This is a genomic window from Streptomyces sp. NPDC059994, assembly GCF_042737755.1.
Classification (GTDB): Bacteria; Actinomycetota; Actinomycetes; order Streptomycetales; family Streptomycetaceae; genus Streptomyces.
In genome coordinates, this window is sequence record NZ_JBHWUR010000050.1 from 1 (window position 1) to 50660 (window position 50660).

The following is a 50660-nucleotide window of genomic DNA, read 5'->3' on the forward strand; positions in this document are numbered from 1 at the left end:
GGGCTGCGCCCCCGGACCCCGGGCGTCCGGGGGTGGGTTGGGTGGAGGCGGGTTTCCCAGGGGCTGCGCCCCCGGACCCCGGGCGTCCGGGGGTGGGTTGGGTGGAGGCGGGTTTGCCAGGGGCTGCGCCCCCGGACCCCAGGCGGGGGCTCCGCCCCCCGCACTCCTTTTGCGGGGCCTGCGGCCCCTGCACCCCGCTACGGGGCTCCGCCCCGGACCCCGTTAGCGGGGTGGGGGTGGCTGTGGACCCCGGAGCGGCGGGGGTGGATTGCCGTGACCCCCCCGCAGCCGTGTGAGTGGATTGCCGCGGGCCCCGGAGCGGGGTGAGTGGATTGCCATGGGCCCCGCAGCGGAGTGAGTAGGTTGCCGTGGGCCCCGCAGCCGTATGAGTGGTTTGCCGCGGGCCCCCGCAGCGGAGTGAGTAGGTTGCCATGGGCCCGCAGCGGAGTGGGTAGGTTGCCGTGACCCCCGCAGCGGAGTGAGTAGGTTGCCATGGGCCCCGCAGCCGTGTGAATGGATTGCCGCAGGCCCCGCAGCGGGGCGAGTGGATTGCCATGGGCCCCGTAGCGGGGTGAGTAGGTTGCCATGGGCCCGCAGCGGAGTGAGTAGGTTGCCATGGGCCCGTAGCGGGGTGAGTGGATTGCCGTGGGCAAAAGCCCGCTGTCCTGCGCGGGGCCCCGCCCCCGATACCCCCGCCAGGCTCCGGCTCCCGCCCCGCCCCCGCCTTCGGGGCTCCACCCCGGACCCCGCTCCCCAAACGCCCGAGGGCCTGCATGTGCGGATCCCCGTCCTCAACGCCGGAAGGGCTGAATTCGCCGCGCCCGACCTACTCGCGCCGGGGCTGCCCGAGCCGGATGCCCCCGTCACTTGAGGGGCGCAGGGAACCGCGCGACCAGCCACCGACGGCCCGCAGACATACCGAGCGCCCGCACCTCGAAGGGCCCCGCGGGGAACTGCGACCAGCCGCAGGCAACCCCGCGGACGAACCGGCAACCCCCGAAGGGCCCCCCGACCGGCCCCCGCTCACCCGCGGCCGAACACGATCCCCGGGCCGGCCCCACACCCTCCAACCCCCTTACATCCCAACCCAGTTGTGTCACCGATCGTGACCCCCTACCGTTCCCGTCATGGCCAGCCCATCGGGAACCGGACACCGTGCCGCCACGCGGTACGCCCCGCTCCGGATCGTCGTCGGCGCGCTGATCGTCGCCTTGGCGGCCGTCGCGTGCGATGGCGGCAAGCACGCCGCATCCCACGCCACCCCCGTCCCGGCGCCCACGACCACCACTCCGGAGGAGGACTGCCGGCGGCTGGTCGCGTACTGGGCCGGCGCGATGATCCAGGGCAACCGCTGGTCGGGCCTCGACTGGGAGCAGAAGGGGTTCTCGATCGACCAGCACTCCATCCACGACCGGGTCGTCGCGGCGGCCCGCGCCGAGCAGCGTGCGCACGGCACCGAGGCCGCGCTCCAGCTGATAGACCGTCAGGCCCGGCAGGAGTGCACCGCCGGGCACGGCGCGATGGGAGGTGGTCGGCACTAGGTCCGTACCGGGTCCGCACCAACCTTCCGGCCACTCCCGATCGTAACGCTCCGTAACTCGGGCGAAATGGATAAACGGGATCCGCGCCTCCGGTCCGTATTCACAAGATCATCACCGAAATCTCCTCCACGGACATCGCCGCAGGTGGGGCCGCTACCCCGACCGAGCCCTCTGTCAGTAGCAAGATCAGCTCAAGCCCCTTAGCGGAACTGGGGATTCTCAGTATGTGGGCACTCTTCGGGCTCACCAATGCCCCCATCTGTCCATAGAGCTCCCCTCGGTGTGTCCGCTCGTCATAACAAGAAAGTCACATCCTGACCTTCCCTGGTCCCGGACTCAGTAACCGCGCCTAGAGTCACGGCCAGTCACCGCGCCGCCGGGCGCGTCTGCTGCACGGCACCTGCACCACCCCCAGTACGGCCCGGCGAGTCACACGGCGCCTCAGCGGAGGCGTCGCGCCAGGGAGAGGACATATCGTGCGACACCGTTCCTTGCTCATACTCACCACCGTGCTCACCACGGGGGCGCTCACCCTCACCGCGTGCGGTTCGCGCGACAAGAAGGACGACGGCGACAGCGGCGGCAAGAAGACGACCGTGGTCATCGGTGTGGACGCACCCCTGACCGGCCAGAACTCCGCCACCGGCCTCGGCATCCAGTACGGCGTGCAGATCGCCGTCGACGACGCCAACGCGAAGAACCTGGTCCCGGGCGTCAAATTCGTGGTCAAGGCGCTCGACGACAAGGCGCTGCCGCCCAGCGGCCAGCAGAACGCCACCGCGCTCGTCGCCAACAAGGACGTCCTCGGTGTGGTCGGCCCGCTGAACTCCGGCGTCGCCCAGACGATGCAGCAGGTCTTCGCGACGGCCAACCTCGTCGAGATCTCCCCCTCGAACACCAACCCCACCCTGACCCAGGGCAAGGACTGGGCGGCCGGGAACAAGACCCGCCCGTTCAAGACCTACTTCCGCACCGCCACCACGGATGCCATCCAGGGCGGTTTCGCCGCGGACTACGCGTTCAACACCCTGAAGAAGAAGAGCGTCTTCGTCGTCGACGACAAGCAGACCTACGGCGCCGGTCTCGCCGCGCTCTTCAAGCAGGGCTTCACCAAGGCGGGCGGCAAGGTCGCCGGCGAGGACCACGTCAACGTGGGCGACAAGGACTTCGCCACCCTCGTCACCAAGATCAAGAACTCGGGTGCGGACCTCGTCTACTACGGCGGCCAGTACGACGAGGCGCAGATCGTCACCAAGCAGCTCAAGGACTCGGGCGCCAAGATCCCGCTCTTCGGCGGTGACGGCATCTACAGCGACACCTTCATCACCACCGCCGGCAAGGCGGGCGAGGGCGACCTCGCCACCTCGGTCGGCGTGCCGGTCGACACCCTGGACGCCGCCAAGGACTTCATCCAGAAGTACAAGGACAAGAAGTACCCGGGCGACTACGGCACCTACGGCGGCTACTCGTACGACGCGGCCACCGCGATCATCAAGGCCGTCGGCAACGTGGTGAAGGACGGCAAGGTCCCGTCCGACGCCCGCCAGCAGATCGTCGCCGAGGTCCAGAAGACCCAGTTCGAGGGCATCGCCGGCAAGGTCGCCTTCGACGAGTTCGGTGACACCACCAACAAGCAGCTGACCGTCTACCAGGTCACCGACGGCAAGTGGAAGGCCGTCAAGAGCGGCACGTACAACGCCGGCTGATCCAGCCCCCGTACCACCCGTACCACCCGTTCCACCGCACCACCGCACCACCGCACGACAACAGGGCCGCGCGGCCACGACAACCGTCCGACCGCGCGGCCCGACGTCTACTCCCCTGCACTCACTCCCCATCCACATGGAGGCCATGCGGTGCACACTCTGCCGCAACAGCTGGCCAACGGGCTGCTCCTCGGCTCGATGTACGGGCTGATCGCCATCGGCTACACGATGGTGTACGGCATCGTCCAGCTCATCAACTTCGCCCACGGCGAGATCTTCATGACCGGCGCCTTCGGCGGACTCACGGTCTACCTCTACGTGCTGCCCGACGGCATATCCATGTGGATAGCCCTCCCCCTGATGCTCATCGGCGGCGCACTCGTCTCCGTACTCATCGCACTGGGAGCGGAACGCTTCGCCTACCGACCACTGCGCGGCGCGCCACGCCTGGCGCCACTGATCACCGCGATCGGCCTCTCGCTCGCGCTCCAGCAGGCGGTCTTCAACTGGTACCCGAACGCCAAGAACGACGAGGTCTTCCCGCAGATCCCCGGCGGACCCTTCAGCATCGGTTCGGTCTCCTTCGGCACCGGTGACATCTTCCTGATCACCGCCGCCCCGCTCTGCATGGCCGCGCTCGCGCTGTTCGTCCGCTCCTCGCGCACCGGCCGCGCCATGCAGGCCACCGCGCAGGACCCGGACACCGCGCAGCTCATGGGCATCGACACCAACCGCATCATCATGATCGCCTTCGCCATCGGCGGCCTCTTCGCCGCCGTCGCGGGCATCGCCTGGGGCCTGAAGTACGGCTCCATCAAGTACGAGATGGGCTTCCAGGCCGGTCTCAAGGCGTTCACCGCCGCCGTCCTCGGGGGCATCGGCAACATCTACGGCGCCATGATCGGCGGTGTGGTCCTCGGCCTCGCCGAGACCATGGCCAGCGCGTACATCGCAGACGTCCCCGGGATGCAGCAGCTCGGCGGCTCGGGCTGGGCCAACGTCTGGGCGTTCGTCCTCCTCATCCTCGTCCTGCTCTTCAGGCCACAAGGCCTGGTGGGCGAACGCGTCGCGGACAGGGCGTGATCGACATGACCACCAGCACCACCACGACCGCCGCCCCCGCGGCCGAGCCGCACGGCATCATCGCGCTGCCGGCGCCCGTCGCCCGGCTGCTCATCGCGGGCGGCGCCGTCGCCACCATCGCCTCCACCTTCCTCGCCTGGACCTGGACCTCCGAGTTCCCCGGCGACCTCACCGTCACCGGCTACCCGGCCGGGCTCCAGACCCTCACCCTGGTCGCCGGAGCGCTCACCCTGCTCTACGCCCTCGCGGGCCAGGGGATCCGCGGCCTCGGCTGGCTCAACCCGGGCGGCACCAACAACCCGGTGCTCCTCGCCGCGTTCTCCGCGTTCGCGGTCGTCTGGTACACCGTGATCGCCATCGCGTACGACCTGGGCGGCCTGGCCAACCTGGAGCCGGGCGCGTTCGTCGCGGCCGTCTCCTCCCTGCTGCCGGTCCTCGGCGCGCTCGCGCTGCCCCACCCGGGCCGCTCGCTGCGCGACCACATCGCCAAGCCCGACGGCATCCCGGCGGCCGTGCCGCTGCCCAGCTGGGCCCAGCGTCTGATCATCTCGCTGGCCACCGCGCTCGGCCTGGTCGTCTTCACGTACGGCATCGGCGTCAACGACGACGAGAGCGAGACCTTCATCGGTCTGCTGCTCCTGGTCCTGTTCGGTTCGATGGCGCTGTTCGCCGCCGGGCTCTTCGAGCGGTTCACCGAACTCAACGCCCGGCACAAGGGGTTCGCGACCACCGCCGTCTTCCTCGCGGCCGTGATCTTCCCCTTCACCCAGAGCGAGGACCACAACGCCAACCTCGGCGCCAACATCCTCATCTTCGGCACCGTCGCCCTCGGCCTCAACATCGTCGTCGGCCTCACCGGTCTGCTCGACCTCGGCTACGTGGCCTTCCTCGGCGTCGGCGCCTACGCGGCCGCGCTGGTCTCCGGCTCCGAGTTCTCCCGCTTCTCCGGTGTGCAGGTCCCGTTCTGGGCCGCCGCGATAATCGGCATGGGAGCGTCGCTCGTCTTCGGCGTCATCATCGGCGCACCAACGCTGCGACTGCGCGGCGACTACCTCGCCATCGTCACCCTCGGCTTCGGAGAGATCTTCCGGATCACCGTCAACAACCTCGACGGCGCCTCCGGCCCCAACCTCACCAACGGCCCCAACGGCATCTCCCAGATCCCCGACCTGGAGATCTTCGGGTTCAACCTCGGCGCCGCGCACGACATCGCCGGACGCACCATCGGCCGCTTCGGCAACTACCTGTTCCTGATGCTGCTGATCACGGCGCTCATCGTGCTCGTCTTCAACCGCGCCGCGAACTCCCGCATCGGCCGCTCCTGGATCGCCATCCGCGAGGACGAGACCGCCGCCACCGCCATGGGCATCAACGGCTTCCGGGTCAAGCTCATCGCCTTCGCCCTCGGTGCCTCGCTCGCCGGCCTCGCGGGCACGGTCTTCGCCCACGTCAACTACAGCGTGGTGCCGAGCCCCTTCCAGTTCGCCGGCGCCGCGCCGCCCAACTCGGCCTTCCTGCTCGCGGCCGTCGTCCTCGGCGGCATGGGCACGGTCAGCGGCCCGCTCCTGGGCGCCTCGCTGCTCTACCTCATCCCCGAGAAGCTGGGCTTCCTCAAGGAGTACGAGCTCTTCGGCTTCGGCGTCGCCCTCATCCTGCTGATGCGGTTCCGCCCCGAGGGCATCGTCGCCAACCGGCGCAGCCAGCTCGAATTCCACGAGACCGGCCAACTGGACGTGCCCGAACAAGGGCTTCCGGACACCACCGTCGGCGTCACCAAGGCGGAGGCGTAACCATCATGACCACCACCATCGCCCCCAGCCCGGTGCTCGAAGCGTCCGGCGTCACCATGCGGTTCGGCGGTCTGACCGCCGTACGCAATGTCGACCTCACCGTCAACAGCGGCGAGATCGTCGGTCTCATCGGCCCCAACGGCGCCGGCAAGACCACCTTCTTCAACTGCCTCACCGGCCTCTACGTCCCCACCGAGGGCAAGGTCTCGTACAAGGGGAAGGTGCTCCCGCCCAAGCCGCACCTGGTCACCCAGGCCGGCATCGCACGCACCTTCCAGAACATCCGGCTCTTCGCCAATATGACCGTTCTGGAGAACGTGCTGGTCGGGCGGCACACCCGCACCAAGGAGGGCCTCTGGTCCGCCCTGCTGCGCGGCCCCGGCTTCAAGAAGGCCGAGGCGAAGTCCCGCGAACGGGCCATGGAACTCCTGGAGTTCATCGGCCTGCAGCACAAGGCGGACCACCTCGCCCGCAACCTGCCCTACGGCGAGCAGCGCAAGCTGGAGATCGCCCGGGCGCTGGCGAGCGAGCCGGGGCTGCTGCTCCTGGACGAACCGACCGCCGGTATGAACCCGCAGGAGACCCGGACCACCGAGGAACTGGTCTTCGCCATCCGGGACATGGGCATCGCCGTCCTCGTCATCGAGCACGACATGCGCTTCATCTTCAACCTGTGCGACCGGGTGACGGTGCTGATGCAGGGCGAGAAGCTGGTCGAGGGCACGTCGGACGTCGTCCAGGGTGACGAGCGCGTCATCGCCGCGTACCTCGGTGAGCCTTTCGAGGGGTCGCCCGGGGACGAGGAAGTGGCGGAGGTCGAGGCGGCGGCCGCGGCGGCCGAGGACGCGGACGCGTCCCCGCAGGCCGGGCACGACCCAGCCGCACCGGCCGACGAGGCTCCGGCTCCGGCGGACGCCCCCGAGGCCGAGGCCGACGCCGAAGCCGAGACCGAGGCCGAAGAAGCCGACATCGCCTCCCCCGAGGCCGACGCTCAAGGCAAGACCCGCACCGAAGGAGACTCCCAGTGACCGCACTTCTGGAAGTCGAGGACCTCCGCGTCGCCTACGGCAAGATCGAGGCCGTCAAGGGGATCTCCTTCACCGTCGAGGCCGGGCAGGTCGTCACCCTCATCGGCACCAACGGCGCCGGCAAGACGACGACCCTGCGTACGCTCTCGGGGCTGCTCAAGCCCTCCGGCGGCCGGATCATATTCGACGGGAAGCCCCTGTCGGACATCCCCGCGCACAAGATCGTCTCGCTGGGGCTTGCCCACTCCCCCGAGGGCCGGCATATCTTCCCGCGGCTGACCATCGCCGAGAACCTCCAGCTCGGAGCGTTTCTGCGGAGCGACAAGGCGGGCATCGAGAAGGACGTCCAGCGCGCCTACGAGCTGTTCCCCATCCTGGGCGAACGGCGCAAGCAGGCGGCCGGCACGCTGTCGGGCGGTGAGCAGCAGATGCTCGCGATGGGCCGGGCGCTGATGTCCCAGCCCAAGCTGCTGATGCTGGACGAGCCGTCGATGGGGCTCTCCCCGATCATGATGCAGAAGATCATGGCGACCATCGTCGAGCTCAAGGCTCAGGGCACCACGATTCTGCTCGTCGAGCAGAACGCCCAGGCCGCGCTCTCCCTGGCGGACCACGCCCATGTGATGGAGGTCGGCGAGATCAAGCTCTCCGGCTCCGGGCAGGACCTCCTCCACGACGAGAACGTCCGCAAGACGTACCTCGGCGAGGACTAGCAGGGGTTACGCGTACGGGCCGCGCCACGATGAGTGGCGCGGCCCGTTGTGTTTAGGGGGCGCGGGGCTGTGACATCTGCGGCTCCGCCGCGTGGGCGCGAGCAGCCACAGATCACCCGCAGGCGGGGTCCGGGCCTAACCCTTCGCCGCCTTCTTCTCCTCCGCGTCCTCGATGACCGCCTCCGCGACCTGCTGCATCGACAGGCGCCGGTCCATCGACGTCTTCTGGATCCAGCGGAACGCGGCGGGCTCGGACAACCCGTACTGCGTCTGGAGGATCGACTTCGCCCGGTCGACCAGCTTGCGCGTCTCCAGGCGCTGGGAGAGGTCCGCGACCTCCTGCTCCAGCGCCTTCAGCTCGGTGAACCGGGACACCGCCATCTCGATCGCGGGCACGACGTCGCTCTTGGAGAACGGCTTCACCAGGTACGCCATCGCCCCGGCGTCCCGGGCCCGCTCCACCAGGTCGCGCTGCGAGAACGCGGTGAGCATCAGGACGGGCGCGATGGATTCCTTGGCGATCTGCTCGGCGGCCGAGATGCCGTCCAGGACCGGCATCTTCACATCGAGGATGACCAGGTCGGGGCGGTGCTCCCGGGCCAGCTCGACGGCCTTCTGCCCGTCCCCGGCCTCGCCGACGACCGCGTAGCCCTCTTCTTCGAGCATCTCTTTGAGGTCGAGGCGGATGAGGGCCTCGTCCTCGGCGATGACGACGCGGGTCGTCAGCGGCGGGACGTGCGACTGATCGTCGTCGGCGACGGGCTGGGGCGACTCGGGGGCGGTCACGGGGGCTCCTTGTTGCGGGGCAAGTACTGCTTCCCAAGAGCGTACCCAGCTGCGGTAAGGTGTGGTCACGGCGGGTAGCCGCCTACCTTTGGTTCCAAGGATGCCCCGGTAGCCCAGCGGTAGAGGCAATGGTCTCAAACACCATCCAGCGTCGGTTCGAATCCGACCCGGGGTACTTTTCGTGCGAATCCATGGTCACGCACCGTTGAGGTTGGCGTCACCCCCTGCCCCCTTCTCGAAGCAGGGCCCCCGCCCGTACGACAGGGGCCCGGGGCTTCAGTGCGGCGTGCCGAGGTAGGGGAACTCCAGGAGCAGGTCCATGTGCGGCCCGATGTGGTCCGTGGAGATCTTCCCGCCGGAGACCATGGCCAGCCGGGCCGAAGTGACGTCGTCCGTGAGCGTGCGGCCGTTGGGGTACGCGGCGGGCCTGCTTCTGTCGTAGCGCAGCACGTCGGGGAGCACCTCGCGCAGGGCCGCTTCGGCCGACTCCTCCGTGTAGCCGCCGGTGTGCTGGAGGACCGCTGTCCAGGGGGCGCGGTAGGTGTCCCAGTCGTCGGCCGGTTCGCCCGCGTTGTAGGCGTCCTTGACCTCCTCCGCGTTGAAGTACGCCGTGAGGGAGGGGTGGGCGCCCCGGTCCACCGAGGTCAGCGTCCCGTTCTGGTGGACGCTGACGCGGGCCCAGACGCCGATCACGGGGTCGGCTCCGAGTTCGGAGTCGGGTACTTCCAGGACGATGCCGAAGATGTTCTTGTCGGCGCCCCAGTCGGTGCCGGTCCACTGGAACTCGTTGACGAAGCCGTCGAGGTCGGCGAAGAAGGGGTCGCTGCGCAGCCCGGCCGAGACGAGGTACTGGCCCGCCTCGGTGACCTGCGGATGGGGGCCGAAGCAGACGGGCGCGTCGGTGAAGAGGGGGGTGCCGGCGGCCTCGTGGGCGCGGGCCTCGGCGCCGGTGGCTCGGTGGACGGTGAGGGTCTGCTCCCCGTCGTCGGCGGGGTCGGAGAAGGTGAAGCTGTAGGCGACGTCGGCCCGGTGGTCGCCGTCGGTGTCGATGTTGAGGCGGTAGACGGCGTCAGGGTGGAACGCCCGGCCGCCGGTGGGCGCGATCGGGTTGACGTTCATGATGAGGACGGTGCGGCCGCCCGGGACCGTGAAGGCGAACACGTCGGTGAGGTCGAGGCGTGCGTCGTCCATGGGCGAGCGGAGGTTCGGCCCGCTGAGGTGGTGTGACATGGCGTCAGCGTGGCGGCGGACCCCGGGCCGGGCCCCCGAGGCCGGGCCGTCGGGTCATCCCTTCGGCCCGGCCGGGTCCCCGGTGCGGGCGACGCCTCCCCCGTACGGCGACGCGTTCAGCTCCTGGGGCTGTCCTCGCCGATGTGGTGGACGCGTACGAGGTTGGTCGAGCCGGCCACTCCGGGCGGGGAGCCCGCCGTGATGACCACGGTGTCGCCCCGCTCGCAGCGGCCGATCTTCAGGAGTTGTTCGTCGACCTGGGCGACCATCGCGTCCGTCGACTCCACGTGCGGCCCGAGGAAGGCCTCCACGCCCCAGGTGAGGTTGAGCTGGGAGCGGGTGGCCGGGTCGGGTGTGAAGGCGAGCAGCGGGATCGGCGAGCGGTAGCGGGACAGGCGCTTGACGGTGTCGCCGGACTGGGTGAAGGCGACGAGGTACTTGGCGTTGAGGAAGTCGCCCATCTCGGCCGCCGCGCGGGCCACGGCGCCGCCCTGGGTACGGGGCTTGCTGAGCTCGGTGAGCGGCGGCAGGCCCTTGGCCAGGACGTCCTCCTCGGCCGCCTCGACGATGCGGCTCATCGTACGGACGGTCTCGACGGGGTACTTGCCCACGCTCGTCTCGCCGGAGAGCATCACCGCGTCGGTGCCGTCGATGACCGCGTTGGCCACGTCGCTCGCCTCGGCCCTGGTGGGGCGGGAGTTGTCGATCATCGAGTCGAGCATCTGGGTGGCCACGATGACGGGTTTGGCGTTCCGCTTGGCGAGCTTGATCGCTCGCTTCTGCACGATCGGGACCAGTTCGAGGGGCATTTCGACACCCAGGTCGCCGCGCGCCACCATGATTCCGTCGAAGGCCGCGACGATGTCGTCGATGCTGTCGACGGCCTGCGGCTTCTCGATCTTGGCGATCACCGGGACGCGGCGGCCCTCCTCGTCCATGACGCGGTGGACGTCGTCGATGTCGCGCCCGCTGCGGACGAAGGAGAGCGCGACGATGTCGGCGCCGGTGCGCAGGGCCCAGCGCAGGTCCTCGACGTCCTTCTCGGAGAGCGCGGGCACGGAGACGGCGACGCCGGGGAGGTTGAGCCCCTTGTGGTCGGAGACCATGCCGCCCTCGACGACGCGGGTGCGCACGCGCGGGCCGTCGACGCCGACGACCTCCAGGGCCACTTTGCCGTCGTCGACGAGGATGCGTTCGCCGATGGTGACGTCGTCGGCCAGGCCGGAGTAGGTGGTGCCGCAGGTGTGGCGGTCGCCCTCGACGTTCTCGACGGTGATGGTGAACTCGTCGCCGCGTTCAAGCAGTACGGGACCTTCGCGGAAACGTCCGAGGCGGATCTTCGGGCCTTGAAGGTCGGCGAGCACTCCGACACTGCGGCCCGTTTCGTCGGACGCCTTGCGCACGCGCTGATAGCGCTCCTCGTGGTCGGCGTACGTGCCGTGGCTGAGGTTGAAGCGGGCGACGTCCATTCCGGCCTCGACCAGTGCCTTGATCTGGTCGTACGTGTCGGTGGCGGGCCCCAGGGTACAGACGATCTTTGCTCGGCGCATGCTTCGAGCCTAGGCCTTACCGGCCGGTAGAGAATTGGCCCCGCGTGACTACTCAACAACCTTTGCATGAAAGGTTATTGACAACTGTTGAATTGGGCGCGGGGGTGCTCCGATGAGCAGGGAGCGCCGGACCGCGCCCCCGCGCAAACCCTTGACATGTTCAGACCCCAGCGCTGAGATATGTTCGTTTTCGTTCGACCTCGTTGAATTGCGTGCTACTACACCGACGGAGCCGCACATGTCATCGTTCAGAACGCCGTTCAGAAAACGGGCCGGGGCCGCACTCGCCTCGCTCCCCCTCCTCGCCGGCGGGCTCGTCGCGCTGGCCACCACGGCCGCCGCCCCCGCCGCGGCCGTCGACAACGGACTCGCCCGGACGCCGCAGATGGGGTTCAACAACTGGAACTCCACGCACTGCCGGGCCGAGTTCAACGAGGCGATGGTCAAGGGGATCGCCGACACCTTCGTCTCGCAGGGCCTCAAGGACGCCGGGTACACCTACGTCAACCTCGACGACTGCTGGGCGCTGCCCAACCGGGACGCGAGCGGCGACCTCGTCCCCGACCCGGTGCGCTTCCCCCACGGCATCAAGGCCGTCGCCGACTATGTGCACTCCAAGGGCCTGAAGTTCGGCCTCTACTCCAGCGCGGGCACCAAGACGTGCGACGTCCTGGGCTTCCCCGGCGGCCTCGGCCACGAGCAGCAGGACGCCAATCTGTGGGCCTCCTGGGGCGTCGACTACCTCAAGTACGACAACTGCAACAACAGCGGTGTCGACGCCAAGCAGCGCTACAAGGCGATGGGCGACGCGCTCAAGGCGGCCACTGGCCCGACCGGCCGCCCGATCCTCTACAGCATCTGCGAGTGGGGCTCCAACCAGCCCTGGACCTGGGCCCCGGCCGTCGGCAACTCCTGGCGGACCACCGGCGACATCAGCGACTCCTGGTCGAGCATGATCTCCATCGCGCACCAGAACCAGTCGCTCGCGCCGTACGCCGGGCCGGGCGCCTGGAACGACCCCGACATGCTGGAGGTCGGCAACGGCGGGATGACCGACACCGAGTACCGAACCCACTTCAGCCTCTGGTCGCAGATGGCCGCGCCGCTGCTGATCGGCAGCGATCTGCGCACCGCGAGCGCCTCGACGCTCGCCATCCTCAAGAACACCGATGTGATCGCGGTGGACCAGGACCCGCTCGGCAAGCAGGGCACGGTCGTCTCCAGCTCCGGCGGCCTGGTCGTGATGTCCAAGCCCCTCGCCGACGGCGGCCGTTCGGTGACGCTGACGAACGAGAACACCTCGGCGAAGACGGTCTCCACGACCGTGAAGGACATCGGGATCGGCGGGGCGTCGTCGTACGCGCTGAAGGACCTGTGGTCCAAGGCGACGAGCACGACCACCAACGCCATCAGCGCGTCGGTGCCCGCGCACGGCACCGTCATGTTCCGGGTGACGCCGGGCAGCCCGGTGCCGCCGCCGACCGGCCTGAACCAGCTGAGCGATCTGCCGTGGACGTCGGCGGTGGGCGGCTGGGGCCCGGTGGAGCGCGACCGCAGCAACGGCGAGCAGGCGGCGGGCGACGGCCGCACGCTCACCATCGGCGGCACGGCCTACGCCAAGGGCCTCGGCACGCACGCGCCCAGCGACATCTCCTACTACCTGGGCGGCGCCTGCTCCTCGCTCGGGGTCGACGTGGGCGTCGACGACGAGTCAACGAAGGGCGGGTCCGTACAGTTCCAGATCTGGCGCGACACCACTCTGGTCGCCGACAGCGGGGTGCGTACCGCCGCCGACCCGCCGAAGCATCTGAGCGCCGACCTCAAGGGCGGCTCCAAGCTGCGCCTCGTCGTCACCGACGGCGGGGACGGCATCACCTACGACCACGCCGACTGGGCCGACGCGAAGCTGGCCTGCGGCGCGGGGCCCTCGGCCGGTACGCACGATCTCACTGACCTGACCTGGTCGTCTGCCACGAACGGGTGGGGGCCGGTCGAGCGTGACCGCAGCAACGCCGAGCAGGCGGCGGGCGACGGTACGCCCCTCACCGTCAACGGGGCGGTGTACGCGAAGGGGCTCGGTACGCATGCGGCGAGCTCCGTCTCGTACTACCTGGGGGGTTCGTGCTCCTCGTTGACCACGGCGGTGGGGGTGGACGACGAGGTTCTCACGAAGGGGTCGGTTGTCTTCCAGATCTGGCGGGACGGGGCGCTCGTCGCTGACAGCGGGAAGTTGACGTCGGCGGATGCGGCGAAGCGGCTGTCCGTCGATCTGAAGGGCGCCCTTGAGGTGCGGCTTGTCGTCTCCGACGCGGGGGACGGGGTCGACTATGACCACGGTGACTGGGGTGGGCCGCAGCTTGTTTGCGCGTAGCTTCTCCGCGGGTTAGCTGCGGCTGGGCGCGCCCACGCGGCGGAGCAGCACATTGACACAGCCCCGCGCCCCTGGGAGCAAGGGGGGTTGCGGCGGTCCCCGGGCGGCACATTCGTCCGGGGACCGCCGTGTGACTTTCGGCGGTCATCCGATCGAAACCCCGCAGGGGTGTTGCGTGGGAGTGGTTCTGGGCCAAAATCCTCTCGACCTTCTACGCGCGTCGCGTACGTCTACGCGCGTAACACACCGTCAGGGAGTGCATCACATGCCGCTGAACCGTAGGACGTTCCTGGGCACCACGGCCGCCGCCGGAGCCGGTGCGGCCATAGTCGGGGGTGTCGCGGCTCCCGCCGAGGCCCATGAGCAGGGGCACGGCCACGGCCGTGCGCCGAAGCGGTACTCGTTCAGCGTCATGGGCACCACCGATCTGCACGGCAACGTCTTCAACTGGGACTACTTCACGGACAAGGAGTTCGACGACAAGGCGCACAACGACATCGGCCTCGCCAAGATCTCCACGCTCGTCGAGCAGGTCCGCAAGGAGAAGGGCCGCCACAACACCCTGATGATCGACGCGGGTGACACCATCCAGGGGACCCAGCTGTCGTACTACTACGCCAAGGTCGACCCGATCACGGCCAAGCACGGCCCGGTGCACCCGATGGCGCAGGCCATGAACGCCATCGGCTACCACGCCGCCGCCCTCGGCAACCACGAGTTCAACTACGGCATCCCGGTGCTGCGCAAGTTCGAGGAGCAGTGCCGCTTCCCGCTGCTCGGCGCCAACGCTCTGGACGCCAAGACGCTGAAGCCGGCCTTCCAGCCGTATGTCATCAAGCGGCTGTGCACCCCGCACGGGCGGGACGTCCGGGTCGCGATCCTCGGTCTCACCAACCCCGGCATCGCCATCTGGGACAAGGCCAACGTCAGCGGCAAGATGGTCTTCCCCGGCCTTGAGGAGCAGGCCGCGAAGTGGGTGCCCAAGCTGCGCTCGATGGGCGCCGATGTGGTGATCGTGGCGGCCCACTCGGGCTCCTCCGGCACCTCGTCGTACGGCGACCAGCTTCCGTACATCGAGAACGCGGCCGCGCTGGTGGCCGAGCAGGTGCCGGGGATCGACGCGATCCTGGTCGGACACGCGCACGTGGAGATCCCCGAGTACCGGGTGAAGAACAAGCAGACCGGCAAGGACGTCGTACTGTCCGAGCCGCTGAAGTGGGGGCAGCGGCTGACCGTCTTCGACTTCGACCTGGTGTGGGAGAAGGGCCACTGGGCGGTCGAGAAGGCCGGCTCCAAGGTCCTCAACTCCAGTGCCGCTGTCGAGGACCCGAAGATCGTCCGGCTGCTCTCCGACGAGCACAAGAAGGTCGTGGCGTACGTCAACCAGGTCATCGGCACGTCGAAGGCGGCGATGACCACCGCCGAGGCGGCCTGGAAGGACGAGCCGATCATCGACCTGATCAACGCGGTGCAGGTGGACACGGTGAAGGCGGCGCTCGCGGGCGGCGCCTACGCGGCCCTGCCGGTGCTGTCGCAGGCGTCCTGCTTCTCACGCACGGCCGTCATCCCGTCCGGCCAGGTCACCATCAAGGACGCGGCCGGGCTCTACCCCTTCGAGAACACGCTGGAGGCGCGGCTTCTGACCGGCGCCCAGCTCAAGGACTACCTGGAGTTCTCGGCGCGGTACTACGTCCAGACGGCTGCCGGGGCGCCCGTCGACACGTCGAAGCTGACGAACGCCGACAACACGCCCGACTACAACTACGACGCGGTGTCGGGGCTGACGTACGACATCGACATCGCGAAGCCGGCGGGGGCGCGGATCTCGAACCTCGCGTTCCAGGGCAAGCCGCTGGATCCGGCCGCGCAGTTCGTGCTGGCCGTCAACAACTACCGTGCGAACGGCGGGGGCAACTTCCCGCATGTCGCGGGCGCGAAGCAGTTGTGGGCGAACTCCGAGGAGATCCGTAACACGATCATCTCGTGGGTGAAGGGGAAGGGTGTTGTCGACCCCGCCGCGTTTGCTTCTGTGGACTGGAAGCTGGTCCGGGACGGGGCGCCTGTCTTCCCGTAGTTCGTCTGCGGGGCGGCGGGGGCTGGTCGCGCCCACGCGGCGGAGCCGCACATTGACACAGCCCCGCGCCCCTGGGCCGATGTCCCTCAAGGGGTGCGGGGTCAGCCCTCCAAGGGGATCAAGCCGCCCGGTGCCCTCGGTGCCGGGTGGGCTTCCTGTGGCTTGGTCAGGCCGAACGTGGTGAATGCCGTGCGCTGCGGCAGCGGGTACGGCTCCTTGCCCGTCAGGGAGTTCAGGATCGCCGCGCTGCGCCAGGCCGCCAGGCCCAGGTCGGGGGCGCCCACGCCGTGCGTGTGCTTCTCGGCGTTCTGGACGTACACCGCGCCCGTGACCGAGCTGTCCAGGACCAGGCGGAAGTCGGCGTCGATGCGCGGGCGTTCGGAGGAGTCCAGGCGCATATACGGGTCGAGGCCGGACAGCATGCGGGCCAGGGGGCGCTCCCGGTAGCCGGTGGCGAGGATCACCGCGTCGGTGGTGAGCCGGGAGCGCACGCCCTGCTGCGCGTGTTCCAGGTGCAGCTCGACCTTGGTGGTGGCGACGCGGCCCGCCGTGCGGACGCTGACCCCGGGCGTGAGGGTCGCGTCGGGCCAGCCGCCGTGCTGGGTGCGGCGGTAGAGCTCGTCGTGGATGGCGGCGATGGTGTCCGCGTCGATGCCCTTGTGGAGCTGCCACTGGCGGGGCACCAGCTCGTCGCGGACGGGCTCGGTCAGGGCGTGGAAGTAGCGCGTGTAGTCGGGGGTGAAGTGCTCCAGGCCCAGCTTGGAGTACTCCATCGGCGCGAAGGTCTCGGTGCGGGCGAGCCAGGTGATGCGCTCGCGGCCCGCCGGGCGGTTGCGCAGCAGGTCGAGGAAGACCTCGGCGCCGGACTGGCCTGAGCCGACGACGGTGATGTGGTCGGCGGCGAGGAACCGCTCGCGGTGGTCGAGGTAGTCGGCCGAGTGGATCACCGGCACCGCGGGTGCGTCCGCGAGCGGCTTGAGCGGCTCCGGTACGTACGGTTCGGTGCCGACGCCGAGGACCAGGTTGCGGGCGAAGGCACGGCCGAGGGCCTCGGCCTGGCCGTGGATGTCGAGCTGGGTGAAGTCGACCTCGAACACCTCCCGTTCGGGGTTCCAGCGCACCGCGTCCACCTGGTGTCCGAAGTGCATTCCGGGCAGGCTCTCGCTGACCCAGCGGCAGTACGCGTCGTACTCGGTGCGCTGGATGTGGAAGCGCTCGGCGAAGTAGAACGGGAAGAGCCGCTCCCGGTGGCGCAGGTAGTTGAGGAACGACCAGGGGCTGGCGGGGTCGGCGAGGGTCACCAGGTCGGCCAGGAACGGCACTTGGAGGGTGGCGCCGTCGATGAGCAGGCCGGGGTGCCAGTGGAAGGCGCGGCGCTGTTCGTAGAAGGCGGCCGAGAGTCCGCCGGGCACACCGTGGGCGAGGGCGGCGAGCGAGAGGTTGAACGGGCCCACTCCGATGCCCACCAGGTCGTGCGGACGGTCGATGTCTTGGACGGGTGCCGGTGCGGTCATCGCGGGATGCTGCCTTCCACGGTCTTGAGGAGCTGTGCCAGGTCGCCGGTGGTGGTGTGGGGGTTGAGCAGGGTGGCCTTGAGCCAGAGGCGCCCGCCGGCGCGGGCCCTGCCGAGGACGGCCCGGCCTTCGGTGAGCAGGGCGCGGCGGATCCCGGCGACCTCGTCGTCGGTGGCGCCCGTCGGGCGGAACAGGACGGTGGAGATCGTGGGGCGCTCGTACAGGTCGAGACGGGGGTGTTCCTCGACGAGGTCCGCGAAGGTCAACGCGAGGGCGAGCGTGCGGTCGACGAGCTCGGCGAGGCCGGTGCGGCCGAGGGCGCGGAGCGTGACGGCGATCTTCAGTACGTCCGGTCTGCGGGTGGTGCGCAGGGAGCGGCCGAGGAGGTCGGGCAGGCCCGCTTCGGTGTCGTCATCGGCGTTGAGGTAGTCGGCGGTGTGCGCGAGCGGGGCGAGGCGGGCCGGGTCGGGGACCGCGAGCAGCCCGGCGGCGACCGGCTGCCAGCCGAGTTTGTGCAGGTCGAGCGTGACGGAGTGGGCGTGTTCGAGGCCGCGCAGCTTGGTGCGGTGGGTGTCGCTGAAGATCAGCGGGCCGCCGTACGCGGCGTCGACGTGCAGCTCGGCGCCGTGCCGGGTGCACAGGGCGGCGATCTCGGGGAGCGGGTCGACGGCGCCCGTGTCGGTGGTGCCCGCGGTGGCGGTGACCAGGACCTGGTGGTGGTGCGGGTCGGTGAGGGCGTCGTCGAGCGCGGCGAGGTCGAGGGTGCCGGAGGGGGCGGGGACGGTGACCGGCTCGGGGAGGCCCAGGAGCCAGGCGGCGCGGGAGATGGAGTGGTGGGCGTTGGCGCCCTGGACGACCTGGACGGAGCCGTGCCGTTCGCGGGCGAGCAGGAGGGCGAGCTGGTTGGACTCGGTGCCGCCGCTGGTGACCAGCGCGTCGCCGCCGGGCCAGAACTCGGCGGCCAGCGCCCGGGTGACGAGGGCTTCGAGCCCGGCGGCGGCGGGGGCCTGGTCCCAGGAGTCCAGCGACGGGTTGAGGGCGGAGGCGGCGAGGTCGGCGGCTGCGGCGAGGGCCAGCGGCGGGGTGTGCAGATGGGCGGCGCAGCGGGGGTCGGCGGGGTCGGCCGCGCCTTCCGCGAGTGCCCGGACCAGCGTGGTCAGCGCTTCCTCGGCACTGGTGCCCCGTGATGGGAACGCCTCCCCGACCGCGGCCCCGACCCGCACGGCCACCGCCTCCGGCCCGCCGCCCGGCAGCGGCCCGCCCCGGGCCACCGCGCCCTCGCGCAGCGCGTCCAGGACGACGCCGAGGAGGGGGTGCAGGGCGGCGGGGCCGGTGGGGCCGCCGGCGAGGGGCGGGGTGTGCATGGGGGGAGTCCTTCGGGTGCGCGAACGACGGCCTCACCAGCGTGGAGCGTTCCGGCGCGGTGAGGCTGCCCTGCACAACGATCTCAACCCGAAAGTGGTACTGGCCCCCGGAGGCGGGGTGTTGGTGGGTGGCGCGCTGGTATGAGCACGCCACCTCCGGGGCCGTCGTGCGGCGGCCCGGGTCAGGCGTTCCGTACCGCCAGCGCCCTGCGCAGGTCGTCGACCTGGTCGGTCAGCTTGCGCCGCAGGGCCGGGAGGAGGTCGTCGCGGGACAGGCACTCCTCGCCCAGGGCCACCGTCTCCGCGTCGACCGCGAAGTCCGGGAAGGCGTAGCGGCCCGCCGCCTCCGCGATCGCGGGGCCGCGCCGGGCGGCCAGCGGGACCGCGTCGACGTAGAAGCGCGTCACGTACTCCCGTACGAGGTCGGCCTGTTCGGGCTGCCAGAAGCCCTGGGCGGTCGCCGTGAACAGGTAGTTGGAGAGCGCGTCGCCCTCGAACATCGCGGCCCACGCGGCCGCCTTCGCGGGCGCGTCCGGGAGCGCGGCGCGGCAGCGGGCCGCGCCCTCCTCGCCCGTCGCGCTGGGGTCGCGCGCCAGCTCGGCGGCGATCTCCGCCCCGGAGGTCGCCCCCAGCACCGCGAGCCGGTACAGGACGCGCCAGCGCAGCTCCGGGTCGAGCTCGGGGCCGCCGGGGACGCTTCCGTCGGCCAGCCACTCCTGGATGGTGTGGGGCTGGGCGGCGCAGTCGATGAAGTGGCGGACGGCGGTGAGGCGCAGACCCGGGTTGTCGCCGTCCTCGGTGCGCCGGATCAGGTCCCGGGTCAGCTCGCCGAGGAGCGCGAGCGCGGCGGGGCGCGCGCCGTCCGCGAGATAGCGGTCGGCCACCTGGCCGCGGGCGAAGGTGAGGACGCCCTGCACGATGGCCAGGTCCGACTCGTGCGGGAGGTGGGCGCGGGCCGCCTCCAGGTAGGCGGCGGGCGGGAGCTGGCCGTCGCGGACCATGTCGCGGGCGGCGTTCCAGACGACGGCTCGGGCAATGGGGCCTCCCCTGCTCGAACGCAGTTGAGAGCTTGGAGAAGGGTCGGGCAGTCCGGAGAGGGAGCGCAGGGCCGTCTGCCACGACTCGGCGTCCAGGCGCACCTTGGCGTAGCTGAAGTCGCCGTCGTTGAGGAGCACGAGCGCGGGGCGCGCGCCGGTGCGGGTCACCGGCTCGGCGCCGGGCACGTCGGTCTCGAAGCGCTCGCGCAGCACCAGCTGCCCGGGGCGCGCCGGGTCGGTGTCGTACGCGCCGACGGCGATCCGGTGCGGCCGGTCCCCGTCCTGCTCGACGGCGAGCGTCCAGGAGCCGCCGTCCTCCCCGACCACCGACGTCAGCGTGTCCACGCCGGTGGTGCGCAGCCACTTGTCGGCCCAGGCGTGCACATCGCGGTCGGTGGCGGAGGCGAGGTTGTCGATGAAGTCGGCGAGCGTGGCGTTGCCGAACTTGTGCCGCTTGAAGTGGGTGTTGATGCCCGCGAGGAAGTCCTTCTCGCCCAGCCAGGTCACCAGCTGGCGCAGTGCGGACGCGCCCTTGGCGTAGGAGATGCCGTCGAAGTTGAGCATCGCGGAGGCGGTGTCGGGCACGGCGGCCGGGTCGGGGGCGACGGGGTGGGTGGAGGGCCGCTGGTCGGCGTCGTACCCCCAGGCCTTGCGGACGATCCCGAAGTCCACCCAGGTGTCGGTGAAGCGGGTGGCCTCGGTGAGGGTCTGGTAGCCCATGTACTCGGCGAACGACTCGTTCAGCCAGATGTCGTCCCACCAGCGCAGGGTGACCAGGTCGCCGAACCACATGTGGGCCATCTCGTGCGCGACGACCATGGCGCGGGTCTGGCGCTCGGTGTCGGTGACGGCGGAGCGGTAGATGAACTCGTCGCGGAAGGTGACCAGGCCCGGGTTCTCCATCGCGCCCGCGTTGAACTCGGGCACGAAGGCCTGGTCGTACGAGTCGAACGGGTACGGCTCGTCGAACTTCTCGTGGTAGCGGTCGAAGCACTGCCGGGTGATCTCGAAGAGTTCCTCGGCGTCGGCGTCCAGGTACGGCGCGAGCGAGCGGCGGCAGTGCAGGCCGAAGGGCAGGCCCGCGTGCTCGGTGGTCACCGAGTGCCAGGGGCCGGCGGCGAGCGCCACGAAGTAGGTGGAGAGCAGCGGGGTGGTGGCGGCCTTCCAGCGGCCGTCGCCCTGCTGCTCGGTGATGCCGTTGGCCAGCACGGTCCAGCCTGCGGGCGCGGTGACCGTGAGGTCGAAGGCGGCCTTCAGGTCGGGCTGGTCGAAGGCGGCGAAGACGCGCTGCACGTCCTCCATGAAGAGCTGGGTGTACGTGTAGGTCTCGCCGTCGACCGGGTCGGTGAAGCGGTGCAGCCCCTCGCCGGTGTGCGAGTACGTCATCTCCGCCTCGACGCGCAGCTCGTGCGGGCCTTCGGCGAGACCGGTGAGCGCGAGGCGGTTCCCGACCAGTGCGGCGGGGTCCAGTGGCTGTCCGTCGAGGCTGACCGAGCGCAGGGTGGCGGGCTTGACCTCGACGAACGTGTCCCCGGCCGCGCGTGCGGTGAAGTGGATGACGGTCTGGGAGTCGAAGGTCTCCTCGCCGGTGGTGAGATCGAGCTCGATCTCGTACCGCTGGACGTCGAGGAGCCGGGCACGGGTCTGCGCTTCGTCGCGCGTCAGTACGGACATGGAGGCCATGCTGCCCGATGCGCCCCGGTCCGCACACGGGGAATGCGTTGCGCTCTCAGCGCAGGGCGCCCGGGCGCGCGGCGGCGGGATGGTGCCCCGGACGCGGTGCGGGCCCGTGGTGCGGGCACCCGGGTCGGCCGCGTCGCGGGCGCCGCTCTCCCGCTTCGATGCCACAGGCCCCCGTCACGACGACTTGGCGATCGTCTCGTGGTGCCTGATCACCTCCGCGATGATGAAGGTCAGGAGCTTCTCGGCGAAGGCCGGGTCCAGCTTGGCGTTCTCCGCCAGGCGGCGCAGCCGGTCGATCTGCTCGGCCTCGCGGGCCGGGTCGGCCGGCGGCAGCTTGTGCTCGGCCTTGAGGTGGCCGACCTGCTGGGTGCACTTGAAGCGCTCGGCGAGCATATGGACGACGGCCGCGTCGATGTTGTCGATGCTGTCCCGGAGCCGGGCGAGCTCCGCCTGCACGGAGGGGTCGATCGTGGTCATGGTCGTCGAGCTTACGTGGCCGGGCCCGGGATCGTCGGAGGGTGTTCAGGATCCGGGATCCTGCTGCTCCAGCCGCCGGGGACGGACCGGCTCTGCTGCTCGCGGAAGCGGACCGGCGCGGTGCCGACACGCCGGGTGAACAGGCGTGAGAAGTACGCGGGGTCGTCGTAGCCCACCCGGCGGGCCACGGCGGCGACCGGCAGCTCGGTGGCGGCGAGCAGTTCCTTGGCGCGGCCGAGCCGGATGCCCAGGAGGTAGTCCTTGGGGCTGCACCCCGCGCCCCGGCGCACCGCCGTGCGCAGCTCGGCGGGGGTCATACCGTGCCGGGCGGCGTGCTCAGCCACCGACAGCGGCTGGAAGGCGTCGCGCGCGAGCGCCTGCAGGACGGGGTCGCCGTCGGGCGCGAGATCGGCGCGGGCACGGCGCAGGGCGACGAGGAGTTCGTGGACGGCGGCGCCCGTCTCGACCTCCAGGAGCGGGTTGCCCCGGCGGGCCGCCCGTGCGATCCGGCCGACGGCGGCCCGGGCGCCCGCGGTGTCGGCGAGCGGCACGACGGGCCGCTCGGGTTCGATGTAGCCGAGCTCGGTGTACGTGGCGGTCGCGGGCCCGGTGAAGTCGACGAACGACTCGTCCCAGCCGGTGGCCGGGTCGGGCCCGTAGTGGTGCGGCACGCCCGGGGTGAGCCAGATCAGCGCGGGCGCGGTCACGGTGAGGCGCTCCCCGTCCGCGCCCCGGAACCAGCCGCCGCCCGCGCCGATCACCACGGCGACGTGGTGGTCCAGGGTGCGCGGCCCGACGGTGGGCAGCGCGCCGTGCTGCATCCCGACGCCCAGGCAGACCAGGCCGAGCCGGTGGTGGACCGGGCTCGGCGTGAAATAGCGCATCCAGGTGTGGTACATACCGGTTCCACCGCCTCCCGTCCCCCTTTGCGTCCAATCAGCGCCGATCTTTGTCCATGGACCGGCGCCCGCGCCAGGGGCGAGGCTGACCCCGGGAGATCGAGAGACGGGCGGGGCCAGTGGCTGACTTCACCGTGGGTGACGAGGACTTTCTGCTGGACGGGCGGCCGGTGCGGCTGCTCTCGGGGGCGCTGCACTACTTCCGGGTGCACGAGTCCCAGTGGGGCCACCGGCTCGCGATGCTGCGGGCGATGGGGCTGAACTGCGTCGAGACGTACGTGCCGTGGAACCTGCACGAGCCGGCCCCGGGCCGCTACCGGGACCCGGACGCGCTGGGCCGCTTCCTGGACGCCGCGCACGCCGCCGGGCTGTGGGCGATCGTGCGCCCCGGCCCGTACATCTGCGCCGAGTGGGAGAACGGCGGGCTTCCGCACTGGCTGACGGGCACGCTCGGGCGGCGGGTGCGCACCCGGGACCCGGAGTATCTGCGGCACGTGGAGCGCTGGTTCCGGGCGCTGCTGCCGCAGGTCGCGGCGCGCCAGGCCGACCGGGGCGGCCCGGTGGTCATGGTGCAGGTGGAGAACGAGTACGGCAGCTACGGCTCGGACCGGGTGTATCTGCGGGCGCTCGCGGACCTCCTTGCCGAACTGGGCGTGACCGTCCCGCTGTGCACCTCCGACGGCCCCGAGGACCACATGCTGACCGGCGGCTCCCTTCCGGGTGTGCTCGCCACCGCGAACTTCGGCTCGGGCGCCCTCGAAGCCTTCGGGGTGCTGCGCCGCCACCGCCCCGAGGGGCCGCTGATGTGCATGGAGTTCTGGTGCGGCTGGTTCGAGCACTGGGGCGCGGAGCCGGTGGTGCGGGACGCGCGCGAGGCGGCCGGGGCGCTGCGGGAGATCCTGGAGTGCGGCGCCTCCGTCAACCTCTACATGGCGCACGGCGGCACCAGCTTCGCCGGGTGGGCGGGCGCCAACCGGGACGGCGAGGCGCATCTGGGCACGCTGCGGCCGGACGTCACGTCGTACGACTACGACGCGCCCATCGACGAGTACGGCCGCCCGACGCCGAAGTTCTGGGCGTTCCGCGAGGTGCTCGCCGAGTACGCGCAGCGGCCGCTCCCGGAACTCCCGCCCGCCCCACCGGTGTTGGGCGCCCCGGTCACCGTGCCGCTGACGGAGTGGGTGGCGGCCGAGGACGTACTGGAGGCGCTGGGGTCGGCGGAGGGGGTGTACGGGACGCCGCCGACGTTCGAGGAGCTGGACGTGGACCGGGGTGTGGTGCGCTACCGGTTCGAGGTGCCCGGGCCCCGGCAGCCGTATCCGCTGCGGGTGCTCGGGCTGCGGGACCGGGCGGTCGTATACGTCGACGGGGTGCGGGCCGGGGTGCTCACCGAGGACGACGCGGTGCTGCCGGAGCCGGTGGCGGGGCCCGCCGTGGTCGAGCTGTGGGTGGAGTCGCTGGGGCGCGTCAACTACGGGCCGACGCTCGCCGAACACAAGGGGATCACCGTCGGGGTGCTGCACGAACGGCAGTTCCTGCACGGCGTACGCGCACGCGGGCTGCGGCTCGACGCGTTCGAGGACCCCGAGCGGGTGCGGCGGCTCCCGTTCCGTTCAACCGCGGAGGGGGGCCGGGGGCTGTTTCGAGGCACCTTCGACGCCCCGGTTCCGGGGCACGCCCGTCTCGAACTCCACGGCCTGGTCCGGGGTTTCGTCTGGGTGAACGGCTTCAGTCTCGGACGCTACTGGTCCACCGGACCACAGCAGTCCCTGTACGTCCCCGGAGCGGTGCTGCGGGATCAAGCCAACGTGGTGTGGGTGTGGGAACTTGAGGTTGAGGACTCAACGGGTCCGGAAGTGACGTTCCACTAGCCTCGAAGCGCGCGAAGAAAGCGCATTCCCTTTCCCGACGCACACGGTGAGGTTGACATGAAGGATCTCATCACCCGATCCCGCATCGCCAGGTTGGCCGCCTCCGGAGCCGCCGTGGCAGCGACCGTGCTGCTCGCCACTCCCGCGTCCGCCGCGACCGCGATCTCGGTCACGCCGAGCAGCGGCCTCTCCGACGGCCAGACGGTCTCGGTCACCGGTTCCGGCTACACGCCCGGCGCCGCCGTGAACGTGGGCGAGTGCGCCTCCGCCACCGTCTGTTCCAGCGACGTCACGTACCTCACCGCCGACGCCGACGGCGCGATATCGGTGTCGCTCGACGTCAAGAAGGCCTTCACCGCCAAGGACTGGTCCACGGGCCAGGAGATCAACGTGGACTGTGCCGCCGTGCAGTGCAACATCACGGCCTGGGAGCAGACCACGGGCAACACGGTACAGAACATTTCCTTCAACTGAGCGCGTGGGCAACGCCCGCCCCGCCCGCTCACGGGGCGGGGCGGCCGCTCCTACAGCTCCGTCACCTCGAACGCGTCCAGTGTGAACTCCGCCGTGCCGTCGTCACCGGTCTTGCGCAGCCCGACCCACGCCTCGCCGGTCGCGGGGGCCGTGAACTCGTGGACGTACGCGGTCGGCCCGGTCGCCGTCCCGAACACCTCGCGGCTCAGCTCGCGCGTCCCCGCGCCCTCGTCGACGGCCGTGATCCACGCGTACTGGCCGGCCTTCTCGCTCTCATATCGGAAGCCGACGCGGTAGCGCTTACTGGGGAGGAACCGGACGGTGAAGGGCACGGTCCGGTAGACCAGGCCGTCGTTCTCGCCGCGCGACTTCAGCGACTGGCCGCCGTCGATCACGTCGTCGACCGCCTTCCCGTTCCAGCCTCGCTGGGTGTACGGGGCGTGCCGCTGCGCGAGGTGGGTGCGGGGGTCGGTGGCGCCGCCCGCGTCGCCCTTGACGAAGACGCCCCAGCCCTGCGGCACGTTCTCGAAGTCCTCGTAGACCAGCGCGCCCTCCTTGGCGGTGGGCCGGGCCGCCACGACCCGTACGTTGTCGAACCGCACCCGGGCCTCCCCCGCCTCCGCGCACAGGGCCAGCTCGACGGGGCCGCCGCCCTCGGGGACCGTGAAGTGGGTGAACATCCGCTGGAAGCGGGTGCCGTGCTTGCGGTCGGCGGCGACGTAGTTGCCCGCCGTGGAGGTCGCCGTCCAGTTGCGCGCGGTCACACCGTCGGCGGTGCGCACCTCCAGGGCCGCGACGCGCCGCTCCCCCGCCCGCTCGCCCACCTCGACCTGCACGGACGCGGCGTACGTACCGGGCGCGAGGCGGGTCAGGCGCTGTCCGGCCGAGGCCGCCGCGCCCGCGCCGAACACCAGCTCGTAGTCACCGAGTGCGCTGCGGCGTACGGACGCGGGGCCGCTGACCGTCCAGCCCTTCAGGGAGCCGGAGTGGAAGCCGGGGTCGTACAGCCCGGTGCCCTGGCCCCAGCGCGGGTCCCGGTTCCGGGCGCGCTCGCGCAGGACGACATAGGGCTGCCCGGCCGCCGCGCCCTCGATGGTGACCGTGCCGGAGCGGACCGGCAGCTCGCGCTCGTACGCCCGGCCCTGGTCGGTGAGCCGGTACAGGGCCACCGTGCGGGCCCCGGACCAGCCGCGCGGCAGCCGCCAACTGGTCGTGCCACCGGCCGGGTTGTAGTGGTAGAGCTTGGCCGGGTCGGCCGCGCGGCGGGGCTCCCAGGGCAGCAGATAGGCGCCGCCGTCGTACACCACGCGCGCGTCCGTGGTGATCCGGCGGGTGCCGTCGGCGTCGGAGACCGAGGTGGCTCCGGGTCCGAAGAAGGTGATCTCGTGCTCGTCCCAGCGCCGGATCGGATACGCCTGGAGGTACTTGGCGGGCAGCGTCCGTGTCCAGATCAGCTCGTAGAACGCCGTCCAGTCGGTCTTTCCGACCCACCCCTCGAAGTTGCCCATACGGGCATGGCCGAGCAGCGTCGGCCACTTGTCGGCGAAGACGTCCTTCTGGTGGTTCCTGATGAAGCGGATCAGCCGGGAGTTGATACCGCGCGAGGTGTCGCCGCCGTAGTCGGTCTCGTTGGCCCAGTGCGACCAGAGCGAGGAGCGCTCCAGGCCGTGGCCCCACTCGGAGGTGACCAGCCAGCCCTGGTCGCGCAGGGCGCGCTGGAGGCGGTCGGAGGTCCAGCCCGACTCGCGGAACACATCGATGTAGACGGCGCCCAGCGCCGGGTCCGCGTCGCGGCGCAGCGCGGCGAACCGCCGCGCGATGTCACCGGAGACCAGGTCGCGGCGCTGGTCGATGCGGTACGACTGGTCGAGCCAGTCCCACTGCTCGTTCGCCTTGTCGACGAGCGTCTCGGAGAAGGCGTGGGCGACGGGGTAGGACTCGGTGGCGTTGACGTGGACGGCGAAGTCGCTGTTCCACTTCTTCCCTTCGCGGACCAGGTGGTTGAGGTCCTCGATGCCGCCCGCGCGCTCGTTGTAGTTGCCCGCGTAGTCGGGGTGGGCCGAGTCGTGGCCCTCGGACTGGTAGCCCTTGAGCAGTGTGTACTGGCGCAGGCCGTCGGTGGCGAGCGAGATCCGCTTGACGTTGTCGAGGGTGGCCAGGAACGAGTTGGTCGCCTGCGAGGCGAAGTTGAACGGGATGTGCGGGACGACCCGCAGATGCTGTTCGTCGGCGCCGAGCGGGCTGACCATGATGTCGCGGAACGCGATGGCCGCGTCCTGCCAGTCGACGGTGCCGTCTCCGTCGCGGTCACCGGTGACGATCACGGTGGCGTACGGCAGCGGCTCGGTGTCCCGCACGGCGGCGGTGGCGGCCCGGTGCGTCCACTGGCCGGGGACGAGCCGCGCCTCGACGTATCCGTCGCGCTTGAGGGTCTGGCGCCACAGCCGCCCGTTCTCCCAGGTGGTTCCGGCCGCGCTGTCGGGCTTGTCGTAGACGGTGTTGGTCTCGACGGCCCCGCCGAGCCCGTCGTGCGCGACCACCGCGTACGCACAGCCGACCGGCGCCGCGTCCGGGGCGGTGTCCGCGGCGACCCGGACGAGCGTGTCTCCGCTCTTCGCCTTGTCCAGCTGGATCCGGGCGGCGAGCAGCGCCGCGCCCGGCTGGTCGCTGCGCACGGAGAGCAGGGCGAGGCCGGGGATCTGGAGGGTTCCCACGCGCAGGGCCGCGGTGTCGTCGATCCGGGTCACCCGCCAGTCGACGCGGTGCCCCTCGACACGGATCTCCACGCCGATCTCGGTGCCGCCGTCGAAGGCGAGCGTGTACGCGGCCCGGTCCCGGCCCGTCCGCGCGGTGACCCGCGGCGTGTGGGCGACCCCGTCGACCAGCACGCTCGCGACCGGCTCCTGCTGCCCGTACAGCTTCGCGCCGGTCGCGCGGTCGGTGTACGAGACGATGCGCGGGAACGCGGCGTCGACCAGCACCTCCAGGTCGCGCGAGCGGATGGCGCTCTCCCCGGCGGCGAGCGCGGTCCCGGGCGCCCCCAGCGCGACCCCGGCCCCGGCCAGCGCGGTGGCCGCCACCACCGTCCTCCGCTTCGGTCCGCGTACTTCAGCGTTCACGCCGGCTTCCTCCTCGTGACGGGGTCTCGTGCCAGGTCACGATGGGCCGGGAGGTGTGGGTACGCCCATGGACAAAGGGGAGGGGGGTGTTGGACTAAGTGTTCGACTGCGGGTTGTGCGCGGCCGGCCGCGCCCACGCGGCGGAGCCGCACCCCGAGAACTCACCCCGGTCCGGGGTCGCCTACCGGGGCGCGGGGAACTGCGCGCTCGGCCACACACAACCCGCAGACGGATACCGGGCGGAGAAGGGGCGCGGGGAACTGCGCGACCAGCCCCCACCGGGACCGCAGGCAGCCCCCGGGCCAATGTCGAGGAGCAGGACGTCCGGGTCGTGCCGGTCCACCGCCTCCAGGGCGGAGGGGGCCGTCGAAGACATCGTCGAGGACACCGTGATCGGCATGTTCACATATGGCCGGATTGGGCCGGACGCCCGCACATTCGGGGCGCCCGGCCGGGAGGAGCCGTGCGGTGCGAGCGGAGCGCTAGAGGGTGGCCGCGGCCTTCGCGATGTCGGCGGCGAAGGTCGAGACCTCGCTGTAGACGCCCGGGTAGCCGGGCTCGGCGCAGCCCTGGCCCCAGCTCACGATGCCGACCTGGATCCAGGCGTCGTTGTTGTCCTTGCGGAACATGGGGCCGCCGGAGTCGCCCTGGCAGGTGTCGACGCCGCCCTGCTGGACGTAGCCCGCGCAGATCTCGTCACTCGGGACGAGGTCGCTGCCGTACGCCTGCTGGCACTGCGCGTCGGAGACGAACGGGACCGTCGCCTTGTAGAGGTAGCGCTGCTGGCCGCCGCCCTCACTGCGGGCGCCCCAGCCGGCGATGGTGAAGGTGCCGTTGTTGAACGCGGTGGTGGTGGCGATCTTGAGGGTGGGCTGGTTGACCGGCTTGGCGAGCTTGATCAGCGCCCAGTCCTTGCCCTTGCCGTTGTAGCCGGGCGCCTGGAGCACCTTGGTCGACTTCACCTTGACGGCGCTGCCGCTCTGGAGGTCGACGACGCCCGCGGTCGCGGTGATGGAGGTGTTGGTGCCGGAGCCGTCCACGCAGTGGGCGGCGGTGAGGACGATCTGCTGGGTGTAGAAGGCGCCGCCGCAGCCCATGGAGAGGCGGACCATGAACGGGAACTCGCCCTGGGCGGCCCGGGTTCCGCCGACCACGGGCGCCGGGGACGCGGAGGCTCCCGTGGCGGGCTGGAGGGTGAACGCGGCGAGGGTGACCGCCGCGACGGCTATGCATCTCTTGAGCGCACGCACGAGGGTGTTCTTCAAGGGACTGCCTTTCGTGGGGGGTTGAGCGTGGGGAGTGAACGTCTCCGCGCCCCGGCGCGCCACTGGGATGACATGGGCGCGTCAATGCGCGTGTTGTGGATTATCGGAGCCCCCCGGGCGCCCAACAAGGATGACTTTCCGGCCATGTGTACGAAGGCGGGGTGCCGCGGATCCCTCGTACAGTGGAGGCCGGCTCACCGTCGTACGGGGGTGACAGCGTGGCCCATACGAACGCGGCCGGGTCCGGGGCCGGTCACGGCTCCAGTCCGGTCGTCCACGGGTATCCGCACATCGAGACCGTGCGGGCGGCGATCACCGCGCTGTACCGGCGGCTGTCGTCCGACGGGATCCAGGGGTACGCGACGAGCGTCCTCCCCGCCGACGTGGCCTTCGCCGACCACGACGACCTCCATCTGGGCGCCCAGCGGGTGGCCCGGTCGCTGGTCCAGCACCTCCATCTGCCGGAGGCCCGGATGATCGTCGGGTTCCGCGAGATGCGGCACGCGGCATCGGTCGAACTGGCCGCGGGGCCCGAGTACTTCATCGAGCTCAACGACCGCTTCCGGCGCCACCGGCGGGACATCGGGGCGGCCCTCGCACACGAGATCACGCATGTGCTGCTGCACCGGCTCGGGCTGGAGTTCCCGGGGACGCGGGACAACGAAATCCTCACGGACACGGCGACCACGTATCTGGGGGCGGGGTGGCTGCTGCTCGACGCTTTCCGGGAGGACGGGGTGTCCAGCCAGAAGCTGGGGTACCTGACGCCGGAGGAGTTCGGTTACGTACTGGCGAAGCGGGCGGCGGTGTTCGGCGAGGACCCGTCGCCGTGGTTCACCAGCCCGCAGGCGTACCCCGCGTACCGGGCCGGGCTCGCCCGCGCCCGGCTCGACGAGCAGCAGCCGCCGCTGGTGGCGGCGGGGTGGGCGGGGCGCCGGCGGTACGCGCGGGACCGGCGGGGTGCGCGGGGGTCGGCGGGGGCGCCGTACTCCTTCGAGGGGGAGGGGTCCTCGCTGCGGGTGTGCTTCTCGTGCCCGACGTGTGGGCAGCGGAATCGGGTGGGGGTTCGGGGGAGGGTGCGGGTGCGGTGCGGGGTGTGCGGGGCGGTACTGACCTGCGACACGTAGCCCCCACCGGGGGGGTGGGTGGGGGTTGAGGCTCGTTTCCCGAGGGCTACGCCCCCGGACCCCCGCTTCGGGGCTCCGCCCCGGATCCCGGCGCGGGGGTGGGTGGGTTACCTGGGCTCCGCCCCGGGTCTCCGTTCGTCTGCGGGCCGTCTTGGGCTGGTCGCGCAGTTCCCCGCGCCCCTGAAGGGCGGGAGCTTCGCTCCCCGCCCCCGCTCCTCCAACGCCGGAGGGCCTGGATGTGCGGACGCTCGTTCCTCGCACGCCGGAGGGGCTGAAACGTGGCCGGGCCCCCCTCTGCCTGCCTTTAGGGGCGCGGGGAACTGCGCGAGCAACCACAGCCGGCCCGCAGACAAGCCCCGGGCCCAAAGGGGCGCGGGGAACTGCGCGAGCAACCACAACCGACCCGCAGACGAACGCCGGGCCAAGGAGGGGCGCGGGGGACTGCGCGACCAGCCCCCACCGGGCCCGCAGCCGAATGCAACCGGCCACCCACCCGCAGGTGAACCCGTAAATCAGCCATCACCCACCGGCCCGGCCGAAATTCGCCCCTACCCGCCCTCCCCGACGCCCCACGTTCACCACCGCGTCACACCCCACCCCCGTAATGAAGGAGTTGTCTGTACAACAGTTGGCTGTACAACCTCGCCCCTCATGGAGCCCTCGTGACGACCGCCCCCCGTATCCGCACCACCGGTATCGCTCTCGCGCTCACCGCGTCCGCGTTCGCCCTTGTCGCCTGTGGCGCGAAGAGCGATGCCAAGAACGTCGACTCGGGCGGGAAGGGCGGCGGGGTTTCCGTCGCGGCCGCCGGGTCCGCCGCCGAGGCCGGTGGGATGGACGCCCTCATCGCCGCCGCCAAGAAGGAAGGCACGCTCAACGCCATCGCCATCCCCCGCGACTGGGCCAACTACGGGGCCCTCATCGACGGGTTCCAGAAGAAGTACGGGATCAAGGTCGCCGTCGAGAACCCGGACGGGACCAGCCAGGACGAGATCAACGCCGTCAGGACCCGCAAGGGCCAGGACCGCGCCCCGGACGTGCTCGACCTCGGTGCCTCGTTCGCGCAGGCCGCGGCCCAGCAGGGGCTGACCGCCCCGTACAAGGTGACCGCGTACGACAAGATCGCCGAGGGGCAGAAGGACGCGCAGGCCCGCTGGTTCAACGACTACGGCGGCTACGTCTCCATCGGCTGTGACGCCAAGCGCGTCAAGGAGTGCCCGCAGACCTTCGCCGATCTGCTGAAGCCGCAGTACAAGGGGCAGGTCGCGCTCAACGGCAACCCGACCAAGTCGGGTTCGGCCTTCGCCGGTGTCTATGCCGCCGCCCTCGCCTCCGGCGGGTCCTTCGACGACATCCAGCCCGGTCTCGACTTCTTCGGCAAGCTCAAGAAGAACGGGAACTACAACCCCGTCGAGTCCACCCCGGCCACCGTCGAGAAGGGTGAGACCCCGATCAGTATCGACTGGGACTATCTCAACGCCGGGTACGGGGAGGAGTTCAGGAGCAAGGGGCTGGACTGGAAGGTCGCTGTGCCGGGGGACGGCGTTTACGCGCAGTATTACTCCCAGGCCGTCAACAAGGATGCGCCGCACCCCGCCGCCGCCCGGCTGTGGCAGGAGTACCTGTACTCCGCCGAGGGGCAGAACCTGTGGCTGAAGGGGCACGCCCGTCCCGCGCTCATGACCGCCATGGAGCAGGACGGCTCGCTCGACAAGGCCGCCGCGGCCGCGCTGCCCAAGGTCGCGGGCACCCCGAAGTTCCCGTCCGAGGCGCAGAGCGCCAAGGCCAAGCAGGTCCTCGCCGCGGGCTGGGCCAAGGCGATCTCGGGCTGACCTGATCCATGACCTCGTCACTCATCACCTCCTCCTCGTCGGGGGCCGGCGCCGCGACCGACGTGCGCCGTCCCCGGCGGCGGGGCCTCAGGGCCCCCGGGTCCTGGCTCGCCGCCCTGCCCCTGCTGGCCTTCGTGGCCCTCGCCTTCGGGCTCCCCGCCGTCGCCATGTTCAACGGCGCGCTCACCGTCAGCGGCTCGTACGGGCTCGGCAACCTCGACCAGTCCCTGCACGGCGCCTACCGCACCGCGCTCCTCGGCAGCCTCAAGCTGGCCGCCGTCACCGCGGCCATCGGCTCGGTGCTCGGGCTGCTGCTCGCCCAGGCCGTCGTCACCTCGCGCGGCCGGGCTCTGCGCGAGGCCGTGCTCACCGCGTCCGGCGTGCTCGCCAACTTCGGCGGTGTGCCGCTGGCGTTCGCCTTCGTCGCGACCCTCGGCAACGCCGGGGTGCTCACCACCCGCCTCGGCCTCGGCCGGCACGGGTGGAGCCTCTACAGCTTCTGGGGTCTCACCCTTACTTATCTGTACTTTCTGGTGCCGTTGATGGTTCTCACCGTCGCTCCCGCCCTCGACGGGCTGCGGCCGCAGTGGCGCGAGGCCGCGCTCAACTCCGGTGCCGGCGCCTGGCAGTACTGGCGGCACGTGGGCATCCCGGTGCTGCTGCCGACCCTGCTCGGCGGGTTCGTGCTGCTCTTCGGCAGCGCCTTCGCCGCGTACGCCACGGCCGCCGCGATGGTCGGCAGCTCGGTGCCGCTGGTGACGCTCCAGATCGCGGACGCGCTCTCCGGCAACGTCCTGATCGGCCAGGAGAACGTCGCGCTCGCCCTCAGCCTCGACATGGTCCTGGTCGCGGCGCTCGTCATGGCCGTCCATCTGCCGCTGCAGCGAAGGAGCGCCCGATGGCTCGCCTGATCCCGGCCGGGATGCGCCCGTGGCGCGGTGTCGTCCTCGGCGCCGCCGGGCTCTACTTCCTGGTTCCGCTGATCGCGGCTCTTGTCTTCACGGTGGATGTGCCCGGTCAGGGGTTCACCCTTGATTCGTACACGCAGATCTTCTCCGCCGACGGCTTCAGCACCGCCCTGCTGCTCTCCCTCGGCCTCGGGCTCACCACGGTCGCCCTCGCGCTGCTTCTGACGCTCCCGGCCGCGCTCGCGGTGCGGATCTCGGGCTCGGGGCGGCTGCGGGCGGTGCTCGAAGTGGTCTGCACACTGCCGCTGGTGGTGCCGCCGGTCGCGCTGGTCGCCGGGATCGGGACCGTGCTGAAGTGGGGGCCCGACCACCTCGCCAGCACTCCGCTGTACGAGACGTTCGTCGCCGTGCAGGACCCGGACTTCCCGATCGTGCTGGTCCTCGCGTACGTGGTGATGGCGCTGCCGTTCGTCTACCGCTCGCTGGAGGCGGGGCTGCGGGCCGTCGACGTCCGTACGCTCGTCGAGGCCGCCCGCGACCTGGGCGCCTCCTGGCCCCGGGCGATCGTCTCGGTCGTCCTGCCCAATCTGCGCACCGCGCTGCTCAACGCCTCGTTCCTGGCGCTCGCGCTGGTGCTCGGCGAGTTCACGGTGGCGCAGCTGCTCGGGTTCCGGCCGTTCGCGGTGTGGATCGTGCAGGCGTCCGGCTCCGACGCCCAGCTGTCCGTGGCCGTATCGCTGCTCAGTCTGGTGCTGACCTGGGTACTGCTGCTGGCCCTGACCGCCGTCTTCCGTACGCGTGCCGCCCGTTCGGCGCGTGCCCCCCGCAGTGACAAGACCAAGAAGGAGGCGGGCGCGTGACGATCACCGACGCACCTGCGCGTACCGGGACCGCCCTGAGGATCCGGGGGCTGCGCCGCACCTTCGGCTCCGCCGTCGCGCTCGACGGGCTCGACCTCGATGTCGCACCCGGTGAACTCCTCGCCCTGCTCGGCCCGTCGGGCTGCGGCAAGACCACGGCGCTGCGGGTCCTCGCGGGCTTCGAGAAGCCCGACTCCGGTCAGGTGCTGCTCGACGGCGAGGACATCGTGCCGGTCCCGGCCAACCGGCGCGACACCGGGATGGTCTTCCAGTCGTACAGCCTCTTCCCGCATCTGACCGCGGCCGACAACGTGGCCTTCGGGATGCGGATGCGCAAGGTAGCGGCGGCCGAAAGGCGTTCGCGCGCCGCCGAGTTGCTGGAACTGGTGGGTCTGCCCGACCACGGCGGGCGCTTTCCGCACCAGCTCTCCGGCGGTCAGCAGCAGCGCGTGGCGCTGGCCCGGGCGCTCGCCCTGCGGCCCCGGCTGCTGCTGCTCGACGAGCCGCTCTCGGCGCTCGACGCCAAGGTGCGGGTGAATCTGCGCGAGGAGATCCGGCGGCTCCAGCTGGAGCTCGGGATCACCACCGTGTTCGTCACGCACGACCAGGAGGAGGCCCTGTCGATGGCCGACCGGGTCGCGGTGATGCGCGGCGGGCGGCTGGAGCAGTGCGCCACCCCGGCCGAGTTGTACGACCGTCCGGCGACCGCCTTCGTGGCGTCCTTCATCGGCACCATGAACCGGATCCCGGGGCGCCTCGCCCCGGACGGGCAGGCGGAGGTCCTCGGCGTCACGCTTCCCGTGGACGGTCCGGCGGCCGGTGCCACCGCGTTCCTGGTGCGCCCCGAGGCGCTCGACGTGTCGGCGGACGGCCCCGACCTCGTCACCGGCAGCTCCTTCCACGGGGCGAGCACCCGGCTGCGCGTCCGCCTCGCGGACGGCACCGAGGTGAAGGTTGATCTGCCCTCGCACGCGGCGGGCGCGTTCGGCGCCGGTGCGGCCGTGACCGTACGGCCGCAGCGGCGTCCGGTGCCGGCGGCGGGTGAGGAGGCGTGAGCGGGCTGCGGGCGGTGCTCTTCGACATGGACGGCACCCTGGTCGACACCGAGCGGGCCTGGGTCGAGGTCGTCGAACGGGTCGCGGCCCGGCACGGGTACGCGCTGGTGGGCACCGGGCGCACGGCGGTGTACGGACGGTCCGTCGAGGACACCGCCACGATGCTGTACGAGCCCCTCGGCATTCAACAGGCCGCCCTTGCGGCCGAGTTGGGCGACGGGTTCGCCGCGCGGCTCGCCGACGGGGCCGAGCCCCGGCCGGGCGCGCTGCGGCTGCTTTCGGTGCTGCGCCGCAACCAGGTGCCGACCGCGCTGGTGTCGGCGTCCCCGCGCGCGGTCGTCGACCGGGTCGCGGCCTTCCTGGCCGGGCACCGCTTCGACGCGGTGTACGGGGCGGAGGACACCGTACGGACCAAGCCCGCGCCCGATCCGTATCTGGCGGCGGCAGCGGCGCTCGGCGCGGAGCCTTCACGGTGCGTGGCCGTCGAGGACACGGTGACGGGCGTGGCGTCGGCCGAGGCGGCGGGGTGCGCGGTGCTCGCGGTGCCGTCGATGGAACCCATCGCGCCCGCGGCGGGCCGGACCGTGCTGGCTAGTCTGGAGGAGGCTGATCTGACGTTGCTCCGCTCGCTGATCAGCGTGCGCTAGCGGGCAGTTGACGGGGACAGGAACGGGGACGGGGAGAGATGGCAGGCAAGGCGCCGCTGTACCGGAAGGTGGCCGGCGATCTGCGGGCGGCCATCACCGCCGGGGAGTACGGGTCGGGGGCGCGGCTGCCCGCCGAGGACGAACTCGCCCGTACCTACGGTGTGTCCAGGGGCACGGTCCGCCAGGCGCTCGCCGCGCTGCGGGCCGACGGGCTGGTCACCTCGCGGCGCGGGGCGCGGCGGGTGGTGCTCGGCGGGGGCGGGACGCGGCTCCAGAGCTTCGAGGAGCTGCGGTCGTTCGCGCGCTGGGCGCGCTCGCAGGGCGAGGAGCCGGGCGGCCGGACGGTCGCGGTAGACCCGGGCGAGGCGACCGAGGAGGAGGCCTACCACCTGCGGCTCCCGGTCGGGGAGCGGATCTTCCGGGTCCTTCGGGTCCGTACGCTCTCCGGGTCCCCGGTGATGGTGGAGCGCACGACCTACCCGGAGCGGGTGGGTGAGCTGGTGGCGGCGATGGACCCGGGCCTCGCCTCCCACGCCGACGAGCTGGAGGCGCACGGGGTGCTGTTCAGCGACGCCCTGCACACGATCGACGTGGTCCCGGCGGACGCCGCCGACGCGGAGCTGCTCGGCTGCCGGGCCGGTGACGGCCTGCTGCGCGAGCGCCGCCGCTCCACCGACCCGGCGGGCCTGCCGCTGGAGTGGTCCCAGGACCGCTATCTGCCGGGCACGGTGGCGTTCACCGTACGGAACTCGTCGGGGTCGAGGGCGATGGGCAGGAGCCTGAGAGCCTGCCTTTGAACCCCCGTCGTCCGCCCGGAGGGCGGGCGCAGCGGCGGTCGGTGCGTGCGATCGGCGTGCGGCGTCCCAGGTCATGTGGCGGAGCCACCTGTCCTGGGACGCCGTGCGTCGAGCGTGCGTGCCGGGCGTCGGGGCGCAGGCGGGGGTTCAAAGGCAGGCTCTCAACGGCTCGTGAGGCTCCTGCCCGCCCGGGTCCGCCCGCTGTTGCTCAGCAGCCGTGGTCGACCAGGTCGAACGTCGCGTAGTGGTCCGAGGTGTAGTAGTCCTCGTCGCCCTGCTGTCCGGTGACGATGCGGCGGGCGCCGCGCGTCGGGGAGCCGGGCGTCTTCACGGTGTACTCGTGGTAGTAGCCGCTCGGCTCCGACGGCAGCACGTGCTCGCGGTTGGAGAAGACGACGCCGTCCTGGGAGTACGGGAACGGGCCGCCCTTGTCGATGAGCCGCAGCGTGTCGTACGCCTGCGAGGGCAGGGCGGAGTAGCAGATGCTGGCGACGCTCCGGACGGACGCCGTCGACGCGGTGGCCGCGGTGGCCGGAAGTGCGGCCGGGCCGAGGAGCAGGGTGGCGGCGAGGGTGACTGTTCCGCCGAGCGTGGTGATGCGTGGGGGGATTCTCATGCGGTCATGATGACGCGCGTAGAGCGGCGGCCGTCAACGTCAATTCCGTTGAATTTCCCACGAGTTAACCTACGGCACCCGCCCGTAACGGAAGCGTCTACCGCTCTTTGCTCTCATGGAAAGAATTTGGCCATTCTTTCGTTTAAGCGAACTAAATGCCTTGCTACTCTCTCCCGCCATGGACCACAGACTCGCTGCCGACCGCGCCAAGGCGGTCGAAGATCTTGTCTCCGTGACGCGCGAACACAGCGGCGTCACGGTGATGTTCCACACCGCGGTCGCCGAAAGGCAAGGCCTGGGCGCCTCCGAGACCAAGACGCTCGATCTGCTGGAACGGTTCGGTCCGCTCACCGCGAAGGAACTCTCCCAGCACACCGGCCTCGCCCCCGCCTCCGTCACCGGCCTCGTCGACCGCCTGGAGGCCAAGGGGTTCGCACGGCGCGCCAAGCACCCCACGGACAAGCGGCGCGTCCTCATCGAGATCCGCCGGGAGAACATCGACGGCCTGAAGCGGTTCTTCGCGGACTGGTCCCATCAAGTGGCGGACTTCTGCGAGGAGTTCACGACGGAGGAGCTGGAAACCGTGATCCGCTTCCTCGCCGGCAACAGCACGCTCCAGCGCGAGGCGGCGGCACGGCTGGGGCCGTAGGGCCTGTCGTCACATTCCCGCCTGCCCCGCGACGCGCGACGGGCAACGGGCGACGGGCGACGGCCGACGCGCGGCGACGGGAATGTGACGACAGGGCCCCAGCGCGGGACGCGCCGCCGCAGCCGGCGGCTTCCCCGCCCCCTCACCCCGCCCCGTACACCGCCCCCGGCGCCTCCGCCTCCCCCAGCAGCCTTCGCGCCGTCTCGCCCGCCTCCGCCGGGGTCCAGCGGGCTCCCTTGTCCGCCGTCGGGCCCGGGCGCCAGCCCTCCATGACCGTGATACGGCCCCCCTCCGCCTCGAAGACCCGGCCCGTCACGCCCTCGCTCGCCGCCGAGCCGAGCCACACCACCAGCGGTGACACGTCCTCGGGTTTGGCCGCGAGGCCGGTGAAGACCTGCTCGGTCATCCGGGTGCGCGCCGCCGGGGCGATCGCGTTGACCTGGACGCCGTACCGCGCGAGCTCCGCCGAGGCCACCAGCGTGAGGCCGACGATCCCGGCCTTGGCCGCCGCGTAGTTCCCCTGGCCCACACTGCCGAGCAGGCCCGCCCCCGAGGTCGTGTGGACGACCCGGGCCACCGGCCTGCGGCCCGCCTTGGACTCGGCGCGCCAGTGCGCCGCCGCCTCCCGCAGCGGCAGGAAGTGGCCCTTGAGGTGGACCCGCAGGACCGCGTCCCAGTCGTCCTCGTCGAGGTTGACCAGCATCCGGTCGCGCAGGAAGCCCGCGTTGCTCACCAGCGTGTCCAGGCGGCCGAAGCGGTCGAGGGCCGCTTCGACCAGGGAGGCCGCGCCCTTCGCCGTCGCGATGTCCCCGCCGTGTGCGACCGCCTCGCCGCCCGCCGCACGGATCTCGGCGGCGACCTGCCCGGCCGGGCTGCCGGGGGCGGGGGCGCCGTCGAGGCCGACGCCGAGGTCGTTGACGACGACCTTCGCCCCCTCGGCCGCGAACGCCAGGGCGTGCGCACGGCCGAGCCCCCGCCCCGCCCCGGTCACCACGACGACCCGCCCCGCACTGATGTCCGTCATATCAACTCCCTTGCCCCTCGGGTGATTTGTTGACCGTGGCCGCGTCCAGGAACGCCGGGCGCTCACCGCCGCCGTGGACCAGGAGGGACGCGCCGGTGATGTACGCGGCCCGCGCGGAGGCGAGGAAGACGGCCGCCTCCCCCACCTCGCCCGGCTCGGCGAGGCGGCCGAGCGGCACGGTCCTGGCGACGGCCGCGACGCCCCGCTCGTCCCCGTAGTGCAGATGCGCGAGTTCGGTGCGGACCATTCCCAGGACGAGCGTGTTGACCCGCACCCCGGGCGCCCACTCCACCGCCATCGAGCGGGCCAGGTTCTCCAGGCCCGCCTTGGCGGCGCCGTACGCGGCGGTGCCGGGCGAGGCGCGCGTACCGCTGACGCTGCCGATCATCACCACCGAGCCGCCGGACGCCCGCAGATGCGGGTACGCGGCGAGCGAGGCGGTGAGCGGCGCGGTGAGGTTGAGCTCCACCACGCGCGCGTGGTGCTCGGCGGGCGACTCCCCGAGGAGGCGGTAGGGCGTGCCGCCCGCGTTGTTGACAAGCACGTCGAGGTGCCCGTACGCCGTCGCGACCGCGTCGAAGAACTCCCGTACGGCGGAAGATTCCCGCAGGTCGAGCGGGTGGAACTCGGCCTCCCTGCCCCCCGCTCCGACCGGCCGCTCCGGTGGTCTGCGGGCGCAGACCACCACCTCGGCGCCCGCCGCGAGGAACGCCCGCGCGATGCCCGCGCCGACGCCCCGGGTGCCGCCCGTGACGACCGCCGCCTTCCCGGCCAGCTCCATCCGCTGCTACCTTCCCTACCTAACAAATGTTTGGTGGAAAGGTAGCTGATCCGCTCATGGGTGTCTCCACCACCGGCCCCGAGAAGGGGATTTCCCTCGTCACCGTCGACTTCCCGCCCGTCAACGCGCTTCCCGTGCACGGCTGGTACGAGCTGGCCGACGCCGTGCGCACGGCCGGGCGCGACCCCGGGATCTGCTGTGTCGTCCTGGCCGCCGAGGGGCGCGGCTTCAACGCCGGGGTCGACATCAAGGAGATGCAGCGCGACCCCGGCCACAGCGCGCTCATCGGCGCCAACCGGGGCTGTTACGAGGCCTTCGCGGCGGTGTACGAGTGCGAGGTGCCGGTGGTCGCGGCGGTGCAGGGGCACTGCCTGGGCGGCGGGATCGGCCTGGTGGGCAACGCCGACGTGGTGGTGGCGAGCGAGGACGCCACCTTCGGGCTGCCCGAGCTGGACCGGGGCGCACTCGGCGCCGCCACCCATCTGGCCCGGCTCGTCCCCCAGCACCTGATGCGCGCGCTCTACTACACCTCGCGGACGGCCACGGCCCGGGAGCTGCTGGCCCACGGATCGGTGTGGAAGGTGGTCCGCAGGTCCGAACTCCTCGACACCGCAGTGGAGTTGGCGCGAGAGATCGCCCGCAAGGACGGTTCACTCATCCGGCTGGCCAAGGCCGCCATCAACGGCATCGACCCCGTCGACGTCCGCCGCAGCTACCGCTTCGAACAGGGCTTCACGTTCGAGGCCAACCTCAGCGGGGTGGCCGACCGGGTCCGCGACACCTTCGGCGAGGAACCGGGCAAGGGGAAGGAGCGGGCATGACGGACAAGACCATGACGCCCGAGGAGGCCGTCGCGCGGCTGCACAGCGGCATGACCCTCGGCATCGGTGGCTGGGGCTCGCGCCGCAAGCCGATGGCGCTGGTCAGGGCGCTGCTCAGAGCGCCGGTGACGGATCTGACGGTGATCTCATACGGCGGCCCGGACGTCGGACTGCTCGCGGCCGCCGGAAGGATCCGCAGGCTGATCGCCCCCTTCGCCACCCTCGACTCCATCCCCCTGGAGCCGCACTTCCGAGCGGCGCGCGAGGCGGGGGCGTTCACGCTGACGGAGATCGACGAGGCGATGTTCATGTGGGGGCTGCACGCGGCCGCCAGCCGGCTCCCCTTCCTGCCGGTACGGGCCGGACTGGGCTCGGACGTCATGCGGGTCAACCCCGGTCTGCGGACGGTGACTTCGCCGTACGAGGACGGGGAGACGTTCGTGGCCGTGCCCGCGCTGCGCATGGACGCGGCCCTGGTCCACCTCAACCGCGCCGACCGGCTCGGCAACGCCCAGTACCTGGGCCCCGACCCCTACTTCGACGACCTGTTCTGCGAGGCCGCCGACAGCGCGTACGTCTCCTGCGAACACCTCGTCGAGCCGGGCGGCTTCGCGGACGCCGTCCCGCAGACCCTCCTCATCGGACGCCACTCGGTCACGGGCGTCGTCGAGACGCCGAACGGGGCGCACTTCACGTCGTGCGTACCTGACTACGGGCGGGACGAGCCGTTCCAGAAGCTGTACGCGACGACGCCGTGGGACGAGTTCGCCTCGCGGTTCCTGGCGGGGCCGGACGAGAAGAGCTACCAGTCGGCCGTCCAGGCCTGGCACGAGGAGGTCCGATGACGGACTCGACCGTGGTGATCGGCCGCGCCGAGTACTGCGTGATCGCCTGCGCCGAGGCCTGGCGCGGCGACGGGGAGGTGCTGGCCAGCCCGATGGGCCTGATCCCGTCGCTGGGCGCGCGTCTGGCCCGGCGCACCTTCGCCCCGGACCTGCTGCTCACCGACGGCGAGGCGACGCTGGTCGGGGCGGACGGGGCGGCGGAGGGCTGGCTGCCGTACCGCCGCCATCTGACCATGGTCACCGGGGGCAGACGGCACGTGATGATGGGCGCGAGCCAGATCGACCGGTTCGGCAACCAGAACATCTCCTGCATCGGCGACTGGGCGGCGCCCACCCGCCAGCTGCTCGGGGTGCGCGGCGCCCCCGTCAACACCCTCAACAACCCGGTGAGTTACTGGATCCCGCGCCACTCCCCCCGGGTGTTCGTGCCCGAGGTCGACATGGTGTGCGGCGTCGGCTACGACCGGGCGGCCGCCGCCGGGGCGCGCTACCACCGCATCCCCCGGGTCGTCAGCGACCTCGGCGTCCTCGACTTCGCCACACCGGACCGCACGATGCGGCTGGCCTCGCTGCACCCCGGGGTGACGGTGGAGCAGGTGCGCGCGGCGACGGGCTTCGAGCTGACGGTGAAGGACGAGGTCCCGTACACCCGGGACCCCACTCCCGAAGAACTGCGTCTGATACGGGAGGTGCTGGACCCGGAGGGGCGGCGCGACGGGGAGGTCCGTAGCTGATGGAGACGGCACTGACCCGGCTGGTGGGAGTGCGGCACCCGATCGTGCAGACGGGGATGGGGTGGGTGGCCGGTCCCCGGCTGGTGTCGGCCACGGCCGAGGCCGGGGCGCTGGGCATCCTCGCCTCGGCGACGATGACCACGCGGGAGCTGCGCGCGGCGGTACGGGAGGTCAAGTCGCGTACGGACGCGCCGTTCGGGGTGAACCTGCGGGCCGACGCGGGGGACGCGCGGGAGCGGGTGCGGATCATCGTGGAGGAAGGGGTACGGGTGGCGTCCTTCGCGCTCGCCCCCTCGCGGGAGCTGATCGCCTCGCTCAAGGACGCGGGGGTGGTGGTCGTGCCGTCCGTCGGGGCGCGGCGGCACGCCGAGAAGGTGGCGGCGTGGGGCGCGGACGCGGTGATCGTGCAGGGCGGGGAGGGCGGCGGGCACACCGGCGAGGTGGCGACGACGGTCCTGCTGCCGCAGGTCGTGGACGCGGTGGACATCCCGGTGGTGGCGGCCGGGGGCTTCCACGACGGGCGCGGACTGGTGGCCGCGCTGGCGTACGGGGCGGCCGGGGTCGCGATGGGCACGCGGTTCCTGCTCACGTCGGACTCTCCGGTGCCGGATGCGGTGAAGGCGCGGTATCTGGCGGCGGGGGTGGGGGACGTGACGGTGACGCGGGCGGTGGACGGGTTGCCGCACCGCATGCTCCGTACGGAGCTGGTGGCGTCGCTCGAACGGGCCGGGCGGGTGCGTTCGTTGGTCTCGGCCGTGCGGCACGCGGCGGCGTTCCGCTCGCTTTCGGGCTCGTCGTGGGCCCGTCTGGTGGCGGACGGCCGCGCACTCCGCCACGGCAAGGAGCTGACGTGGAGCCAGGTGCTGCTTGCGGCGAATACGCCGATGCTGCTGCGGGCGTCGATGGTGGAGGGGCGGGTGGAGGCGGGGGTGATGGCGTCCGGGCAGGTGGCGGGGGTGATTGAGGATCTGCCTGGCGTGGGGGAGCTGGTGGAGAGGGTGATGCGGGAGGCGACGGCGACGCTGTCCGCGCTCCGTGACCTTGGCCCCACCCCGCCCGTTCCCTAAACCCTCCGGGGGTGGGTGGGTGGTTGAGGCGACTCTCCCGGGGGCTCCGCCCCCGGACCCCGTTGGCGGGGCTGCGCCCCTGCACCCCCTCGCGGGGCCTGCACCCCGCTCACGGGGGCTCCGCCCCCGGTACCCCCGCTGGAGCTGCGCCCCCGCCCCCGCTTCGGGCTCCGCCCCGGGCCCCGGCACGGGGGTGGGTGGGTTACCTGGGCTTCGCCCCCGGTCCCGTTTGCCTGCGGGCCGGTGGGGGCTGATCGCGCAGTTCCCCGCGCCCCTGAAGGGCGGGACCTACGGCCCCTGCCCCACTCCTCAAACGCCGGAGGGCCTGAATGTGCGGGCGCCGTTCCTCGTACGCCGGAGGGCCTGGTTGCGCGGGCGCCGTTCCTCGCACACCGTCGCGGCTGATGTGCGGGCGCCGTTCCTCGCACACCGTCGCGGCTGATGCGCGGGCGCCGTTCCTCGCACACCGTCGCGGCTGATGCGCGGGCGCCGTTCCTCGCACGCCGGAGGGGCCTGAAACGTGGCCGGGCCCCTTCTGCCTTTAGGGGCGCGGGGAACTGCGCGACCAGCCCCCACCGGCCCGCGGCCGAACAGGGGCGCCGGGGCGCAGCCCCGCAACGGGGTCTGGGGGCACAGCCCCCAGCAAGCAAGCCTCAACCCCCACCCGGCCGCCCGCCCAGGGCTTCAGGGAACGGGCGGGGTGGGGGCTGAGACCGGTGGAAGATCCGGCTACGCCGGCGCGCTGCGACGGCCGCCCGACTGGGGACGGCCACGCCGCGCCCCGCCGGCCTGGGCGCGGGCGCCCTGGGACTGGGCACTCCGGGCCCCGCCCTGGGCAGAACCCTGAGCGCGGCCACCCTGGGCAGAACCCTGAGCGCGGCCACCCTGGGCGGAGCCCTGCGCGCGGCCACCCTGGGGCTGCCCCGTGCGGCCCGACGACGTGCGGGAGCCCGAGCGGGCGCCCCGGCTACGGGTGCGGGCACCCGACGGCGGCGTCGGGGCCGGGACCTCGATCACGACCGGCACCCCGGACGGCTCGCGCGCGCCCGTGACCCGTACCAGCTCCTCGTCGCTCGACTTCACCGCCGCCGTCCGGGGACGAATCCCCGCGAACGTCATCAGGCGGCTCATCTCCCGCTTCTGCTCGGGCAGGACCAGCGTCACGACGCTGCCCGACTCGCCCGCGCGGGCGGTGCGGCCACCCCGGTGGAGGTAGTCCTTGTGGTCCGTGGGCGGGTCGACGTTGACGACCAGGTCGAGGTCGTCGACGTGGATGCCGCGCGCCGCCACGTTCGTCGCGACGAGCGCGGTGAGCTGGCCGCTCTTGAACTGCTCAAGGGTGCGGTTTCGCTGCGGCTGGGAGCGGCCGCCGTGCAGGCCGCCCGCCCGTACGCCGCTCGCGAGCAGCCGCTTGACCAGCCGGTCCACCGAACGCTTGGTGTCCAGGAACATGATCACCCGGCCGTCGCGCGCCGCGATCCGCTCGGTGACGGCCTTCTTGTCGGTCTCGTCCTGGATATAGAGGACGTGGTGTTCCATCGTCGTGACCGCGCCCGCCGACGGGTCCACCGAGTGGACGACCGGGTCGGTCAGGAACATACGGACCAGGCGGTCGATGTTCTTGTCCAGGGTCGCGGAGAACAGCATGCGCTGGCCGCCCGGCTCGACCTGCTTGAGCAGCGCAGTGACCTGGGGCATGAAGCCCATGTCGGCCATCTGGTCGGCCTCGTCGAGGACGGTGATCCGTACCTGGCCGAGCACGCAGTCGCCGCGCTCTATGAGGTCCTTGAGGCGGCCGGGCGTCGCCACGAGCACCTCGGCGCCGCGCCGCAGCGCGTTCGACTGCTTGGTGAGCGAGAGGCCGCCCACGACCGTGGTCAGGCGCAGGTTGACGGCCGTGGCGTACGGCGTCAGCGCGTCGGTGACCTGCTGGGCCAGCTCACGCGTCGGCACGAGCACGAGGGCGAGCGGCGCCTTCGGCTCGGCGCGGTGGCCGGCCGTACGGGCCAGGAGTGCGAGGCCGAAGGCGAGGGTCTTGCCCGAGCCCGTGCGGCCGCGGCCGAGGATGTCGCGGCCCGCGAGGGAGTTCGGCAGGGTCGCGGCCTGGATCGGGAACGGCTCGGTCACGCCCTGCGCGGCCAGCGTCTTGAGGAGCGCCGCGGGCATGTCGAGGTCGTCGAAACCGGCCACCGAGGGCAGCGCGGGCGTGACCGTTTCCGGCAACGTGAATTCGCCCTGCGGCTGCACGGTCCGGCCGCGCGCGGCGTTCGCGGCGGGCTTGGCGGAGCTGGAGGTGGAGCGCTTGCGGGGGGTCATACGCGTCATACGGAAATTGCCTTCCTGGGCCCGGTGGACGGACAGCACGCAAGCCGGGACCCGCACCTGCGCGGTGCGGGCCCCGGCTCGGAATTCGCCGTGATCAGACGGGGAGGATGTTCTCCGCCTGCAGGCCCTTCTGGCCCTGGGTGACCTCGAAGGAGACCTTCTGGCCCTCAAGGAGCTCACGGAAGCCGGAGGAGGCGATGTTCGAGTAGTGGGCGAAGACGTCCGGGCCGCCACCGTCCTGCTCGATGAAGCCGAAGCCCTTTTCCGAGTTGAACCACTTCACGGTGCCAGTAGCCATGTCATTCTCCTGAATAGGTAGGGGCCCCATCCGGAGAAAGCCGGAAAAACAATAATGCGCCTGAGGAACATTCCCGTCAGGCGCACATAAAGTCTATGGGTACCAAAACTGCAACGGAGAAACTGTACCACGTGCCCCCCTCAGGGAGCGGTGCGGCCGTGTGGGCCGCACCACTCCCCCGGGCCCGGCTCACAGGCGCTCGATCACCGTCACATTCGCCTGGCCACCGCCCTCGCACATCGTCTGGAGGCCGAAGCGCCCGCCGGTGCGCTCCAGCTCGTGCAGCAGCGTCGTCATCAGCCGTACACCGGTGGCCCCCAAAGGGTGGCCAAGGGCGATGGCGCCCCCGTTGACATTGACCTTCGCCGGGTCCGCGCCGGTCTCCTTCAGCCAGGCGAGCACCACCGGCGCGAAGGCCTCGTTGATCTCGACCAGATCGATCGCGTCGATCGTCAGGCCCGTCTTCTTCAGCGCGTACGCCGTCGCCGGGATCGGCGCCGAGAGCATCCGGATGGGGTCCTCGCCGCGTACCGAGAGGTGGTGGATCCGGGCGCGCGGGGTGAGCCCGTGCTCCCGTACGGCCCGCTCGCTCGCCAGGAGCATCGCGGCCGCGCCGTCCGAGACCTGGGAGGAGCACGCGGCGGTGATCGTGCCGCCCTCGACGACCGGCTTCAGGGCCGCCATCTTCTCCGCCGTGGTGTCGCGGCGCGGCCCCTCGTCGACGCGCACGTCCCCGTACGGCACGGTCTCGCGTACGAAACGGCCCTCGTCGGCGGCCCGGATCGCGCGCCGGTGCGAGCGGAGTGCGAACTCCTCCTGGTCCTGGCGGCTGATCCCCCACTTGTGCGCGATGAGCTCGGCGCCGTGGAACTGGTTGACGGGCTGGTCCCCGTACCGCGCCCGCCAGCCCGCGGAGCCCGCGAAGGGGCCCTCGGTCAGGCCGAGCGGCTCGGCCGCCCGCCGGGAGGCGAAGGCGATCGGGATCATCGACATGTTCTGGGTGCCGCCCGCGACCACCAGGTCCTGGGTGCCGGAGAGCACGGCCTGCGCGGCGAAGTGCACGGCCTGCTGGGACGAGCCGCACTGGCGGTCGACGGTGACGCCCGGCACCTCCTGCGGCAGCCCGGCCGCCAGCCACGCCGTCCGCGCGATGTCCCCGGCCTGCGGCCCGACCGCGTCGAGGCAGCCGAAGACGACATCCTCGACGGCGGCCGGGTCGACCCCGCAGCGCTCGACGAGCGCGCTGAGCACATGCGCCCCCAGGTCCGCCGGATGGACGCCCGCGAGCCCGCCCCTGCGCCGCCCCACCGGGGTGCGCACCGCTTCGACTATGTACGCCTCGCCCATTCCCAACTCCCCTAATAAGCCAGCGGATTACTCTCGTACGGCGATTCCGTCCAGCACCATCGACAGGTACTGGCGGGCGATCTCCTCCGGGCTGTGCTGTCCGCCGGGCCGGTACCAGGACGCGGCCACCCACACCGTGTCGCGGACGAACCGGTAGGTGAGCCGGACGTCCAGGTCCGCCCGGAACGCCTTCGCCGCGACCCCGCGCTCCAGGGTCCCCAGCCACGCCTCCTCGAACTTCCGCTGCGAGTCGGCGAGGTAGCCGAAACGCGGCAGCGCGGTGAGGTGCCTGGACTCCTTCTGGTAGATCGCGACGGCTGCCCGGTGCCGGTCGATCTCCCGGAAGGACTCGGTGACCAGGGCCTCGATGGTCTCGCGCGGCCCGAGCCCGGCCGCGAGCACGGCGTCGTACCCCTCCCAGAGCTCGGTCAGGAAGGTGGAGAGGATCTCGTCGAGCATCGATTCCTTGGAATCGAAGTGGTAGTAGAGGCTGCCCGCGAGCATGCCCGCCTCGTCGGCGATCCTGCGGACGGTGGTGGCGTTGTAGCCCTGGGCGGCGAACACCTCGGCCGCGGTGGCGAGGAGTTCTCCGCGCCGCTCGGGCACGCCGGTCACCTGCTGCTTCTTGTTCTTCGGCACGGGTCCATTGTGGTCCTGGGGGCCCTGGGCGGCGGCGCTAGGCGTGCTGGCTGCTGACGGCGACGACTTCGCCCGTCATATAGGAGGAGTAGTCGCTGGCCAGGAAGACGACGACGTTGGCCACCTCCCACGGCTCGGCGTACCGCCCGAAGGCCTCCCGCGCGGCGAGCTCGTCGAGGAGCTCGGCGGAGGTGACCTTGACGAGGTGGGGGTGCATGGCCAGGGAGGGCGAGACCGCGTTGACCCGCACCCCGTGGGCGGCCGCCTCGATCGCCGCGCAGCGGGTGAGCGCCATGACGCCCGCCTTGGCGGCGGCGTAGTGGGCCTGCCCGGCCTGGGCGCGCCAGCCGACGACGGACGCGTTGTTGACGATCACGCCGCCCCGGCCGGCGGCCCGATAGGCGCGCAGGGCCGCCCTGGTGCACCGGAAGGTGCCATTGAGGGTGACGTCGAGGACCCGGTCCCACTGCTCGTCGCTCATGTCGGCCAGCTCGGCCGTGCCGCCGAGGCCCGCGTTGTTGACGACGACGTCGAGGCGGCCGTGCAGCCGTACCGCCCCGTCGAACAGCGCGCGCACCTGTGAGTCGTCGGTGACGTCGCAGGGCAGCGCGGCCACGGCGCCGGCGCCGAACTCGGCCGCCAGGGCCTCCTCGGTCTCCTTGAGCCTGCGCGCGTGCGCGTCGCTGACCAGCACCCGCGCGCCCTCCTCCAGGAACCTGCGGGCGGTCGCGCCGCCGATCCCGGCCCCGGCGGCGGCGGTGACGACGGCGGTGCGGCCGTCGAGGAGGCCGTGCCCGGGCACGTACGGAACCTTGTTGTCGGTCACATCCGCAGGCTAACCTACCAAACACTTGTTAGGGAACGGTCGCGAAGGGGCGGGCCCCGCAATGGACTTGGACCACACGGCCGAGGAGGACGCCTTCCGCGCCGAGGCGCGCCGGTGGCTCGCCGCCCATGTGCCAGGCGCGCCGCTCCCCTCCCTGGAGACGGCGGAGGGTTTCGCCGCGCACCGGGAGTGGGAGGCCGAGCTGTACGCCGGGCGGTGGTCGGCCGTCTCCTGGCCCGAGCGGTTCGGGGGCCGGGGCGCCGACATCTTCCGGTGGCTGGCCTTCGAGGAGGAGTACTGGGCGGCGGGCGCGCCAGGCCGGGTCTCCCAGAACGGCATCAGCCTGCTCGCGCCGACGCTCTTCGACCACGGCACGGAGGAGCAGCGCGCCCGGGTGCTGCCGGACATGGCGAGCGGGGCGGTGGTGTGGGCGCAGGCCTGGTCGGAGCCGGAGGCCGGGTCCGACCTGGCGTCGCTGCGGTCCCGGGCCGTACGCACGGACGGGGGCTGGCTGCTGTCGGGGCAGAAGACGTGGTCGTCGCGGGCCGCGTTCGCCGACCGCGCCTTCGGTATCTTCCGTACGGACCCGGCGGCGCCCCGCCCCCACCAGGGCCTGACCTACGTGATGTTCGATCTGCGGGCCTCCGGGGTGACCGTCCGCCCGATCGGCCGCCTCGACGGCAAACCGGCGTTCGCGGAGCTGTTCCTGGACGAGGTGTTCGTCCCCGACGAGGACGTCATCGGGGAGCCGGGGCAGGGCTGGCGCATCGCGATGTCGACGACCGGCAACGAGCGCGGCCTGACCCTGCGCTCCCCCGGCCGCTTCCTGGCCGCCGCCGACCGGCTCGTACGGCTGTGGCGCGAGCGGGGCGAGGACCGCGGGATGCGCGACCGGGTGGCGGACGCGGTGATCGGGGCGCGGGCCTATCAGCTGTTCACGTACGCGGGCGCGTCCCGCTTCGCGGCGGGCGGGGAGATGGGCGCGGAGTCGAGCCTGAACAAGCTGTTCTGGTCGGAGTACGACATCGCGCTGCACGAGACGGCGCTGGAACTGCTGGGCACGGAGGGGGAGTTGGCGGAGTCGCCCGCAGGGTGGGGAGAGGGGTACGTCTTCGCTCTCGCCGGGCCCGTGTACGCCGGTACCAACGAGATCCAGCGCGACATCGTCGCCGAGCGCCTGCTCGGTCTCCCGAAGGGCCGCCCCCGATGAGGTTTCTGCCGACCGCCGAGCAGCGCGACTTCGCCCGCTCCCTGGACGCGCTCCTGACCGCCTCGGACACCCCGTCGGCCGTACGGTCCTGGTCTGCCGGGGACCACGGGCCCGGCCGGGCGCTGTGGGCGCGGCTCGCCGGGGCGGGGGTGTTCGCGCTCGCGGCGCCGGAGGCGCACGACGGGATGGGCCGCCACCCGGTCGAACTGGCCATGGCCTACCGGGAGTTGGGCCGCCACGCGGTACCGGGCCCGCTGGTGGAGACGGCGGCGGCGACGGCCCTGCTCTGCCACCTGGCGGACGGCGGCGACCCCGCCCCGGCCAAGCGCCTGCTGCCGGGCGTGCTGGCGGGCGAGAGCGTCGTCACGCTGGCGGTGCCGGAGGGGACGGGCGGAGGGTACGCGCTGGATGCGGATGGGGCGGATGTGGTGCTGGTGGTGACGGGGGCGGACGGGGCCGCTGCGGGCGAGGCCGGACGGGCTGGGACCGGTGGGGCAGGGACCGGGGCCGGGACCGGTGGGACCGGGACCGGGGAAGCCGGGGCCGGTGGGGCCGGAGGGGCTGAGGCTGGTGGGGCCGGGGCCGGGGAAGCCGGGGCCGGTGGGGCCGGAGGGGCTGAGGCTGGTGGGGCCGGGGCCGGGGAAGCCGGGGCCGGTGGGGCCGGAGGGGCTGAGGCT

The 50660-nt window shown here is 71.7% G+C and carries 42 protein-coding genes and 1 tRNA gene; 25 read left to right on the plus strand and 18 right to left on the minus strand.

Features of this window, described 5'->3' with window-relative positions:
* Positions 1–1127: 1127 nt before the first annotated feature.
* The 6 genes from ACFWA7_RS23295 to ACFWA7_RS23320 all read left to right on the plus strand — a co-directional run bounded on the left by ACFWA7_RS23295 (position 1128) and on the right by ACFWA7_RS23320 (position 7861).
* A complete protein-coding gene (locus ACFWA7_RS23295) occupies positions 1128–1541 on the plus strand; it encodes a hypothetical protein (protein ID WP_385537074.1) in 414 nt (137 codons plus the stop codon).
* A gap of 476 nt (positions 1542–2017) precedes the next feature.
* Complete coding sequence (locus ACFWA7_RS23300; RefSeq protein WP_385537077.1) at positions 2018–3247, plus strand: branched-chain amino acid ABC transporter substrate-binding protein; 1230 nt, start codon at positions 2018–2020, stop codon at positions 3245–3247.
* A gap of 150 nt (positions 3248–3397) precedes the next feature.
* Entirely contained in the window at positions 3398–4330 is a 933-nt protein-coding gene (locus ACFWA7_RS23305; RefSeq protein ID WP_385537079.1) for a branched-chain amino acid ABC transporter permease, read from the plus strand.
* Between the two features lie 5 nt (positions 4331–4335).
* A complete protein-coding gene (locus ACFWA7_RS23310; protein WP_385537082.1) occupies positions 4336–6120 on the plus strand; it encodes a branched-chain amino acid ABC transporter permease in 1785 nt (594 codons plus the stop codon).
* 5 nt (positions 6121–6125) lie between these two features.
* Complete coding sequence (locus ACFWA7_RS23315) at positions 6126–7148, plus strand: ABC transporter ATP-binding protein (RefSeq protein ID WP_385824932.1); 1023 nt, start codon at positions 6126–6128, stop codon at positions 7146–7148.
* Positions 7145–7861, plus strand: a complete 717-nt coding sequence (locus tag ACFWA7_RS23320) for an ABC transporter ATP-binding protein (protein WP_385537088.1) — start codon at positions 7145–7147, stop codon at positions 7859–7861. Before ACFWA7_RS23315 ends, ACFWA7_RS23320 begins: the two co-directional genes overlap by 4 nt.
* 135 nt (positions 7862–7996) lie before the next feature.
* Here the strand turns inward: ACFWA7_RS23320 and ACFWA7_RS23325 are convergent, their stop codons facing one another.
* Positions 7997–8647, minus strand: a complete 651-nt coding sequence (locus tag ACFWA7_RS23325) for a response regulator (protein WP_361384341.1) — start codon at positions 8645–8647, stop codon at positions 7997–7999.
* 102 nt (positions 8648–8749) lie between these two features.
* On the opposite strand from ACFWA7_RS23325, the gene ACFWA7_RS23330 reads away from it, so the two are divergent.
* A tRNA-Leu gene (locus tag ACFWA7_RS23330) sits at positions 8750–8822 on the plus strand.
* Between the two features lie 101 nt (positions 8823–8923).
* Here ACFWA7_RS23330 and ACFWA7_RS23335 read toward each other — a convergent pair.
* Both ACFWA7_RS23335 and pyk read right to left on the minus strand, forming a co-directional pair.
* On the minus strand, positions 8924–9877 hold the full coding sequence (locus ACFWA7_RS23335) for a DUF4331 family protein (RefSeq protein WP_385537091.1): 954 nt from the start codon (positions 9875–9877) through the stop codon (positions 8924–8926).
* Between the two features lie 116 nt (positions 9878–9993).
* Positions 9994–11427, minus strand: coding sequence for a pyruvate kinase (pyk, locus tag ACFWA7_RS23340; protein WP_385537094.1), 1434 nt, complete (start codon positions 11425–11427; stop codon positions 9994–9996).
* Between the two features lie 238 nt (positions 11428–11665).
* On the opposite strand from pyk, the gene ACFWA7_RS23345 reads away from it, so the two are divergent.
* A complete protein-coding gene (locus tag ACFWA7_RS23345; RefSeq protein WP_385824934.1) occupies positions 11666–13798 on the plus strand; it encodes an NPCBM/NEW2 domain-containing protein in 2133 nt (710 codons plus the stop codon).
* 265 nt (positions 13799–14063) lie between these two features.
* On the plus strand, positions 14064–15872 hold the full coding sequence (locus tag ACFWA7_RS23350; protein ID WP_385824936.1) for a bifunctional metallophosphatase/5'-nucleotidase: 1809 nt from the start codon (positions 14064–14066) through the stop codon (positions 15870–15872).
* A gap of 101 nt (positions 15873–15973) precedes the next feature.
* On the opposite strand, the gene ACFWA7_RS23355 is transcribed toward ACFWA7_RS23350, so the two are convergent.
* From ACFWA7_RS23355 to ACFWA7_RS23375, 5 genes are all read right to left on the minus strand, one after another.
* Positions 15974–17386, minus strand: coding sequence for a lysine N(6)-hydroxylase/L-ornithine N(5)-oxygenase family protein (locus ACFWA7_RS23355; protein WP_385537103.1), 1413 nt, complete (start codon positions 17384–17386; stop codon positions 15974–15976).
* Complete coding sequence (locus ACFWA7_RS23360) at positions 17383–18750, minus strand: pyridoxal phosphate-dependent decarboxylase family protein (RefSeq protein ID WP_385824938.1); 1368 nt, start codon at positions 18748–18750, stop codon at positions 17383–17385. The genes ACFWA7_RS23355 and ACFWA7_RS23360 overlap by 4 nt, the downstream gene beginning before the upstream one ends.
* A gap of 182 nt (positions 18751–18932) precedes the next feature.
* Positions 18933–21461 (minus strand): aminopeptidase N, encoded by a 2529-nt coding sequence (gene pepN, locus ACFWA7_RS23365; protein WP_385824940.1) that lies wholly within the window; start codon positions 21459–21461, stop codon positions 18933–18935.
* A gap of 183 nt (positions 21462–21644) precedes the next feature.
* The gene (locus ACFWA7_RS23370) at positions 21645–21947 is read right to left on the minus strand and encodes a chorismate mutase (RefSeq protein WP_385537111.1); all 303 of its coding nucleotides are present in this window, start codon (positions 21945–21947) and stop codon (positions 21645–21647) included.
* An 11-nt stretch (positions 21948–21958) separates the two neighbouring features.
* Positions 21959–22846 carry a helix-turn-helix domain-containing protein gene (locus ACFWA7_RS23375; protein WP_385824943.1) on the minus strand — a complete coding sequence of 296 codons (888 nt, stop codon included), beginning with the start codon at positions 22844–22846 and terminating at the stop codon, positions 21959–21961.
* A gap of 119 nt (positions 22847–22965) precedes the next feature.
* On the opposite strand from ACFWA7_RS23375, the gene ACFWA7_RS23380 reads away from it, so the two are divergent.
* Together ACFWA7_RS23380 and ACFWA7_RS23385 are read left to right on the plus strand one after the other, a co-directional pair.
* Positions 22966–24717 carry a beta-galactosidase family protein gene (locus ACFWA7_RS23380; RefSeq protein ID WP_385824945.1) on the plus strand — a complete coding sequence of 584 codons (1752 nt, stop codon included), beginning with the start codon at positions 22966–22968 and terminating at the stop codon, positions 24715–24717.
* Positions 24718–24774: 57 nt separating this feature from the next.
* Complete coding sequence (locus tag ACFWA7_RS23385; RefSeq protein WP_385824947.1) at positions 24775–25191, plus strand: enediyne antibiotic chromoprotein; 417 nt, start codon at positions 24775–24777, stop codon at positions 25189–25191.
* Between the two features lie 50 nt (positions 25192–25241).
* Here ACFWA7_RS23385 and ACFWA7_RS23390 read toward each other — a convergent pair whose 3' ends face one another.
* Positions 25242–28310 (minus strand): endo-alpha-N-acetylgalactosaminidase family protein, encoded by a 3069-nt coding sequence (locus ACFWA7_RS23390; RefSeq protein WP_385824949.1) that lies wholly within the window; start codon positions 28308–28310, stop codon positions 25242–25244.
* Positions 28311–28792: 482 nt separating this feature from the next.
* Positions 28793–29575 (minus strand): S1 family peptidase, encoded by a 783-nt coding sequence (locus ACFWA7_RS23395; protein WP_385824951.1) that lies wholly within the window; start codon positions 29573–29575, stop codon positions 28793–28795.
* Positions 29576–29793: 218 nt separating this feature from the next.
* Here ACFWA7_RS23395 and ACFWA7_RS23400 point away from each other — a divergent pair, with 218 nt between their 5' ends.
* The 7 genes from ACFWA7_RS23400 to ACFWA7_RS23430 all read left to right on the plus strand — a co-directional run bounded on the left by ACFWA7_RS23400 (position 29794) and on the right by ACFWA7_RS23430 (position 36801).
* The gene (locus tag ACFWA7_RS23400; RefSeq protein ID WP_385824953.1) at positions 29794–30702 is read left to right on the plus strand and encodes a hypothetical protein; all 909 of its coding nucleotides are present in this window, start codon (positions 29794–29796) and stop codon (positions 30700–30702) included.
* Positions 30703–31364: 662 nt separating this feature from the next.
* Positions 31365–32534, plus strand: coding sequence for an ABC transporter substrate-binding protein (locus tag ACFWA7_RS23405; RefSeq protein ID WP_385824955.1), 1170 nt, complete (start codon positions 31365–31367; stop codon positions 32532–32534).
* Between the two features lie 8 nt (positions 32535–32542).
* Positions 32543–33445 (plus strand): ABC transporter permease, encoded by a 903-nt coding sequence (locus ACFWA7_RS23410; RefSeq protein ID WP_385824957.1) that lies wholly within the window; start codon positions 32543–32545, stop codon positions 33443–33445.
* Positions 33433–34302 carry an ABC transporter permease gene (locus ACFWA7_RS23415; RefSeq protein ID WP_385824960.1) on the plus strand — a complete coding sequence of 290 codons (870 nt, stop codon included), beginning with the start codon at positions 33433–33435 and terminating at the stop codon, positions 34300–34302. Before ACFWA7_RS23410 ends, ACFWA7_RS23415 begins: the two co-directional genes overlap by 13 nt.
* A complete protein-coding gene (locus tag ACFWA7_RS23420; RefSeq protein WP_385824962.1) occupies positions 34299–35357 on the plus strand; it encodes an ABC transporter ATP-binding protein in 1059 nt (352 codons plus the stop codon). Before ACFWA7_RS23415 ends, ACFWA7_RS23420 begins: the two co-directional genes overlap by 4 nt.
* Positions 35354–36004, plus strand: coding sequence for an HAD family hydrolase (locus ACFWA7_RS23425; protein WP_385824964.1), 651 nt, complete (start codon positions 35354–35356; stop codon positions 36002–36004). Before ACFWA7_RS23420 ends, ACFWA7_RS23425 begins: the two co-directional genes overlap by 4 nt.
* A gap of 38 nt (positions 36005–36042) precedes the next feature.
* Positions 36043–36801 (plus strand): GntR family transcriptional regulator, encoded by a 759-nt coding sequence (locus tag ACFWA7_RS23430; RefSeq protein ID WP_385824966.1) that lies wholly within the window; start codon positions 36043–36045, stop codon positions 36799–36801.
* A 208-nt stretch (positions 36802–37009) separates the two neighbouring features.
* Here the strand turns inward: ACFWA7_RS23430 and ACFWA7_RS23435 are convergent, their stop codons facing one another.
* Positions 37010–37417 (minus strand): ribonuclease domain-containing protein, encoded by a 408-nt coding sequence (locus ACFWA7_RS23435; protein WP_385824968.1) that lies wholly within the window; start codon positions 37415–37417, stop codon positions 37010–37012.
* A 178-nt stretch (positions 37418–37595) separates the two neighbouring features.
* Here ACFWA7_RS23435 and ACFWA7_RS23440 point away from each other — a divergent pair, with 178 nt between their 5' ends.
* Positions 37596–38066 carry a MarR family transcriptional regulator gene (locus ACFWA7_RS23440; RefSeq protein ID WP_385546338.1) on the plus strand — a complete coding sequence of 157 codons (471 nt, stop codon included), beginning with the start codon at positions 37596–37598 and terminating at the stop codon, positions 38064–38066.
* A gap of 142 nt (positions 38067–38208) precedes the next feature.
* Here ACFWA7_RS23440 and ACFWA7_RS23445 read toward each other — a convergent pair whose 3' ends face one another.
* Both ACFWA7_RS23445 and ACFWA7_RS23450 read right to left on the minus strand, forming a co-directional pair.
* On the minus strand, positions 38209–39090 hold the full coding sequence (locus tag ACFWA7_RS23445; RefSeq protein ID WP_385824970.1) for an SDR family oxidoreductase: 882 nt from the start codon (positions 39088–39090) through the stop codon (positions 38209–38211).
* A gap of 1 nt (position 39091) precedes the next feature.
* Entirely contained in the window at positions 39092–39871 is a 780-nt protein-coding gene (locus tag ACFWA7_RS23450; protein WP_385824971.1) for an SDR family oxidoreductase, read from the minus strand.
* 56 nt (positions 39872–39927) lie between these two features.
* Here ACFWA7_RS23450 and ACFWA7_RS23455 point away from each other — a divergent pair, with 56 nt between their 5' ends.
* The 4 genes from ACFWA7_RS23455 to ACFWA7_RS23470 are packed head-to-tail and all read left to right on the plus strand — an operon-like array spanning position 39928 to position 43338.
* A complete protein-coding gene (locus ACFWA7_RS23455; protein ID WP_385824973.1) occupies positions 39928–40692 on the plus strand; it encodes an enoyl-CoA hydratase family protein in 765 nt (254 codons plus the stop codon).
* Positions 40689–41537 carry a CoA transferase subunit A gene (locus tag ACFWA7_RS23460; RefSeq protein WP_385546326.1) on the plus strand — a complete coding sequence of 283 codons (849 nt, stop codon included), beginning with the start codon at positions 40689–40691 and terminating at the stop codon, positions 41535–41537. Before ACFWA7_RS23455 ends, ACFWA7_RS23460 begins: the two co-directional genes overlap by 4 nt.
* Entirely contained in the window at positions 41534–42271 is a 738-nt protein-coding gene (locus ACFWA7_RS23465) for a CoA-transferase subunit beta (protein ID WP_385546324.1), read from the plus strand. The genes ACFWA7_RS23460 and ACFWA7_RS23465 overlap by 4 nt, the downstream gene beginning before the upstream one ends.
* Positions 42271–43338, plus strand: a complete 1068-nt coding sequence (locus ACFWA7_RS23470; RefSeq protein WP_385546321.1) for an NAD(P)H-dependent flavin oxidoreductase — start codon at positions 42271–42273, stop codon at positions 43336–43338. The genes ACFWA7_RS23465 and ACFWA7_RS23470 overlap by 1 nt, the downstream gene beginning before the upstream one ends.
* 729 nt (positions 43339–44067) lie before the next feature.
* Here the strand turns inward: ACFWA7_RS23470 and ACFWA7_RS23475 are convergent.
* The 5 genes from ACFWA7_RS23475 to ACFWA7_RS23495 form a co-directional block, all read right to left on the minus strand.
* On the minus strand, positions 44068–45663 hold the full coding sequence (locus ACFWA7_RS23475) for a DEAD/DEAH box helicase (protein ID WP_385824975.1): 1596 nt from the start codon (positions 45661–45663) through the stop codon (positions 44068–44070).
* 94 nt (positions 45664–45757) lie between these two features.
* Positions 45758–45961 (minus strand): cold-shock protein, encoded by a 204-nt coding sequence (locus tag ACFWA7_RS23480; protein ID WP_385546315.1) that lies wholly within the window; start codon positions 45959–45961, stop codon positions 45758–45760.
* A 189-nt stretch (positions 45962–46150) separates the two neighbouring features.
* On the minus strand, positions 46151–47308 hold the full coding sequence (locus tag ACFWA7_RS23485) for an acetyl-CoA C-acetyltransferase (RefSeq protein WP_385546312.1): 1158 nt from the start codon (positions 47306–47308) through the stop codon (positions 46151–46153).
* Positions 47309–47335: 27 nt separating this feature from the next.
* On the minus strand, positions 47336–47947 hold the full coding sequence (locus ACFWA7_RS23490) for a TetR/AcrR family transcriptional regulator (RefSeq protein WP_385546310.1): 612 nt from the start codon (positions 47945–47947) through the stop codon (positions 47336–47338).
* Between the two features lie 37 nt (positions 47948–47984).
* Complete coding sequence (locus ACFWA7_RS23495) at positions 47985–48773, minus strand: SDR family oxidoreductase (RefSeq protein WP_385824977.1); 789 nt, start codon at positions 48771–48773, stop codon at positions 47985–47987.
* 61 nt (positions 48774–48834) lie between these two features.
* Between ACFWA7_RS23495 and ACFWA7_RS23500 the strand changes: the two genes are divergently transcribed.
* Together ACFWA7_RS23500 and ACFWA7_RS23505 are read left to right on the plus strand one after the other, a co-directional pair.
* Positions 48835–49983, plus strand: coding sequence for an acyl-CoA dehydrogenase family protein (locus ACFWA7_RS23500; RefSeq protein ID WP_385546304.1), 1149 nt, complete (start codon positions 48835–48837; stop codon positions 49981–49983).
* Positions 49980–50660, plus strand: a 681-nt coding sequence (locus ACFWA7_RS23505) for an acyl-CoA dehydrogenase family protein (RefSeq protein ID WP_385824979.1), incomplete at its 3' end; no start/stop codon positions are given. The genes ACFWA7_RS23500 and ACFWA7_RS23505, both read left to right, overlap by 4 nt.

Excerpts from the sequence above, each read along its gene's own strand:
- ACFWA7_RS23315 (WP_385824932.1), top strand. The coding sequence starts at position 6,126 with ATGACCACCACCATCGCCCCCAGCCCGGTGCTCGAAGCGTCCGGCGTC.
- ACFWA7_RS23385 (WP_385824947.1), top strand. The coding sequence starts at position 24,775 with ATGAAGGATCTCATCACCCGATCCCGCATCGCCAGGTTGGCCGCCTCC.
- pyk (WP_385537094.1), bottom strand. The coding sequence starts at position 11,427 with ATGCGCCGAGCAAAGATCGTCTGTACCCTGGGGCCCGCCACCGACACG.
- ACFWA7_RS23410 (WP_385824957.1), top strand. The coding sequence starts at position 32,543 with ATGACCTCGTCACTCATCACCTCCTCCTCGTCGGGGGCCGGCGCCGCG.
- ACFWA7_RS23475 (WP_385824975.1), bottom strand. The coding sequence starts at position 45,663 with ATGACGCGTATGACCCCCCGCAAGCGCTCCACCTCCAGCTCCGCCAAG.
- ACFWA7_RS23355 (WP_385537103.1), bottom strand. The coding sequence starts at position 17,386 with ATGACCGCACCGGCACCCGTCCAAGACATCGACCGTCCGCACGACCTG.
- ACFWA7_RS23310 (WP_385537082.1), top strand. The coding sequence starts at position 4,336 with ATGACCACCAGCACCACCACGACCGCCGCCCCCGCGGCCGAGCCGCAC.
- pepN (WP_385824940.1), bottom strand. The coding sequence starts at position 21,461 with ATGTCCGTACTGACGCGCGACGAAGCGCAGACCCGTGCCCGGCTCCTC.
- ACFWA7_RS23345 (WP_385824934.1), top strand. The coding sequence starts at position 11,666 with ATGTCATCGTTCAGAACGCCGTTCAGAAAACGGGCCGGGGCCGCACTC.
- ACFWA7_RS23445 (WP_385824970.1), bottom strand. The coding sequence starts at position 39,090 with ATGACGGACATCAGTGCGGGGCGGGTCGTCGTGGTGACCGGGGCGGGG.
- ACFWA7_RS23440 (WP_385546338.1), top strand. The coding sequence starts at position 37,596 with ATGGACCACAGACTCGCTGCCGACCGCGCCAAGGCGGTCGAAGATCTT.
- ACFWA7_RS23415 (WP_385824960.1), top strand. The coding sequence starts at position 33,433 with ATGGCTCGCCTGATCCCGGCCGGGATGCGCCCGTGGCGCGGTGTCGTC.
- ACFWA7_RS23460 (WP_385546326.1), top strand. The coding sequence starts at position 40,689 with ATGACGGACAAGACCATGACGCCCGAGGAGGCCGTCGCGCGGCTGCAC.
- ACFWA7_RS23450 (WP_385824971.1), bottom strand. The coding sequence starts at position 39,871 with ATGGAGCTGGCCGGGAAGGCGGCGGTCGTCACGGGCGGCACCCGGGGC.
- ACFWA7_RS23360 (WP_385824938.1), bottom strand. The coding sequence starts at position 18,750 with ATGCACACCCCGCCCCTCGCCGGCGGCCCCACCGGCCCCGCCGCCCTG.
- ACFWA7_RS23295 (WP_385537074.1), top strand. The coding sequence starts at position 1,128 with ATGGCCAGCCCATCGGGAACCGGACACCGTGCCGCCACGCGGTACGCC.
- ACFWA7_RS23350 (WP_385824936.1), top strand. The coding sequence starts at position 14,064 with ATGCCGCTGAACCGTAGGACGTTCCTGGGCACCACGGCCGCCGCCGGA.
- ACFWA7_RS23435 (WP_385824968.1), bottom strand. The coding sequence starts at position 37,417 with ATGAGAATCCCCCCACGCATCACCACGCTCGGCGGAACAGTCACCCTC.
- ACFWA7_RS23455 (WP_385824973.1), top strand. The coding sequence starts at position 39,928 with ATGGGTGTCTCCACCACCGGCCCCGAGAAGGGGATTTCCCTCGTCACC.
- ACFWA7_RS23485 (WP_385546312.1), bottom strand. The coding sequence starts at position 47,308 with ATGGGCGAGGCGTACATAGTCGAAGCGGTGCGCACCCCGGTGGGGCGG.
- ACFWA7_RS23375 (WP_385824943.1), bottom strand. The coding sequence starts at position 22,846 with ATGTACCACACCTGGATGCGCTATTTCACGCCGAGCCCGGTCCACCAC.
- ACFWA7_RS23335 (WP_385537091.1), bottom strand. The coding sequence starts at position 9,877 with ATGTCACACCACCTCAGCGGGCCGAACCTCCGCTCGCCCATGGACGAC.
- ACFWA7_RS23370 (WP_385537111.1), bottom strand. The coding sequence starts at position 21,947 with ATGACCACGATCGACCCCTCCGTGCAGGCGGAGCTCGCCCGGCTCCGG.
- ACFWA7_RS23480 (WP_385546315.1), bottom strand. The coding sequence starts at position 45,961 with ATGGCTACTGGCACCGTGAAGTGGTTCAACTCGGAAAAGGGCTTCGGC.
- ACFWA7_RS23465 (WP_385546324.1), top strand. The coding sequence starts at position 41,534 with ATGACGGACTCGACCGTGGTGATCGGCCGCGCCGAGTACTGCGTGATC.
- ACFWA7_RS23500 (WP_385546304.1), top strand. The coding sequence starts at position 48,835 with ATGGACTTGGACCACACGGCCGAGGAGGACGCCTTCCGCGCCGAGGCG.
- ACFWA7_RS23430 (WP_385824966.1), top strand. The coding sequence starts at position 36,043 with ATGGCAGGCAAGGCGCCGCTGTACCGGAAGGTGGCCGGCGATCTGCGG.
- ACFWA7_RS23470 (WP_385546321.1), top strand. The coding sequence starts at position 42,271 with ATGGAGACGGCACTGACCCGGCTGGTGGGAGTGCGGCACCCGATCGTG.